We start from the raw sequence: 57,671 nt of genomic DNA, 5'->3' as shown, positions 1-57,671 counted from the left end.
TACCCGTTCATCTTTTTGGTAGCCCCCAGTACTTCGGCAATCTCGCGTGCCACACTCGGCTTTTCAGCAATACATACTTTCATCTGCAATCTAATCCTTTCGTAAAAATCACACAAATGTACGTTTTCTTACTGAGTTTTCCATAATAAAGTTACCACCGAAACAAATACTTCTTTCAAATGTAATAGGGGATATAATGGAATCTTTTTATATTTGGCGACTGGAAAGGACTCTGTAAGCAAGAACGAGATATTTATAAATAGGATGTATATCAACTCGGAACAAGAACGTAAATTAATAACAGGATTACTCAATAATGATGAGACCGCATTCTGTGAATTATACGCATTGTATAAGAACAGGCTGATGTATTTTGCCATGACGTTTCTGAAATCTAAAGAATTCGCTGAAGATATTTATCAGGATGCTTTTGCTTCTGTCTGGCAGAATCGTCGTTTCCTGAATCCGGAGTCTCCGTTTGCACCTTATATTTATACGATTGTAAAGAACAGGGTATTGAATGTACTTGCCGGTATCGATAAAGAGCAGCAACTGAAGAATAAGATCTTATCGGTGGCTGTAGAAATCACGAATGATACGGAGGAAGCTATTCTGGATGCCGATTTGAATAAGTTATTGGATAAAGCCCTACTGAACCTGACTGTGCAACAACGAAGGATATTCGATATGAGCAGGAAAGAGATGAAATCACATAAGGAAATAGCCGACGAATTAGGCATTTCTGTTTATACGGTTCAGCAACATATTTCTGCATCATTGAAGACAATCCGTATTTATCTGGCTAAATATGCCGGAACGTATACCGACCTGCTGTTACTTCTATTTTGCTTTAATATATAATAAAAGTTAATGATATCCCAGTTGTACCCCTTATCTATGTACTATTTATATACACGCAAAAAAGATATGGAGCAATTGAAACAAAATACTATTTTAAAACGATTTATAAACGGAATATATAGCCGTAAAGATGCCGACCGGATCATAGAGCTGTTTCGTTCGCAGCAGCATACGAAAGAGGTAGATGAGGAAATGGATCACGTATGGCAATCGGCACAGGCAGAGGAAACGACATATCTTCAACACGAACGCTATACAGCGGAGGCACGTATGTTATTGAACCGTATCTGTAAAGAAGAGAAGAAGTTCTCATTTGTTTCATTACTGAAATATGCTGCTATTTTGGTTCTTGTTTTTTCTGTGGGGTTGGGAGTCTATCAGTTTTCGCAGGTGGCAGATTTGCAAAATATGACGTATACGGAAATACGGGTTAAAAACGGGGAACATAAACAGGTGATCCTGCCGGACGGAACGAAAGTCATACTGAACGCTGGTTCCTTTATGAAATATCCGGAACGGTTTGCAGAGGATTTTCGTCAGATAGAAATGGATGGAGAAGCCTTTTTCGAAGTCGTGCATGATGAAGATAAACCATTTATCGTTTCCACCAAAGATGCCAGTGTAAAGGTGTTGGGTACCTCATTCAATGTAAAAGCCTACGACGCGGATGAACAGATTTTGGTGAGTGTCCGGTCTGGTAAAGTCCAGGTGGATATGACGGATGCCATGATGCGTTTGTTGCCCGATGAGCAGCTTGTCTTTTCCAGGAAAAACGGGGAGATACAGAAGCGGAATGAAAGTGCACGTCATGCAACAGTTTGGATCGATGGAGGTCTGTATTTTAACAAGACGCCGATCCGTAGCGTTGCAAAAGAACTGGAGCGAATGTATAACTGCAAGATTGAGTTTTCCGGCAATGTTCCTTATGATAATTATATATATGGAGAACACGATAATAAAAGTCTGGAATCGGTTCTTAAGTCTATCCAGTATTCAACGGATATAAAATACCGTAAGGAGGACGATAAAATTATATTCTATAAATAAAATTGATTATTAACCTGTTAATCGAAAATGTTATGAAAGATACAACCTGAAATACATCAAAAGAAAAGGAAGACCTGTAGCAGACCTTCCCTTCAAAATTCCTGTAAAATAATACCAAGCGTCCACTCCCGGTATTATTTTATACGGAGTCGTTTTTAATATTTCTATTTAAAACAACAATTAAACTCCCAAAGTTATGAACTTCCTAACTAATAAGAAGTATCGCTGGGCCGGTTATTTCGTACATTTTGTTTTTTTAGCAATTTTGTGTTTACAGCCTTTGGCCGCCCAACCGAACCAGTCAGAGAAAATAACAATTCAAGTACAGAATCAACCTGTAGAAAAGATTTTTAAGGAGATATCCGAAAAGACAGGCTTAAAATTCTTTTATGGAGAAACAGTTCTTAAAGCGAATCAATCGTTAAGTTTAAATTTTCGGGATGCTTCCCTTTCTACCGTATTGGCAGAAATCACGAAGCAGGCCGGATTACATTTCGACAGAACGGATAATACCATTTCTGTCAGTAAGAAAGCGGTAGGAGGACCTACATCTTCTTCCTCTCAATCATTACGTCCTGTTTCCGGAATAATAGTTGATGAAAACGGAGAGCCTGTCATTGGCGCGAATATTGTTATCAAAGGAACAACGAACGGTACGGTGACAGACCTGAACGGAAAGTATGCAATTGAGGCCGGTAATGATGACGTCCTGCTTGTTTCTTATATCGGATATCTTCCGCAGGAAATAAAAGTGGGTAATAAGACGGTCTATAATCTTAAGTTGCAGGTCGATGCACAGAACCTGGAAGAGGTCGTAGTTGTCGGGTATGGCACGATGAAGAAAAAAGATTTGATGGGAGCTGCTTCTGTCCTGAGCGGCGAAAATCTGGCTACCAATTCGAATATTTCAGTCGGAGGAGCTTTACAGGGAAAGATGTCGGGGATGTCTGTCCTGAGCAACAGCGGTTTCCCCGGCGCTGAGACATCTATCAAGATACGTGGGGTCGGGACTTTCGGTAGCGGTAGCGACAGTAATCCGCTTATTATTATTGACGGGGTTCCTGTTACATCCGGTTTTGAGACTTTGAATCCCGGTGATATCGAAACTGTAAACGTTTTGAAGGATGCTTCTTCTGCTGCTATTTACGGATCGCGTGCAGCCAATGGGGTTATTTTGATTTCAACCAAGAAGGGGTCTACCGGTGCGGCTAAAGTGTCCGTCAATGCAACATGGGGTATGCAAACAGCTTCCAATATTATGGATCTGCTGACTGCAGAAGAATTTGTTTCAGCCATTCAGGAAATGCGTGATAATAAACAAGCGATTGACGGAGGAAGTCCGACTACCAAGTTTGATGGTATCAATCCTTCGACATTTGGTAAAGGAACCAAATGGAGTGATTATATTTATAGCTCAGCGCCAACTTATAATATAAATACCAGTGTATCGGGAGGTGGTGAAAAAACTCGTTATTATCTTTCTGCCGAATATCTGAATCAGGATGGTATTGCCATCAATACCGGTTTCCAGAAAGCATCTTTACGTGCTAATATAGAAGGACAGGTCAATAGTCGCCTGACAATAGGTAACAATGTGCATCTGGCATACCGCAACACGAAAGGCAGTAAAGACAACCGTTACTCCGATGTTATTTTCAATGCACCGATCATCCCGGCTTATGATGCGGATGGTAGCTACGGAGAGCCCGACCCAGCCTATACCAGTTCCAAGAATGCCATTGCCGAAGTGGGTTGGAACACACCTACGAACGATAATTACCGCGTATTGGATAATCTGTTCGTGGAATATAAGTTCACCGACTGGTTAAAGTTCCGTTTTAATGGAGGTATCGATATGGTTTATTCGGAAGATAAAGCATTTATGCCTCTTTTCAGTGACGGGGGACAGACCAATAACCAGAATAGCTATTCGGAGAACCGCCAGAAGGAGTTTATGTGGGTAACGGATTATTTGCTCTATTTTGATAAGGTCTTTGGTAAACATACGATCAATGCTATGGGTGGTTTTTCCCAGCAGCTGTTTTCGAAGGATAACCTGAAAGGTGTTGTAAAGGATTTTGTTTCCGAAGTAGATAATATGCATGTGATCAATGGAGGTACAAATTCTATCGATCGGACGTTGGAGGGAGGAAAGAGCCAGCTGGCGTTGGCTTCCTGGTTCGGACGCGTCAATTACGATTATGCCGGAAGATATCTTTTCTCTGTTAATTTAAGGGCTGACGGTTCTTCCCGTTTCAAAGGGGACGAACGTTGGGGTGTTTTCCCTTCTTTCTCCGGTGCCTGGCGTATCTCTGAAGAAGATTTCTTCTCGGTAAAGTCGATTAGTTCTCTGAAGTTGAGAGCATCGTGGGGACAATTAGGAAACCAGTCAATCGGTTCATGGTATCCGACCATCGCAGCGGTAGAAAGCCAGAAAGTGATGTTGGGTAATGGCGGAAATAACCAGATTTTATATTACGGATACAGCCAGACTGCTTTGTCTAACAGGAAACTGAAATGGGAAACGACAACGATGACCAATATAGGTGTCGACCTGGGTTTGCTGAACGGTAAACTGTTTATGACGGCCGATTATTTTATCAAGAGTACAGACGGTATTTTGCGCAGCATGGTATTACCGCTCTCTGTGGGTATGACTGCGCCGAACGTGAACTATGCAAAAGTTCAGAACCGTGGTTTTGACCTTGAAGTAGGATATAACGGTAAGGTAAGGGATTTCTCGTTTAGTGTCTCTGGAAACGTTTCTTTCCTGCATAATGAAATCAAGAAGTTGAGTGAAGGTGTAACGGAAGAAGTTACCTCTATCGGTAGTTACGGTGGCGTGACGATCAATCGTGTCGGCGAGCCGGTCGATGCATTATATGGTTATAAGACCGGAGGTGTTATCACGACTCAGGAAGAAGCCGATAAATATAAAGCGATGGGGCAGGGGAATGCCAAGATCGGACGTTTGAAATATGTAGACTTGGATGGTAACGGCAAGATTGATAGTGACGACCGTACTATTTTAGGTAGTTATATCCCCAAGGTAAGTGCCGGTCTAACTCTTTCTGCCGACTGGAAAGGATTTGATTTCAATGCTGTGTTTGCCGGTGTTTTCGGAAGGAAGCAACATGCACCGATGTCGTTCCAGAACCGTTTTCCAAACCGTAATATGAGCCGTCACTGGTATGACAACCGCTGGACATTGGGGGCTGATCCGGAAGGGAAGTATCCGGCACTGATCCAGTCCGAATCGTATGAAGAGATGACGGATCTGATGGTTGCCAATACGTCATTCGTGAAATTGCGCTCGTTGACTTTAGGTTATACTGTTCCTGTAAAATCGTTCAGAACACGCGTGTTCGTATCCGGAGAGAACCTCTTTACGATCCATAGTAAATCGTTTGACGGTTTCGATCCCGAGAATGGTAACGGGGTAGGACATTATACGAATTGGGGAGACGACTTCCCGACTCCGAGAATATTTTTGGTAGGTTTGAATTTAACATTTTAAAAGAAGATGGTTATGAAATCGAATATAATAGGATTATTGATCTTGTTGTGTATACTGACAACAAGCTGTATGGATAATTTCCTGGACCGGAATCCTTATGGTTCAATTGACGAAACGACTTTCTTTACCCAGAAGGAGCATGCTAATCTGGCGGCTATGGCCTGCTATGCCAAGTTGCAGAAGCTGAATGCCCATTGGGCGGACGCTCAATTGGAGCTGGGAATGACTGGTGATCTATCATCTGCCGGTTTTAAAGATGCCCAGCCTTTTTATGTCGGATCATTTAATCCGAATGAATCGAATCTGGTGAAAGGTATCTGGCAGCGTGCTTATCAGGGGATAGCTGTTTGTAATAAAAATATCGAAGGAGTGAAGAATATGCCTGCCGATATCATCGATGAAGATACCCGCAATAAACACCTGGCTGAGATGTTCTTTATCCGGGCATTCTGGTATTTCCGCCTGGTTCAGTTCTACGGGGATGTTCCTTTGCGTTCCGTTTCTGTATTAGACCCGACCAATGGAGATGATGTACAATTAGCAGCAACTCCCAAGAATGAGATCATTAAGCAGACCGTTCTTCCTGATCTTGAATTTGCCGCTCGGAATTTACCCGATGCCTGGGAAGATAAATATCAGAACCGGGCAACGAAAGGAGCTGCTTATGCTTACTTATGTGAAGTCTATCTGTATGAAAAGGAGTATGAGAATGCAATAAAAGCCGGTGAACAGGTTGAGAAATACGGCTATTCATTAATTGAAAATCCGGGGAATGTGTTGAGAGTTGATTATGAAGCATGTCCGGAGATCATTTTCTCGGTAGGTTTTGGCAGTGGTGTGGAAACATACCGTGAGTTCTATTGGGGTACTATAGAAGATTTGGGTGAAGACGGACGTATTATGCGTGGCGATACCTATTCCGGCGATTATTTTTATCCGTCCCGCGAATTGGTTGATTTCTATGAAGCGATAGACGGTAAGCCGATCAATGAATCGTCTTATTATAAAGCGACTGAAAGTTGGAAAAACCGTGATCCGCGTTTCGATGCTACATTTTTCACTGTCATGGATGAAGTCGAAACGACGACTGGAAAACAGATGACATGGAAGCAGGACTGGCTTGTAAATACGGCAACCGGCTATGATGTTCAGAAAAGAGGAGTATGGTATGGAGAGAACACCTGGAATAAACGAACGGATATCCATTTAATGCTTTTGCCGAGAGTTTATTTGCATATTGCGGAGGCGTATGCATTAAAGTCGGCTCCTGATTATGCAAAATGCTCTGAATATATAGAAAAAGTCCGTTCACGTGCCCGCCGTTTCGCATTAGCTAATCCGGAGAAATATATACCTGAAGGAATGGCCGATAAAGATGTATTACCGCCGTTCACAATCACCAACGGGCAGGAAGCCATGAATGCGATAAACTACGAATCGAGAGTAGAACTTTTTGCAGTAGACTGCATGCGGTATTATGATTTGAAACGTTGGGGAACATTGAAAGAAGAATGGCCCCGTGTCGGCGGGTTTGCCTGGGATGAAAAATTGTTTGATTTGCCTTATCCGGCCGACGAATTGAATTCCAATAAGAATCTGCAACAACACTCCGGATGGGGTAACTGATCTGTATCTCTTTAATGAATAGATAGATAAAATGAAGAAGCTTATTTGTATATGTATGCTGTTGCCATTTCTGATGGCAACAGCTCAGAATAAAAGCGGACAACCGGGAGCCGGAAAGCCGGAGCTGACGGATGCCGAATCGTTTTCAATGATCCTTTTACCGGACCCGCAGAGTTATACCAAGTTCGATACCAACCAGCCGCTTTTCGACCTGATGACTGCATGGACGGCTGCTAATCTGGAGAAACTGTCGGTGAAGGCTGTGTTATGTACCGGTGATCTGGTAGAACAAAACGAATATATCGTCCCGGATAATGTAAACGGAAACCAGACAAGTACCCAGCAATGGAAAGCAGCTTCCAATGCCTTTGCTAAGTTAGATAATAAGATACCTTATATCATTTGTGGAGGGAATCATGATTACGGATATACTCGTTCGGAGAACCGCTTGTGCCGGTTTCCTGAATATTTCCCGGTGGAGCGTAACAGTACATGGAAAAACTCATTAGTCAGCGTTTGCAATAATGCATTTGGATTGCCGACATTGGAAAATGCGGCGTTTGCGTTCGATGAACCTCATTGGGGTAAAATTCTTGTTATTACGACAGAGTTTGCTCCCCGTGATGAGGTGCTCGAATGGGCGAAAGATTTAGCTGCCAGTAAGAAGTTTGCCGATCATAAGGTTTTCGTACTGACACATTCCTATTTGAGGTGGGATGGAACGGTGATCGAATCTGAAAACTATAAAGTCACTCCGGCTAATTATGGGAAAGCGATCTGGGATAAACTCTTGTATCCTTCTTCCAATATTCGTATGTTGATTTGTGGTCACTATTGTCTGGTCGATGATTTTTGCCACAATGTAGGACGCCGTATAGATAAGAATATAGCAGGGAAGAGTGTATGCCAAATGATGTTCAATGCTCAGACAGCCGGAGGTGGTTGGCATGGGAACGGGGGAGACGGTTGGTTGCGTATCCTGGAATTTATGCCGGACGGGAAAACGATCAAGGTAAAAACCTATTCTCCTTTATTCGGTATTTCTCCGACCACAGAATCGTTTGCCTGGCGTACCGGCGACTGTGATGAATTCGATATCGTGATTGAACCTTAAGCGTTTGTAGGAAGAAAACTCCTGTTATATTATTTGTTTCTTTGGAAAACTTTGCGAACTTTGTCTATTCTTAAAGTTCGCAAAGTTTAACAAGAAACATAATATCATGAACACTAAACTTTTCTTATTGGCTGCTACATCCGCATTTTCAATGACTGGTGTGGCCGCAGACTATACTAATTTCATTATTATCAATCTGGATGATGCAGGTTACGGAGACTTCTCTTACAATGGTGCATACGGATATAAAACGCCGAACATCGACCGTATGGCCGCCGAAGGAGTCCGCTTCACCCATTTTCTTGCCGGTCAACCCATCAGCGGTGCATCGCGTGCCGGATTGCTCACCGGATGCTATCCGAACCGTATCGGTTTTGCCGGAGCTCCCGGTCCGGGTTCCGATTATGGAATCAGTCCGGATGAAATGACGATAGGAGAACTGTTGAAACAAAAAGGATATAGTACGGCCGTTTTCGGTAAATGGCATTTGGGAGACGCCAGACAATTCCTGCCTTTGCAGAATGGTTTCGATGAATATTACGGATTGCCTTATTCCAACGATATGTGGCCTTTCCACCCGCAGCAGGGAGAAGTGTTTAATTTCCCCGACCTGCCGACTTACGATGGAAACGAAATAGTCGGTTATAACACCGACCAGACACAATTTACTACTGATTATACGAACCGTACGGTAAACTTCATTAAGAAAAATAAAAATAAACCGTTTTTTATCTATCTGGCACATTCCATGCCGCACGTGCCGCTGGCTGTTTCCGATAAGTTTAAAGGGAAGAGCGAACAGGGGCTGTATGGCGATGTGATGATGGAACTCGACTGGAGTGTCGGCGAAGTGTTGAAAGCTCTTCGTGAGCAGGGACTGGAAGAAAATACGCTGATCGTCCTTACCTCCGATAACGGCCCGTGGACAAACTATGGAAATCATGCCGGCTCGGCCGGAGGGCTTCGCGAAGCTAAAGCAACGACCTTCGATGGCGGTAACCGTATCCCTTGCGTGATGTACTGGAAAGGAACGACCCAACCGGGAACCACCTGTAATAAACTGGCTTCCAACATAGACCTGTTCCCTACATTGGCGGAACTCAGCGGTGCCCCGCTTCCCCAACGTAAGATCGACGGTATAAGCATTGTGCCTCTTATCAAAGGAGAAAAAGAAGCCAATCCGCGCGAGTCGTTCGTTTATTATTATCATAAGAACGATTTGGAAGCCGTTACGGATGGTAAGTTTAAACTTGTTTTCCCTCATAAATATGTCACTTATGGTGCTTATGCGCCGGGTAACGACGGTCAGCCGGGTAATTTGACGAACCTAGAACTGAAGAAAGCTGAGATGTATGACCTGCGTCGTGACCCGGGAGAACGTTACGATATCATATCCCAATATCCCGAAGAAGCGGCTAAGCTGATGAACATCGCCGACGATATGCGTAAGGATCTGGGAGATAATCTGACACGTGTGAAGGGAACAGGACGTCGCGAACCAGGAAAACTGAAATAACAAAATTATTATATAGACAATGAAAAACGCTGATCTAATTTTAAAGGTAGGTATGTTGGCAACATGCTTGCCCATCATTGGTTGCAACTCGAACAAAAAGACGGAGAAAGAAGTGGAGGAACGTCCGAATATTCTCTTTATTTTGTCTGACGACCACACCGGTCAGGCATGGGGTATCTATGGGGGTATCCTGGCTGATTATGTAAAGAATGAAAATATCCGTCGTTTGGCTGACGAAGGTTGTGTGTTGGATAATTGTTTCTGTACCAACTCGATCTCCGCACCGAGCCGTGCCGCTATCATGACCGGAGCATACAGCCACCGTAATGGTGTGTATACTCTGGAAGACGGATTGGAGCCGGCTGTCGATAACATTGCGAAACAAATGCAGGCCGGTGGCTATCAGACAGCCTTGATCGGTAAGTGGCATTTGAAGAGACAACCTGCCGGTTTCGATCATTTCAATGTGTTCCACGATCAGGGGGAATACGTGAACCCTATTTTTAAGACTGCGGAAAACTGGGTGGACGACGATAAAGGGAAACAAGGTGTAGAGGTAAAAGGCTTCTCGACTGATATCGTTACCGATCAGACCATGGAGTGGATACGCAACCGTGATAAGGACAAACCTTTCATGATGTGTTGCCATTTCAAAGCAACCCACGAACCCTGGGATTACCCCGAACGAATGAAACATCTTTATGACGATGTAGTATTCCCTGAACCTGAAAGCATGATGGAGTTCGGTCCGGAAGAGTCGGGCAGGGCTTTCACCGGACAGCAGTTGGAGAATATGGGGTGGCGTTGGGAGACCGCTTCGAAAGATCCGGATGCCTGGTGGTGTCGTTATCCGGAACTACCTTTCTCTACAAAAGGCATGGATAAGGTTGCCGCCCGTAAGAAGATCTACCAGAAGATGATCAAGGACTACCTGCGTTGTGGTGCTACGATCGACGATAATATCGGTCGTCTGTTGAAAATGCTCGATGAAGAGGGGCTGAGTAAGAATACGATCGTAGTCTATGTTTCCGACCAGGGGTATTTCCTGGGTGAGCACGGTATGTTCGATAAGCGGATGATGTACGAAGAACCTTTGCACATGCCTTTCGTGATCCGTTACCCGAAAGAAATTCCGGCTGGTACACGCAACAAAGATATTATCCTGAATGTGGATTTCGCATCTACGCTGGCCGATTATGCCGGAGTGAAAGCACCGGAACTGTCACAGGGAAATAGTTTCCGCGAAAACCTGAAAGGGCAGACCCCGGGCGATTGGCGCAAGGAAATGTATTATCGTTACTGGACACACCATGACATCCGTCCGGCTCACATGGGTATCCGCAATGAACGCTATAAACTGATGTTCCTCTATGGCGACCGCTTGAATGCGACCGGCTCGGATCCGAAACCGACAACTCCGGCCTGGGAATTCCATGACTTGCAGGTAGACCCGAAGGAAGATAAGAACATGTATAATGATCCTCAGTATAAAGATATCATCAAAGAAATGAAGCAGGAGTTATTGAAACTTCGTGAACAAGTAGGAGATACCGATGCCGATACGCCACGGATGAAGGAAATAATGGATCAATATTACTGGATGTAAGATACAACCACTAATTTATTTCACATGAAGAAAATGTACATTCTGATTGCTACCGGGCTGTTTATAAGTATGGCTCCGCTGATAGCACAACAAACGACAGGTAATATTGTCGAGTATTTTGGAAAAGAGAGAGTGGAGCGTGTAGACGAAGGTATCATACTCCATGCCTTCAAACAGGGATACTTTGTTCCGGTAACAGCCCCTTCCGGTTATCTGTTTGCTACTTCCGACGGCCTCGGATGGGAGATTGCAACCGGTAAATTCCGTACTCCTACGGAAAATGACTTGACTGCAACGAACTACGGACGTACCCGCGAAGCCGTGCAATGGACTCCGATCGTTGCCGACTCTACCGGAAAGTTTGCCAACCGTGCCTTGCGCCGTGCCTATGTTTATACAGCCTATGAAGCGGATAAACCCCAGATCGCATTACTCGAATCGAGCGGAAACACCCGTACCTTTATCAATGGTATGCCACACGAAGGCGATCATTATGATTTTGCTTATACGCTGATCCCTTTTCACCTGCAAAAGGGGAATAACGAATTTATCTTCACCCCAGGACGTTTCGGCCGGGTAGAAGCTAAGCTGATTATTCCGGGCAAACCGGTGATGTTCACAAAAAGAGATATGACCCTGCCGGACATCATTAACGGAGAAACGGGAGAGAAATGGGCGGCCATCCGTGTTGTTAATGCACAGGATAAAAATCTTTCCGGACTGAAGATACAATGTCAGTTGGAAAGCGGCGAGACGGCAACTATCGCTACGGACGATATTATGCCGATGATGGTACGTAAGGTAAAATTTCAGGTTCCGGCAGCCGTTTCCACAAAGAAAGGAGAAACGAAGGCTACTGTTATTCTGCTGGATAAGTCGGGAAAAGAGATCGACCATACAGAAATCGTTTTGCAGCAAAAAGACCCATCTTCCATTCATGAACGGACTTTTATCAGTAATGTAGATGGTAGCGTGCAATATTACAGTGTGACTCCATCCACCACCCAAGCTGATAATCAGGCATTATTTCTTTCTGTTCACGGGGCGTCTGTGGAAGCCCGCAATCAGGCTCGTGCTTATGCTCCGAAAGACTGGGGACATATCGTTGCTCCGACTAACCGCCGTCCATTCGGTTTCAACTGGGAAGAGTGGGGACGTGTCGATGCAATGGAGGTTCTTGCCGAAGCAGAGAAAGTATTAAAAACCGATCCGTCGCATATCTATCTGACCGGTCATTCGATGGGGGGACACGGGACATGGTTCCTCGGTGTTACTTATCCCGACCGCTTTGCTGCTATCGCTCCCTGTGCCAGTTACCCGGATATCGCCCGATACTCGCGGCCGAATGCCGATGCAGCTAATGTTGGTGAGAAGCATTTCGATATGATTTGCCGGGCTGCCAATGCCGGACGCACACTGGATTTGAAAAGGAATTTCCTTCAATCGGGTATCTATATCCTTCACGGTGACTCCGACAATGTAGTCCCCATCCAGCAGGTACGCCAGATGCGGGAGATATTAGGCACGTTCCATCCGGACTTCTGTTATTACGAATATCCGGGCGGCTCACACTGGTACAGCAACGAGAGCGTGGACTGGAAACCTATTTTCGATTATTTTCGCTGGCATAAAATACCGGCAGCGGACGAGGTGAAACAACTGGAGTTCCATACCGCTTCCCCGGCTATCTCGGCTAAAGATTACTGGGTAACCGTCAACCAGCAGGATACGGCGTATGCGTTTTCTTCCGTTTCTTTCAAACAGACAGGGAAAGGCCTTGAAGGAACAACCTCGAATGTAGCTTCCCTTACGTTTGACCTGCCCGCCTTGAAGCTGTCGGAAGAAGCAATTATAACGATCGATAACGAAACACTCCGGGCAGATGGTGGTAAACCGGCCGTTTTGAAAAGGGTTTCCGGTAAATGGGCCTTGGTAGACGAGGTTCCGGCAACGGAGAAATATCCCTCACGCTATGGCGGTTTCAAACAGGCTTTCGACAATAAGGTGGTCTTTGTATATGCTACCGGAGGAAATAAGGAAGAAAACGCGTGGTATCAGAACAAAGCCCGTTTCGACGCTGAAACATTTCTTTACAGGGGTAATGGTTCTATCGACGTTATTTCCGATCGGGAATTTATTCCGTCTGTCTATGCCGACCGTAATGTTGTACTTTACGGTAATGCAAGCAATAACAAAGCATGGAACAAACTCCTGAAAAATGCCCCTGTGCAGGTATTGAAAGGTGAAATCCGTATGGGAGACAAGGTTTTTAAAGGAAATAACCTGGGTACTTATTTCGTTTACCCCCGTCCTGATAGCCGTACGGCCAGTGTTGGCGTGGTAGCCGGAACGGGTATCGAAGGAATGAAAGCTACTTATCCGAATGATTATATTTCCGGTATCACCGGTTATCCTGATTTACTAATATTCAATGTAGATGTGTTGAAAGAAGGTATTCGTGGAGTTGAGGTATCCGGTTTCTTCGGCAACGATTGGAGTGTGGAAAATGGTTATTTTATAACTGAATAAAGAGAACTTCCGAAGGGGTTATACCCTTCGGAGGTCTGCTTATTCTGTGTTCCTTAATACAATCATATAGCTCTTTCTGAGACCACGGCAAGCAACGTGGCAGAGTTGTCAGGGTGAAGTATACCATTCCGATCACTTTCCGGAAGTAAATGATCCGAACCTTTTCGTCTTTACGGCTTTTTTTTTCGCTTTCCTTCTCCGGGGATATGAAGTGATGATTATTTTGTTTTCCTTTGTCTTTGTAAATAAGAACTTATGGACTCGTTCGATATTTATATCACCCGTAGACTTACGCTGGTCAGCCTGATTAGTACGGTTTTCATTGTCTATCCCAATATAGCCTGCATTCCCTGGGAATTGAAATATATAAAAGGGACAGACCTTGTAGTTCTGTTATCCTTTTTCGTTTACCGTTTCTTTTTTTTCTGGGGATTAATCAGCCTGCTGATACGTTATAACCTGAAAAAGATGCCTGACGCTTTATTCAAGCAACGGCTGATGCATAACTTCCTGTTCTCATTCGTCGCTTATCTTCTTTATGCCTCTATCTCGTATGGAGTGTCTTCTATGGGGATTCGTACGGATGCGTTGGGAAGTATCCTGATTTTCCAGTTTTTTGTTACCTGCTTCCTTTGTACGTTTATCGGGTATATATACATGTTGTATTCCGGGCAACGGGAGAAGGAACAAGAGATCGAGCGTTTGCGTTTTGAAAACCTGCAAAGCCGGTGCGATGCGTTAGCTAACCAGATCAATCCGCACTTCTTTTTTAATTCGCTGAACGGTATCTCTGCATTGATCCGTAAGAAGGACGATGAAAAGACACAGATGTATGTCCATCAGTTGTCCGATATCTTCCGTTATATTCTTCAAAGCGACAGGAAGGGGCTGGTTACTTTGCGGGAAGAACTGGAATTTATGTTGTCTTTCCAATATGTTATGGAAGTTCGCTTTGCCAATAAACTGACGTTTTCGGTTCGGGTAGAGGAGGAGCGGAAGGATCAGTTGATGTTGCCCGTTCTTTCCTTACTTCCGTTGGTCGATAACGTGGTTGTTCATAATATGATAGACAGTGAACATAAGATGGATATTTCGATAGTGTTGAACGAACGGGACGAACTGGTTGTGTCGAATCCCGTTTATCCGAAATTATCTGCTCCCGATACCAACGGAACAGGATTGAAGAATCTGGAGAACCGTTTTACTCTATTGATGAATCGACAGATACGGATAGAATTGACAGAAGAAATATTCCGTGTCTATCTCCCTTTAAAATGAAATAAAATGGGTATAAGAGTATTGATTGTAGAAGACGAAACTGCCGCTTATGAGAATTTAGTAGATATCCTGATGGAAGTAGCTCCGGATATTCAGATCGCCGGAAACACCGAAAGTGTTATTCAGACTGTCCACTGGCTTCAATCGAATCCGGCCCCGGAGTTGATATTTATGGATATTCACTTATCCGACGGTTCGGCCTTCAATATCTTTGATAAGATAGAACTGGAAACACCTATTGTTTTTACAACAGCCTATGACCGCTATGCGATAGAGGCCTTTAAGGTGAACAGCATCGATTACCTGCTGAAGCCTATAAAGGTGGAGGATATCAAACATGCATTGGATAAATACGGAAAACTGAACCGGCAGGATATCATTCAATACCTGTCACAGTTAACCCGGCTGGCCCCGGCTCCTAAATACAAGGATAAACTGTTGATCCCCTATAAAGACAGGCTTTTACCGGTCAGCCTGAAGGATGTTTCCTGTTTTTACACATCCGACAAAAATACCTTCGTCTATCTGAAAGATGGAACCGGCTACCCGTACTCCCGGACACTCGAACAAATAATGCCTTCCCTTAATCCGGCTGATTTTACCCGGGCGAATAAGCAGTTCGTCATAAACAGGGACAGTATATCCAATATCACGATCTGGTTCGACAGCCGCCTGCTGGTGACGCTCGATGTGGAGCTTCCCGAACGTATCTATGTCAGCAAGAATAAAGCAGCTGAGTTCAAATCGTGGTTGGTGAACGATTGACCGGCATTTCGCGATCCTTCCCTTTTTTTTCGTTTTGACGAAACGGCTGTATCTTTTACATTAAAAATCCGGCATCTTTGTACCCGGAAACAAACCAATAATGAGATACACGATGTTAAGAAAAATCAGACTGACGGCAGCTACGCTATGTTTCGTGCTTATTACGCTTCTGTTCCTCGACTTTACGGGGACGTTGCACGGATGGTTCGGGTGGCTGGCCAAAATCCAGTTCCTGCCTGCCGTGTTGGCATTGAATGTGGGTGTTGTGGTATTTTTAGTTCTTTTGACTCTGGCGTTCGGGCGTATTTACTGCTCGGTGATCTGCCCGCTGGGCGTTTTCCAAGATGTGATTGCACGGTTCGGCAGGAGGGGGAAGAAGTTGCCTTATTCGTATTCGCCTGCACTTTCCTGGTTGCGATACGGGGTACTGGCTGTTTTTGTGTTGGCTTTGGTGGCAGGAGTGGGTTCCTTTGTCGCTTTGTTGGCACCTTATAGTACTTACGGACGTATTGCCAATAACTTATTTCAGCCCCTCTGGATGTGGGGTAATAATCTATTGGCCTATCTGGCGGAGCGGATAGACAGTTACGCTTTCTATGAAGTGGATGTCTGGATGAAGAGCTTGCCGACACTTCTTATCGCTGTGGCTACGCTGGCGGTTCTTTTCGTATTGGCCTGGCGAAACGGACGTACTTACTGCAATACGATCTGTCCGGTTGGTACGGTGTTGGGGTTCATATCCCGCTTTTCCCTGTATCGTATTACAATAGATACGGATAAGTGCAACAGTTGCGGTCTTTGTACCCGGCAATGTAAAGCGGCCTGCATCGATGGCAAACAACATAAAGTAGACGGTAGCCGTTGTGTTGCCTGTATGAATTGCCTGGATGTTTGTCGTAAAGGCGCTCTTCGTTATGCTCCGGTCTGGAAGGCGAAGAAGCAGGAAGCGGAACCATCCGAATCGGAAGATAAAACAAATCTCTCCCGCCGCAGGGCCTTATCAGCTACGGCCCTCATTCTTATGGGCAGTGCATTGAAGGCACAGGAAAAGAAGGTGGAAGAGGTCGATATGAAGAGAGACGGCGGACTGGCTCCGATAAAAGAACGGAAAGAGATGGAACGTCTGACGCCTATCGTCCCTCCCGGTGCACAAAGCATACGGAATATGAGGCAGCATTGCACGGCTTGCCAGTTGTGTATCTCGGCCTGTCCGAATCATGTGTTGCGTCCTTCCGGTGGCTTGATGACGTTGATGCAGCCGGAGATGTCGTATGAACGTGGTTACTGCCGTCCAGAATGTACGAAATGCTCCGAGGTATGTCCGGCAGGAGCCATAGAGTTGATAACGAAAGCCGATAAATCATCTATCCAAATCGGTCATGCCGTATGGGTGAAAGATAACTGTGTCCCGTTAACCGACGGTGTCGAGTGCGGTAACTGCTCCCGTCATTGTCCCACGAATGCTATTGAAATGGTCGCTTCCGACCCGGCTAACCCGAAATCGCTGAAGATACCGGCTATCAATGTCGAGAGGTGCATCGGTTGTGGCGCCTGCGAGAACCTTTGTCCGTCGCGTCCGTTTACGGCTATCTATGTGGAAGGGCATGAAAGACATCGAGTTATATAATCCGTTTTAATGAATAATCTTATGAAAGATCAACATATCAACCGCCGTGACTTTCTGAATATTGTAGGTATCACGGCTGCAACGACTACGGCGGCACTCTACGGTTGTGCTCCGAAAGATCAAAAGAGTTCCGGAAGCAAAGCCTCTTCGCCTGTCCCGACCGACCAAATGACTTACCGTTCATTCCCCTCGCTGGGAGAGGATAAGGTCTCTTTGCTCGGCTATGGTTGCATGCGCTGGCCGACTATCCCTTCGCCCGACGGAAAGGGTGACCTGATCGATCAGGATGCCGTGAACGAACTGGTCGACTATGCCATTGCTCATGGTGTGAATTATTTCGATACATCGCCCGTTTATGTGCAGGGCTGGTCGGAAAAGGCTACGGGGATTGCTCTTAGCCGTCATCCGCGCGAGTCGTATTACCTGGCTACCAAGCTGTCGAATTTCTCGAACTATACACGTGAAAACTCGCTGGCCATGTACCGCCGTTCGTTCAGCGAATTGCAAACGGATTATCTGGATTATTACCTGCTTCATTCCATCGGTGGAGGAGAGGGGATGAAGACCTTCAACGACCGTTATGTCGACAACGGGATGATGGACTTCCTGATGAAAGAACGTGAGGCGGGACGTATCCGCCGTCTGGGTTGGTCGTTCCACGGATCGTCGGATGTCTTTGACGAGGTGCTGGCCTTACATGACAAGTATCATTGGGATTTCGTGCAGATACAGATGAATTATGTCGATTGGCGCCATGCGACGGGCAGAAATGTTAACGGTGAATATCTCTATCAGGAGTTGGAGAAACGGAATATACCTGCTATTATCATGGAGCCGTTACTGGGTGGCCGTTTATCGAATGTACCCCAGCATATCATGATGCGACTGAAAGAACGTCGTCCGGAAGATAGTGTTGCTTCCTGGGCATTCCGTTTTGCCGGTTCTCCCGAATTGGTGTTGACTGCTTTAAGCGGTATGACTTATATGGAGCATTTGCAGGATAATATCCGTACCTACTCTCCGCTTGTTCCGTTGACGGATGAGGATAAGGAGTTTCTGGAAGAAACGGCCCAGTTGATGATTAAATACCCGACAATTCCTTGCAACGATTGTAAGTATTGTATGCCGTGCCCGTATGCCATCGATATTCCGGCCGTACTTCTCCACTATAACAAATGTGTGAACGAAGGAAATGTTCCGAAGAGCCGGACGGATGAGAATTACCGGGAGGCACGTCGTGCATTTCTGGTGGGTTATGATCGTAGTGTGCCAAAACTACGTCAGGCAGATCATTGTGTCGGCTGCGACCAATGTAATGAACATTGCCCGCAATCGATCGACATACCGAAAGAATTACAACGTATCGATCAGTTTGTCGAACAGTTGAAACAGGAAACGTTATGATCTTATTGGGGCGGAATTTACCCACCCCAATAAGGTTTATTATTCAATGTTTTTACGAATCTTGGTCAGATAATCTTTCATCGCTTCCGAGTCTTTATCCTTAATAATATCCTGAAGAATATTCAGCTCTTCCTGGATACGAGCGATCTGTTTCGGTGTACGCGGGTTAAAAAGGATTTCAGTCAATAGATAATCGTCTTCCGATAACAGTCCGCGTGCAATCTTCATGTGTCGTTTAAATGTCGTACCCGGTGCATCCTGATGTTTCATCGTTGCGGCAAATACCATTGTGGATGCAAAAGGGATACCTAAAGAGTAGGCCACCACCTTGTCATGCTCCTCAAACGTATATTCACAGATGTGCAGGCGCAGGCTGGCGTAAACATCTTTGAAGAAGATTTTTCCCAGATGATCGCCTTCTGAGATGATGATCGTGTTTTCCTTTTCCAACTGTCCCAGATTGGCGAACGTCGGACCGAACATCGGGTGAGTGGAGACATACGGAAAACCGCAGGTTTCATAAAACTCTTTCAGATGGGTCTTTACGGAAGCGATATCTGAAATGATGCAATACGGTTGCAAGTAGGGCATGATACTCTTGAATGCTTCGATCGTGTAACTTAATGTTACGCAGTTGATCACCAGTTCGGGGGCGAAGTCTGCCACCTCTTCCGGTTTCTGCAGGCGAAGGGCGTTGTAGATGAAGCGCATGCGTTTCGGATCACTTTCCAATACAGCCACTTCATGGTCAAAACTCAGCAAGTCGGTGAAGAAAGAACCCATCTTTCCGGCACCTAATATTAATATCTTCATTGTCTTATTCTTTTTGTCTTTTAGTTTCCGTCGCGATCAGACGTCGTGTTGCGTCGTGCCTCGACGTAACGCTACGCTTCGATGAGACGTAAGCCGTCGTCAAGCCTCGACGCAACGTTACGTCTAGGCTTGACGGAAGCAGCCGGTTTATTGTTCATTCATGATGATCATCTGCTGACGAACAGATTCTTCATGTATCTCTTTCAATATTTCTTTTACAAAGTCCACGTTCAGTTCCATTGTCTGTCCCATATCGGAACGTTTTTCCAGGATCTCGCTGTAACGCGGTGACTGCAGGATAGGCATGTTATGCTCTTTCTTATACACCCCGATTTCGCGTGAAATACGCATACGTTTAGCCAGCAGTTCGAGTAATTGTTCGTCGATACCATCGATCTGGCGACGCAGTTCGGCAAGGTTTTCTGTTGTCTGCGTTTCGTTACGGATAACCAATAGGTTGACAACATAATCCAATACATCCGGAGTGATCTGTTGTGAAGCGTCGCTCCATGCACAATCCGGACACGGGTGTGATTCGATCATCAAACCGTCGAAGCTTAGGTCCATAGCCTGCTGAGACAGCGGAGCGATCAGTTCGCGCTTACCACCGATATGGCTGGGATCGCAGAAGATCGGCAGGTTCGGCATGCGGCGGCGCAGTTCGATTGGAATATGCCACAGCGGCAGGTTACGGTACATTTTTTTGTCGTATGAACTGAATCCGCGGTGGATAGCACCCAGCTTGTGGATACCGGCTCCGTACAGACGTTCGAATGCTCCGATCCACAATTCCAAATCCGGGTTTACCGGGTTCTTGATCAGTACGGGGATGTCTACCCCTTTCAATGCGTCTGCGATTTCCTGTACGGCAAATGGGTTTACGGTGGTACGTGCACCGATCCACAGAATGTCGATACCGGCTTTCAAGGCTTCGAATACATGGTCTTTTGTTGCCACTTCGGTAGCGACATACATGCCGGTTTCTTTCTTCACGCGTTTCAACCATTGAAGACCTTCTGCTCCAATACCTTCGAATCCTCCCGGTTTAGTACGAGGTTTCCAGATTCCGGCGCGGAATATTTTAACGCCTTTTGAGGCCAGCTGGGTAGCGGCTTCCATTACTTGTTCTTCTGTTTCGGCACTACACGGGCCGGAGATGATGATAGGACGCTGGGGGTCTACACCGGGTAATAAGATCGATTCTAATTCCATTTCCATGATGAATAATGTGTTAATTTGCCAATTTGCCAATTTGCCAATCAGAGTATCTCCATTGGCATATAGGCACATTCTCACATTGGCATATTGTTAATTCTGTTTAATGCTTCCTGTAATGCTTCATTCTTGCAACAAAGGGAGATGCGGATATAACGTTCACCGCAACTTCCGAAGATAAATCCGGGAGTGACAAATACATTAGCTTCGTACAATACTTTGTTTGCCAGTGCTTCACTACCTTCTGCTGTTGCCGGTATCTTTCCCCAAAGGAACATTCCTACCTGGTTTTCATCATATGTACATCCTATGGCATGCATGATTTGTCCTGCCAGGTCGCGACGACTGCGGTAAGTACGGTTCATAGTATCGTACCATTCTTTCGGAGCTTTGAGGGCTTCCACTGCTGCATGTTGCATCGGTTTGAATTGGCCTGAGTCGATATTGCTTTTCACCTTCAGTATCCATTGAACGAATTGTGCGTTCGAGGCCAGCATCGCCATACGCCAGCCCGGCATATTGTGCGCCTTGCTCATCGAGTTCATTTCGATGCAGATCTCTTTGGCTCCCGGTACACTGAGGATACTTAACGGATGCTCGTTCAGGATAAAACTATACGGATTGTCATTACATATGATAATACCATGTTTACGTCCGAAAGCAACCAGCTTCTCAAAAAGCTCCATACTCGCATTGGCTCCGGTCGGCATATTGGGATAATTTACCCACATCAGTTTCACGTTGGAAAGATCCATTTTTTCCAATACTTCGAAATCCGGTTGCCATCCCAATTCTTCTTTTAACTCATAAGATATCAGGTTGGCTTGTACCAATTTGCTGACAGAACTATAGGTCGGGTAACCCGGGTTGGGAACCAATACTCCGTCTCCCGGATTCAGAAAAGCCAGCGAGATATGCAGGATACCTTCTTTGGAACCGATCAACGGCTGGATCTCCGTTTTAGGATCCAATTCCACTCCATACCAGGTCTTGTACCAGTCAGCGAAACCTTTACGTAATTCCGGAATACCCACATAAGGCTGATAACCGTGCTCATTGGCATTATGAGCATGTTCGCACAATGTCTCGATCGTTTGTTCCGAAGGAGGCAGGTCGGGGCTACCTACACCCAGGCTGATTACATTCTTGCCCGCGGCATTCATTTCGGCTACCTCTTTCAGTTTCTTTGAGAAGTAGTATTCCTGTACGCTACCGACACGTTCGGCAGGTGTGATGTTACACACTTTGTTTTCCTTCTGCATATTCGCCTAATATTTTTAAGTCCTTTGTTAATGGGATGATTGCATCCAATGCTTGTTTGTATCTCGTATAATCAGTAAATGTCAGATCGATATAGAATAAATATTCCCATTCGCGGCCGATGATCGGGAGCGATTGTATTTTGGAAAGATTCATGTCGTAGAATGAAAGAATAGAAAGCACTTTGGAAAGGCTACCGGAGGTGTGGGGGAGAGCGAAAACGAGGGATGATTTGTTGATTTCTGTCTTTTCAAGCAAGTCTTCTGCCGTCCATCGGTCTGCCAGGGCTAGGAAACGGGTGAAGTTGCGTTTATTTGTCTCTATCCCTTCGGCAAGGATTTCCATGTTGTATATCTTAGCAGCCAGTTTACCGCAGACGGCGGCGTGTCCTTTCAGGTTATTCTCGGAAATCCAGCGGGCGCTCATAGCGGTATCTTCTTTTTCTACCATCTTCACATTCGGCAGGGTATCGAGGAAGTCGGTACATTGCATCAGCGCGATCGGGTGGGAGTTGACTTCCGTAATTTCGTGTATCGTCGTTCCCGGCAGTGCAACCAACGAATGCGAAATACGCAATTTGTATTCACCGATCACCCGCAAACCGCTTTCGCGTATCAACTCATGATTCTGCAGCAGGCTTCCTGCAATCGTATTCTCGATGGCCATCAGACCCAGTATTGCCGGATCTTTCTTGATGGTTGTGATTACATCTCTGAATGTATTGCATCCAACAATCTCAATTTCTCCACCTTCATAGAAGCTACGGGCTGCGATATCGTGATACGAACCGGCTATTCCCTGAATTGCTACTCTCTTTTTCATCTTTCTGTCTTAAAGTCATAAAAAAAGTCCCACCGTAATCGGCAGGACTTCATATATTTTATTGATACATATTTTCTATCATCAACGCTTTACATACAAATTCCTGCCTTCACTCTGCTAAAGTAAAAGTAATAAAAGAAATATGTAAAGCTAAATCGATTCATTTCGTCTGTTTGTTTTTAAATATGCAGCAAAAGTAACGCTTTTTTGGAAACTACAAGCGAAAAGTGATAATTTTTTTCGCCAAGAGATAAAAATAATGTTCACACTACTTTTAATCCGGCTTGCAGAGTCAACATTTCTTTGGGTACGGACTTTTTAATGCTCTCGATCAACATGCCTGCGATGGTATGACGGATAAAATCTTTACGGGTGATCCAGACAATTTCGCGTGCCGGTTTAGGGATGGCGAAAGGACGTACCAGTTTCTTTTGTTCTTCACTGAGTTGCAGGGTAGCCAGTTCGGGAATAAAAGTCACACCGTTGCCGCTTTCAACCATTCGCATGAATGTTTCAAGGCTTCCAAGGCGGTAAGCAGCCTGGCGGAGTTTTACTTTCTCCATCTGGCAGAAACGCATCAACTGGTCGCGGAAGCAATGTCCTTCGTCCAGTAACCAGAGGTGTTCGTCGCTGATATCGGCTGTACGGATCAGGTCTTTTTTGAATACCGGATCGTTTTCAGCTACATAGCCGAAGAATTGTTCGTAATATAATGTATCGCCCTGTAGCTGGTTCTCTGTGGGTTGGTTTGCAATGATGGCCGCATCTATCTCTCCATTCAGGATTGCAGCCATGGTAGGAGCCGTTTTCATTTCGAGGATACGGATATCCAGATCGGGATGTTTTTCCGATAGCTGCTGGAAGAAACGGGGCAGCAGATAAGGGGCAATCGTTGGTAAAACAGCCAGGCGGAAAGTTCCTTTCAGAGACTGCTCTTCTTCATTCACGATATCTTTTATCAGGGATGCCTGGTATAATACGGTACGGGCCTGGTCGATCACCTTCCGTCCGGCGGGAGTAGGGCAGACCGGCTGCATATTACGGTCGAATAATTTAATACCCAGCTCGTCTTCCAGTTTCTGGATCATCATACTGAGCGTTGGTTGTGTTACTCTGCAATGTTCTGCCGCTTTGGCGAAGTGGCGGTATGTGTCTACCGCAAGGATGTACTCGAGTTGTTGTATATTCATACTACTTTAGTTTTTTTTGTTCATAAAATCTTTCGGCAAAACTCCGAATTGTTTCTGGAAACATTTGGAGAAATAAGAGGGGTTGTTGAATCCAACCTGATAACATATTTCATTGATACGATATTTCTGTGTAGCTAACAGTTCTGCCGCTTTTTTCAAACGGACGAGTTGTATTAGTTCGTTCGGGGTCATTTCGACCAATGTCTTTATCTTGGCAAACAATCCCGACCGGCTGATGCATAGTTGTTCTGCCAATACATCGATGGAGAAGTCGATATTCGATATATTCTTTTCAATGATCTCATTCATCTTCGACAAGAATTGCTCGTCAGCCTTATTGACGGCCACGCTATCCAATGGAACGAACGGCATTTCCGAGAACTTTTTCCGCAGTTTTTTCCGCGACTCGAGCAGGTTCTCGATCTGTGCACGCAATACCTGTGTCGAGAACGGTTTTTCGATGTAGGCGTCTGCTCCGGACTTTATACCGGTCACTTTCGATGTATTATCGGTTTTCGCAGTCAGCAATACCAGGGGAATATGGCTGTAAGAAAGGTTTTCCTTTACTTCTTTGGCGAAAGTGAAACCGTCCATAACCGGCATCATCACATCGCTGATGATAAGATCGACCGGTTGTTTTTTCAGTTGTTCCAATCCTTCTTGTCCGTTTTCTGCCGATAATATGTTGTATGTCTCTTTGAAACTGTCATGGAGGAAGCTTCTCATGTCGGTATTGTCTTCTACTATCAGTAGCGTAGGGCATCTGGGAGAAGCGGCCTGCCGACCGTTTGCTTCTTTGCTGTATGGTTCCTCGTCGGGAATCGTATAGTCTGTTATTATATCCTTTTTAGATTCTGCCGGAACGACATCGGGTTGTTCCTGTGGTATTGTTACCGTAAATATTGTACCCTGTTCAGCTCCGCTTTCTACTTCGATCATGCCATGATGGGCATCTACCAGTAGTTTAGCCAGCGACAAACCAAGTCCCGTACCCGGTTTATGGCTCTGGGCTATCTGGTAGAAAGGAAGGAATATATTATTCTGTTCCTGTTCAGATATTCCCCGGCCGTCGTCCGATACTTTGATAACGACAGATTTGTTATGACTTTCGCAGGTCATTGTAATTTTACCCGCAGCATACTTGGTAGCATTTGTCAGCAGGTTGCTGATAACTTTGGTTATCGCTTCGGGATCGACAATAGCTATTATTTCCTTGTCGGGCATATCGAAAGAAAAGGTGAAGCCTTTCTGTTCGATCATCGGTTTGAAACGGTCATACAGGTTCTGAAGCAGTTCATGCATGCTCTGTTCGGAGAAATTGATTACGAATGCTCCCTGTTCCGCTTTCCTGAAATCCAACAATTGATTGACCAGCGACAAGAGCCGCTGGCTGTTTCGGTCGATTATATTCAATGCGCTCTGGATTGTCGGAGGAAGGGTCGACGAGGCTTCCATTATTTTTTCGAGTGGCCCGATGATCAAAGAGACCGGTGTGCGTATTTCGTGTGCGATCAAGGTAAAGAAATTGATCTTGGCATCGTGCAGTTCCTTTTCTTTTTCGACACTCAACTGAAGCATACGGGCTTTATGACGTTTTTCTGTCCGCTGCTTCATGGCGTATATAATATAGCAAACCAATCCGATGACCGATATGATATAAATGAAATAAGCCAAATGTGAACGCCAGAAGGGAGGATGAATAATTATATCTACAGTCGTAGCTTCTTCATTCCATACACCATCGTTATTCGAACCCATTACGTGAAACTTGTATTTACCGGCCGGTAAGTTTGTGTAGGTAGCTTTGCGCTGGTTACCAACAAAGTTCCAGTCTTTGTCGAAGCCTTCCAGTTTATATTTATATTGGTTTTTAGCCGGCACGCTATAACTGAGACCGACATATTCGATACTGAATACATTATATTTATAGGAGAGTTCTATTTCTTTAATACAGGTCGTCGATTGGGGCAGGATACCTTGTTCTTCGATCTTTACATCTTTATTGAATACCTGCAGATTGGTAATGACTACCGGTGGTATATAAGCGTTAAGAGAGATGGTACGGGTATCGAGCTCGCAGAAACCGTTGGTGGTTCCCAGATATAAAAGACCTGAAGAGGCCAGTAAAACGGCATTGACTCCGTATTGGTCGCTTTGCAGTCCGTCGCTTTTAAAGAAAATTCGTTGTTCTTCGGTTTCGGGACAATAGGAGATAAGTCCGTTAATCGTACTGATCCACAGATATCCCCGGTTGAAAACGACACCGGTGACAGCTGCTTGCGATATATCGAGCGGTACACGGACGAAGTTGCCGATAGCCTTATCGAAACGGCAGATCCCGTTGTCGGTTCCTGCCCATAATTGTTGTTTGTCATCCAGGCAGAGGCTATTTACCTGATTGGTCGATAAGGTGTTCTTATCAGCCGGGTTAAATGTATATTGTTCCCATTTTTCTGTTTCCGGGTTGAAGCACAAAAGCCCCTTGCCTAGTGTAGCAAACCAGATGTTGCCGTCCGTATCCTGTAGTATGCAACTGGTGGTCGTTCCTGTTTCCCTGACTTTAATGAAACTATCGTTTTTGCGATCATAACGCAGGATGCTCTGCATAGTCCCGAGCCAGATATTGTTTTGTTTATCCTTATAAATAGAATAGACACTACTCATCTCTGTAGGAATATTATCGGTAGAACCGGCGGGATATTGAGTGAATTTGCCGGTACGGGTATTCAGTATGTTCAGGTTACCGGAATAGGTACCGATCCATAAATTCTCGTTATCCAGGAATAGAGCGTGAATATTATGATAGGATAGACTATTACGGTTAGGATCCGGCAGATAATTCGTAAATGTTTTGTTTTGTGTATTGAAGTAGCTCAGTCCGCCGTCGTCCGAACCGATCCAGATATTGCCGGAAGGGTCTTCGCAAAAGCAACTGATAATATTTCCGCCGACAGAATTGCTGTAATCCGAATGAGTATATCCGTTGATCATACCTTTTATCGGGGCGGCATAGTTTACACCGCCGTAATAGGTACCGACCCATACACCGCCTTCCCGGTCTTTGTAGATGGGATAGATAAATTTATTGGAGAGGCTACTGTCTTTTAATTCGGTGGCAGTCATTACTTCTGCTTTCCCTGTCTTTGTATCGAAATACGCAAGTCCGTCGTCTGAGCCGATTAATAAAACCCCCGGTCGATATTCGGTGATGTAGTGAACATGGGAGATGCCGTTCGGTGTTCCCGGAGCCAGAAACGATTGTATCTTCATCGTCTTTTTGTTTAGTCGGCAGATACCATGGCTCCAGGTTCCTATCCATAGATTATCTTCGTCACCGTCTTCAATGGCGTAAATCCGCAGGTCGCAGGGCTCTCCGTTCATCTTCGTTATCTGATAAGTAATGAACTGGTCGTTCTCCGGGTCATAACGATTTATAGTTCCTTTATTTTGTTGAGGAGCAACCCATATTCCTCCCTGGTTATCGATGTATAAATAAAAAATTGTGTTTGCTACCAGGGAGTTGCTGTTATCCGGTATGGATACATATTGTTTTAGTCGTTGCGTTTGTTTGTTGAAGCAGAAAACGCCTTGTCCCAATGTGGCAAACCAGATATTTCCATCAGGTGCTTCTGCAATAGCTGTTATATTACTTTTAATCTTTGTTCCCTTGTCTGTCCCGGCGGCGAAGTATCTGAATTGTTCCAGTTCAGGATTGTAGATATAGAGACCTTCATCTGTTCCTATCCAGAATGTTTTATCGGAGTCTTCAAGTAAAGAGTATATATAGTTGTTTCCGATGGAAGTAGAGTCTCCTACTATATTCTTAAAAACTTTCACATGGTAGCCGTCGAACCTGTTCAGCCCGTTTTCCGTACCGAACCACATAAATCCACGGCTATCCTGAGTGATACTGCGGACTGTATTGGATGACAATCCGTTTTCAACTTCATAATGGATGAACCTGAATTGTTCCGCATAAATCCATTGGCAGGATAACAGGAGAAAGATAAAAATCTTTATGTGTCGGACAATAGATAGTGCTTTCATGTTATATTTAGAAGATATAGTATAAGGCACAAAGGTAGAAAATATATAGAATATCTTGGTGGTGCAGGTAAAAAATACACTATTTCAAAGTTTTGGTTGAATGATTTTTAATTCTTAATATAAATTTCAATTGCTGAATATCAATCTTTTTTGTGGATGAAAAGCGATACAATCTGTCTAATAAAATAGCAAAATAGTCTATTGTTTGATTTTGTGTATTGTTTATCAACGTTTTTTTGGAATGTGGAGTTTCAATGGGGATGTATTATTTTTTTATTGTATTAAACGATTCTTGCATAATAAATGGTATATATACGCTTATTTTGTTGCCACGGATTTGTTAAGAACATATAATCAACTCATTGTTAACAACCTACTAATATATAATGATATGAGAAAAAGATTCCACAATCAGGGGTATGGCAAGTTATTCTTATCTGCTTGTCTTTTACTAAGTGCGAATGCCGGAAGCTATCGACTGTTTGCTAATACGGCGAACTCGGAAAACAGCATCTCCGAAATTTCACAGCAAAAAGGTATTACAATTACCGGAGTCATTAAAGATGCTTCAGGTATGGAACTGCCGGGAGTAAACGTGGTCGAGAAAGGAACCACAAACGGAACGATGAGTGACATGGACGGCAAGTTCACGATCACTGTACCTGGTTCCAAATCGATTCTGCAATTCTCTTATGTGGGCTTCCAGAGTCAGGAAATAGCTGTCGGTAATCAGAAATCGATCACAGTAAAGTTGCTGGAAGATAGTCAGCTTGTGGATGAGGTGGTTGTTATCGGTTATGGTACACAGAAGAAAGGAGATGTTACCAGCGCAATTTCGAGCGTAAAAGCAGAAAGTTTTGTGAAAGGTGCGGTTACGGATGCAGGTCAGTTAGTACAGGGTAAGGTGGCAGGTTTAAATATTTCTACCCCTTCCGGAGATCCGACGGCGAATACGCAGATTATGTTGCGTGGTATTTCTTCCATGAAAGGAAGTACTACTCCTTTGGTATTGGTTGATGGTATTCCGGGGAGTTTGAATACGGTTGCTCCTGAAGATATTGAAGCGATTGATGTATTGAAGGATGGTTCTGCAACAGCTATTTACGGTACACGTGGTACAAATGGTGTGATTATTATTACGACAAAGGCCAGCCGTAAGGAAATGCCGCCGACAATTGATTATTCTGGTTATGTTTCTGTCTCTACCATTGCGAAACGTCCGGATGTGATGAGTGCTTCCGATTTACGTCAGAAATGGAGCGAAGGCTATGAGTTTCTTGGTGCAAACAGTGAAGATTTTGGTTATGATACTGATTGGCTGGATGAAATTACACGTACGGCTATCAGCCATGTGCATAACCTCTCTTTGCGTGGCGGCAGCAAACAAACGAATTATACCGCTTCTCTTAATTATCGAGATCGCCAAGGAACCTTTAAGAAAACCGATTTTGAGTCGTTGACCGGTCGTTTTGATATAACACAATCGATGTTGGATAATAAATTGACAGCAAATATGTCGGCTATCATCAGTGAACATACTATGCCGCGTAGCTGGAATACTTATATTTATCGTCAGGCAATGATTCATAACCCGACAGAACCGGTTCGTAATGAAGATGGCGGCTGGTTCGAACGTGATTTGTATTTCTATGATAACCCGGTCAGTTATCTGAATGAAACAGTCGGTGAAATGAAACGTAAAAATCAGCGGCTTTCCGCTAGCTTGACATATCGGCCGATTGAAAGTGTTACCTTAAAAGGTATGTATGCCCGTCGTGGAACCTCCACCACTGATGGTGTTTATCACACTAAACAACATGTCAATTCTACTAAGAATGGTAAAAACGGTGATGCATACCGTAAGGATTCGGATTTCCGCAACAACCTGATTGAGTTGACAGCTAATTGGCAACAATCTTTTAATAAACATAATTTCAATGCGTTGGTCGGTTACAACTATGAAGATAATATGAATTCATATTTGGAGGTTTCCAATTATGATTTCCCGACAGATGCCTATACTTACGATAAGATAGAAGCCGGTATGGCTTTGCAGCGTGGTGAAGCAACTATGAACAGTTATAAAAGTACCGATAAACTGATCGGTCTTTTTGCCCGTGTCGGTTATAATTACGACGATCGTTATTTGTTTATGTTCTCTCTTCGTCGGGAAGGATCTTCCAAGTTTGGAGCCAATCACAAATGGGGTAATTTCCCTGGTGTTTCTGTGGGATGGAGAATTAACAAAGAGCAGTTCATGCAAAATTATCACTGGCTGAGCGATTTGAAACTGCGTGTTGGTTATGGTGTAACTGGTATTAACGTAGGTGATCCATATAATTCATTGAGTAGTTTAAACTATGAAGGAGCTTTTCTATATGATGGAGCATGGGTGAAAGCACTGGAAACGGTACGTAATACAAATGCAGATTTGCGTTGGGAAAAGAAAAAGGAATTTAACCTTGGCTTGGACTGGGATGTGTTTAATGGGCGGTTAGGCGGTACTGTAGATTATTATAGCCGTGTAACAACTGATGGTATTTGGGAATATGCCGTTCCGACTCCACCGTATTTATATCCTACTATTTTAGCTAATGTAGCTGAATTAAAGAACAATGGCTTTGAGTTATTAGTTCGTGCAACTCCGGTTCAGACTGATGATTTCCAATGGAGTACAAATGTTTCTTATTCAACAAATAAAAATAAGGTCGTTTCTATTTCCAACGATCAGTTTTCGTTTGAAAAAGATTTTATCTATGAAGGTTATGTAAGTGAACCGATTCAGACGAGTTCTCATATCGTGAAAGTAGGTCGCCCTATCGGTACATTTTATGGATTGAAATCAGTCGATATAACAGATGACGGCCTATGGATTGTTGAGGGAAAAGATCCGGAAACAGGTGAGTGGGTACACATGAAAGCCGATCAGGCCGACTCCAATAGCTGGCAGGAGTTAGGTAATGGTATTCCTAAACATTATCTGAACTGGAACAATACATTCAATTATAAAGGTTTCGACCTGAGTATCAATATGCGTGGAGCTTTTGGTTTCCAGATTTTGAACTATCAACGTATGTATTATGAAAATGCTAAACCTTCTCTTCAGTATAACCGTTTAAATTCGGCATTCGATAAGGTTTATGGTAAAAGTCCGGTATTGGATGACCAGCGTTATGTTAGCTACTATATTGAGAATGGCAGTTATTGGAAGATCGACAATGTAACATTGGGTTATACTTTCAATTTAGGTAAACAAAATGTGATTAAGAATCTGCGTATCTACGGTTCTGTTTTGAATCTGGCTACGATTACCGGTTATAAAGGTCTTGATCCGGAAATTCCACTAAGTAGTAGTGATTATGGTGTATTGAATGCCGGTGTCGATGAGCGTGACAAATATCCGACTAACCGTACTTATACATTCGGTGTTAACGTAACATTTTAATTAACAAAACGCATATTATATCATGAGAAAATATAAATATGGCTTATATGCCGTTTGCTTCGGTTTGATGTTATCCTTGAACAGTTGTTTCAACCTGGATGAAGAACCTTTTTCTGAGATTATCGAAGAGGACTATGTTCCGACAACCGATGATGAGGTAGCACTGCTGGCTACCGCCTATTCTCCGCTTCGTTTCATTATGGACTGGTATGGTTATTTTGATTTACAAGAGGAATCGGGAGATGCGATTGTCACTCCGACACGTCCGAATGGTTGGGACGATGGTGGTGTGTATAAGAAAATGCACATGCATACTTGGACTAACCAACAGGGACAACCTCAAACAACCTGGTCTTATTGCTATAAGGGTATCAACAATGCCAATAAAATATTGAAAAAGGCTGAAGAAGGTTTCTTCCGTCCGGAAAGTATGGACGATGTTGTGGCCGAAGTACGTGCCATCCGTGCATTATGGTATTCTATTCTGTGTGATACACATGGAAATGTACCTATTTCCAAGAAGTTTTCGGATGAGCTGGTCCCACAATCATCCCGTCAGGAAGTATTCGACTTTGTTATTGACGAAATAAATGAAGTATTGCCTCTTTTGCCAACAGCTGTCGATAAAACTACTTACGGACGTTTGACACAATGGGGGGCACATTGTTTACTGGCTCGCATGTATTTGAATGCTGAAGTGTATACCGGAACACCGGCTTATGATAAGGCATTGGTAGAATGTAATAGGATTATAGAATCCGGTTTATTTTCTATGGAACCTGTTTATAGGGATATTTTTAAGACAAATAATGAAAATTGTGTGGAAACTATTTTTGCGGTTCCTTATGATGCTGTATATAATTTGCCTTCAGATCCGAATGGTCCGGTCTTTGGCATGCACATGAAATGGTTGAGTACAGACAGTCGTAAAGTTTATAATATGCAAGCCAGTCCATGGAATGGCAGTGGCGCTAACCCGCAATTTATCAACAGTTATGATCCGGACGACCAGCGTTTGTATGACACCTGGTTACAGGGACCTCAAAAGAATTCTGCCGATGAGGTTGTCTTTGAATACGTCAATAAATTACCTAGCTTATATAAGAGCGATACATTCGACGGATACCGTGTCGGTAAATATGAAATAGCTAATGGAGCAAAGAGTGCTTTAAGTAATGACTTCCCTTATTTCCGTTATACAGAAGTGTTGTTGATGAAGGCTGAATGCCTGTTACGTCTTGGACAGAAAGAACAGGAAGCCGTCGATCTGGTATCGGAAATCCGTGAACGCGCTTTCCAAAATCATCCTGAAAAAGCAAAGGTTACAGTTGAATGGCTGAAAGGCGATACACATATCCAATATGGCATTCTGGATGAAGAGGGTAATATCGTCGATAAGGGCGATCAGACTCCGGTGAAGTTTGGTGGACTATATGACGAATGGAGTTGGGAATTTGCCTGTGAAGCCCGCCGTCGTATCGATATGATCCGCTTTGGTACATTCCAGACGAAGAGTTGGTTTAATCATAAACCGGTCGGCAATTATGCTACTCTCTTTCCAATCCATCTGGATGACCTGACAACAAATCCCAACCTCGATCAAAATCCTGGTTATTAATCTTCTTTTAGTATACCGGGTGATGCTGTTTCTTTATACTGGCATCACCCGGTTTTTTTTGTGCCTGTTTACAAGTAGAGAAGTATCGAGGACTTTCTGACCACAAATCCTACATCTTTCCTGGTACAGGAGCAAGTAGTAGAAGATATAACGCGTGCTAAAATGTTGTTGCAGGGTACTCGGAGAAGGAAGTAATCAATAATGATCAGATGGAACAGAATCCGAACGCGAGTGTGACTCCTATTTTTGTTCCTTAAAACAACAACAATAGTGTAGGATAAGTCTATTAGAATGGTAGAATAGTCTAATCTGCTATTCTAATGGACAATATTTCTATCGAAAGAGTTTCTTATTATTTTTCTTTGTATTCAAAATTTATCGATTAGTCTAAAACAAAATATTTGCGTTATGCTGAAAGAATTATTATTTACATCGATCCCTATTATCGGTTTGTTTGCCTGTCAGTCTATTCCGGATAAATATACATCCACAGAACCGATCGTAGAGGTCCCGTTTACTGAAGTACATCTGACAGATAATTTCTGGGCTCCCCGTATCGAAGTAAACCGGACTGTATCTATCCCGTCTGCATTCAAACAATGTGAGTTAAACGGGCGTTTCGATAACTTTGCCCTTGCCGGCGGACTTATCAAAGGCGAACACAAAGGCGATTTCCCGTTTGATGATACCGATCCGTACAAGATCATTGAGGGAGCCTCTTATTCCCTGGCCGTTAAATATGATCCTCAGTTGGATGCCTATCTGGATAGTGTCATCACACTGATTGATGCCGCCCAGGAACCGGATGGTTATCTGACTACCTGTGTAACGAACAAATGCGAAAGATTATCGCGCTGGTGGGGAAAAGAACGCTGGGAGAAACTGAATAGCCATGAACTCTATAATTGCGGACATCTATACGAAGCGGCAGTTGCCCATTACCGGGCTACCGGCAAACGCTCGTTACTGGACGTTGCCATAAAAAATGCCGATCTGGTTTGCGAAGTCTTTGGCCCGAAAGAAGGACAGAAACATGTGCCGTCGGGACATCCTATTGTAGAAATGGGGCTGGCAAAGATGTATAAAGTTACAGGCGATCAGAAATATCTGGATATGGCCCGTTATTTCGTGGAAGAAACAGGACGTGGAACCGATGGTCATCGCCTGAATGCATACAGTCAGGATCACATGCCTATCCTGCAACAGGAGGAGATTGTCGGTCATGCCGTACGTGCCGGTTATCTTTATTCCGGGGTGGCTGATGTGGCTGCATTGACAAAAGACTCTGCCTACTTCAATGCCATCTGCCGTATCTGGAACAATATGGCAACGAAGAAATTGTATATCACCGGCGGTATCGGTTCAAGGGCTCAGGGGGAAGGTTTCGGGCCGGAATATGAATTGCATAATCACAGCGCCTATTGCGAAACATGCGCCTCTATCGCGAATGTCTACTGGAACCAACGCATGTTTCTGGCAACCGGTGATGCTAAATATGTGGATGTACTGGAACGTGCTTTATATAATGGTGTGATCTCCGGTGTCTCTCTAAGCGGAGATAAATTCTTTTATGATAATCCGCTGGAATCTATGGGGCAGCACGAACGTGCTCCCTGGTTCGGTTGTGCCTGCTGTCCGGGAAATGTAACCCGTTTTATGGCTTCTGTTCCGATGTATATGTATGCAACACAGGAAAACAGTGTTTTTGTGAACTTGTATATTGCCAGCAATAGTTCTGTTAAACTCGGAGAAAATGAGATCGGATTGGATCAGGCTACCGAATACCCGTGGGAAGGGAAAGTGAAACTGACCGTTACTCCTCAGAAACCAGCCGACTTCGCATTAAAATTGCGTATCCCGGGATGGGCGGAAAACGAACCTGTCACAGGAAGCGACCTGTACACCTTTACTTCAAAGGAAGCAGATAAATATACTGTTTCTGTAAATGGAAAAGCTGTTAAAAGTAAAACTTACGAGGGATATATAGCTATTGACCGCCAGTGGAATGCAGGGGATATTGTCGAGCTGACTTTGCCGATGGATATACGCCGTGTCAAGGCACATGAGAAAGTAAAAGCGGACGAAGGTTTGTTGGCTATTGAACGCGGCCCGGTCGTTTATTGTCTTGAAGGTGTAGATATGCCTGACAAACATGTGTTTAATAAGTATATTCCGGATAATAATTCTTTTTCTTATAAATATGTAAAAGATAAACTGAATGGTATCGTAGAGCTTGAAGGTACTGCCAAAGAACAGGATCGTAATGCAGACGGAACGGTTGCAGAGAAAGATGTTCCGGTCAGCTTGATCCCTTACTCAACCTGGAATAATCGTGGTAATGCGGAGATGGCAGTGTGGATCCCGGCGTCCGCCGATTATGCAAAACCGACTCCGGAACCGAGTATTGCTTCCCGTGCCCAGTCATTTACCATTGTCAGTGCACCGATTCAGAAAGACGGCTTGCCGATCGAACGTCGTGAATGGTGCTATGGAGTCAATGATCAATGGGATCCCAAAAGTTCGGACGATATGTCGAAGCCTTATCATTATTTCTGGTTGAAGACAGGTTCGGAAGAAGCTATCGAATATGTATTCAATCAGCCTGAAACAGTAAAGAATGTAGAAGTCTACTGGCTTGAATTCGATCATTACGATGGTAACTACCGTGTCCCGGCCAACTGGAAAGTGCAATATAAGGAAGGAAGCACCTGGAAAGACGTGAAGGCTAAAGGTGAATACGGTTGTAAGAAAGATTGTTACAATTCGGTTGACTTTGAACCCGTCACAACTTCCGGTCTGAAACTGGTAATCAACCTGCAGAAAGGCGAATCAGGTGGTGTTATCGAATGGAAAGTTAACTAAAACATCATAGACTGTTATACACACACTTTTTGTAGATTAAGTATTTGATTTGAAAACAATGCAGGCTTGACGCGAGGTCAATGCCTGCATTGAAAGTTTAAATGTCTGTTATACAACATACCATTTCAGATACAAAGTTAATCGTATGGTGTTAATTTTACACCACAATAAAATAAGTATAAAAATATACACTTAATAACTAATGACATGAAAAGTATTCTGGTAATAACACTGGCCGGCTTATGTCTGGCGGGAAGTGCACAAACGCATGACGGAGGATATCCGATCACGCCTGTACCGTTCACCTCCGTGAAAGTAACCGACAGTTTCTGGGGACAACGCCTGAAAGCCAGTCGTGAAGTGACAATACCCCTGGCATTCAGCAAATGTGAAGAAACCGGTCGTTATGATAACTTTTATAAAGCCGCTCATCCAAGTTGCGATTATAAAGTGGAAGGCCTTGCTTTTGACGATACGGATGTATACAAAACCATCGAAGGTGCCAGTTATTCTATGCAAACTTATCCGGACAAAAAGTTAGCTAAATATATCGACAGTGTATTGACCGTAGTTGCAGCTGCTCAGGAGCCCGACGGATATTTATATACTTCCCGTACCATGAATCCCGAGCATCCGCATGAATGGGCCGGAAGTAAACGTTGGGAAAAGGTGGAAGACCTGAGCCATGAGTTTTATAATCTGGGGCACATGATCGAGGGTGCTATCGCCCATTATCAGGCCACCGGAAAAAAGAACTTCCTTAACATCGCCATCAAGTATGCCGATTGTGTGGAGCGGGAAATAGGGGATAAGCCCGGACAGGTAGTCCGCGTTCCCGGTCATCAGATAGCAGAAATGGCACTGGCTAAATTGTATCTGGTCACGGGCCAGCAGAAATACCTCGACTTGGCTAAGTTCTTCCTCGATAAGCGTGGATATACCACCCGTACCGATGCTTACAGCCAGGCTCATAAGCCGGTTTTAGAACAGGATGAGGCTGTCGGTCATGCCGTTCGTGCTGCTTATATGTATTCAGGGATGGCAGATGTTGCCGCGTTGACCGGTGATACCGGATATGTACATGCCATTGACAAAATATGGGATAATGTAGTAACCAGGAAATTGTATGTTACCGGAGGTATCGGTGCCACCAGCCACGGCGAAGCATTCGGTGAAAATTATGAGTTGCCTAATATGTCGGCCTATTGTGAGACCTGTGCGGCAATCGGTAACGTGTATTGGAACTATCGTCTCTTCCTCCTTCATGGTGAGTCTAAATATTACGATGTATTGGAACGTTCCCTGTATAACGGTTTGATCTCCGGTGTATCTTTGGATGGCGGCGGTTTCTTCTATCCGAATCCGCTGGAATCTATCGGTCAGCATCAGCGGCAACCCTGGTTTGGATGTGCCTGCTGTCCGTCTAATATCTGCCGTTTTATTCCTTCTTTACCCGGGTATGTTTATGCCGTACATAATAAGGATGTATATGTCAATCTGTTTATGAGTAACACATCTGAGCTGAATGTAGAAGGAAAGAAAGTGACCTTGGCCCAGACTACCGAATATCCCTGGGACGGTGATATTCGTGTATCCGTTTCTCCGAAAGGAAAACAAAACTTCACCTTAAAGATTCGTATACCGGGCTGGGTACAGGGTGAAGTCGTTCCGAGCAATCTATATTCATTTACTGATAATAAGCAATTGAATTATTCGGTAAAAGTGAATGGGGAAACATGCAAGAGTAATTTAGATAAGGGTTATTTCGCGATAAACCGGCTGTGGGAAAAAGGGGATGTCGTAGAAGTTCATTTCGATATGGAACCGCGTACAGTAAAAGCCAACTCGAAAGTAGAAGCCGACCGGGGTAAAATATCTGTCGAACGCGGCCCGCTCGTTTACTGTGCCGAATGGCCCGATAACGACTTCAGTGTATTGAGTGTTTTTATGAATCGTAAACCGGAATTCACCGTAGAACGTAAACCGGAACTTCTGTATGGTATTGACGAACTGAAAACGCAGGCTCAAACGCTGGGTTACGACGAAACAGGCCGTCTGGTTACAAAAGATGTCACCCTGACCATGATCCCTTATTATGCCTGGGCACATCGCGGTACCGGTGAAATGTCCGTTTGGTTGCCACAGGATGTAAGTGCAACCCGCCCGGTAATGCCTCCGACGATCGCTTCAAAAGCAAAGATCACAGCGTCTCATATGGTGAAATCGATTTCCGCTATCCATGACGGCCTGACCCCTAAGGATGAAAACGATCGTACCGCCCCTTATTATCATTGGTGGCCACAGGAAGGTACTACCGAATGGATTGCATACGAGTTTGAACAACCACAGGAAGTCTCTGCCAGTACTATTTATTGGTATGACGATGCTCCCTGGGGCGGATGCCGTATCCCACAAAGCTGGAAAATTTATTATAGGGATGCTTCCGGTAACTGGCAACCTGTGGAAAACTCCACTCGATACGGAGTAGCTAAAGGAGAGCCCAATACCGTTCGTTTTAAACCGGTAAAAACTTCAGCAGTTAAATTGGAAGTGGTACAACCGGAAAAAAACTCTGCCGGCCTTTTTGAATGGGCTATAGAATAGACCGGCTACAACCATGCAGGTTGTCAATGCTCTTATAAAAGCAAAGAAAGAATTTGAACTGGTAGTCGTACTGGGAAGTAACAGCTTTTTCAAATGGATGCGCATCTCGTCGAAAATAGATGCGCATCTATTTTCACAGCGGCTCAAATGTCCTGTTTTCTGCCTTTTAATTCAGTTTGAATCGTAACCCTAATTTCACACCGAACGACATCACTTTTACTTTGTCGGTCACATTTGAGTTCAGCATGCCGTTGTACGGGATACCTTGCCCGACGATCTTATTTCCTTCGGGATGATAAGAAGCAGGAGAGGAGAGTAAACCCTGGTCTTTCTTCTTCTTCATGTTGGTAAAACCATAGTCGATATAGCCACCCAGCAGCAAGTCCATATCTCTGTCTTCGTTCAATGATATCAGGAAACCTAACTCAGCCGTTCCTGCTACACCTAACTTCAGTTTGTTCTTGCCGCTCCAGTCGAGTTGGCTGCCCGGATCATTGATCGTGCCGAACCCATGATGAGGCACGGGCGATTCGGAGGGAGAACCCACGTCGGACGGGATATGTGGGTAATATCCCGATACATTCAGTTCACTGGCTGTGTTGCTCTGTACTTTGTATTTTGTCTGGACAGGGATTTGTAATTTAACACCCAACCCGGCATACATTCCCCAGTTTTCTTCTTCATCAAAACGTGTTTGGTACATTGCCATCAAAGGTATATCCAGAAGAAAAGCTGTTTGCTTTTCTTCCAGGCTCTTCAGTCGGGCATGCAGTTCGAACTCACGCGGGTGACCGGAGAAGTCGTCGTCATCGATCATGTTGCCCAGCTTCATATATTTGTCGTCCGACATATCGCCTCTTAGCCTGCCTACGGTGGCATAACGGGAGATACCTACACCGGTAGCAATCCCCCAGTGCGGATTGAAAAAGTAACTGTAACGGATATCTACTTCATAACCGAGTTTATTGTCGCGGTTGCCTTTTTCCTGAAAGCCCTCGATCTTATAGTTCAGATCATAGCGTAAGGAAGAGGAGCCAACGCCGCCGGAGACAGTGAGATAAGACGTTTTAGTCTTTGTCGTATCACGTTGTTCTTCACGATATTCACGCTGTTGCTGCTGGTTGTTGTTATACTGGCTACGTTCTCTGCCCCCTGTTCCCTGCTGAGCGGAAACGGTGCTGACCAGGCAGCCGGTGGCAAGTAATAAAACCGTTTTTCTTATATTGGAAATCATCTTGATCATATTCAGGTTCTTTTATTTGATAATAATTTTGTGAGTTGTTGTTCTTCCGGATTCCGTTGTTACCTTGACGATATAGCTTCCTGAAGCCATATCAGTAGGCAGGGTCGTTTCCCATGTCTTCATCTCCAGTCTGTTCACGATCTGTCCGTTCAGGTTGTACACTTCTACGACTGCCGATTCAGGGGTTTCATTCGGTGCTCCTGTCCGGATCGTGATCGGGGTGTTCTTGTTGACCATCGTCGGATAAACGCGGGTACTCTGGAACTGCGTCAGTGTCTCGAATGTGATCGGACAGCTCACCACGTAAGTATCATCGGCACGATACGCCTGTATGAAGTAAGTACCCAGTAATCCTTCCGGTACGGAATAATAGATAGAAGTACCGTTCTTGTCGATCTTTTGTCCATCCTTATACCACTGGAAGCGTACGAATTCGTTATCTGGATTGGTAATGTAGAGGAATTCGTTCCATTTCACCAGGATACGCAGACCGTTTTTACTAACCGTTACCGTGCGGCTGCTTTCCATTCCGCAATCACCGTATACGTCTACATAATAAATCCCTTCCTTGTCCGGAGTCAGTGCTGCCGTGTAGCTGTCGGAAGTCGCGCCCGGTATAGCCTCTTCGTTGAAGAACCACTGGTAGCTCAGGTTTATACCGATAGCTTCGACCGACAATGTGAAGGCGTCGCCATCACAGACATTTACCGATTGAGGCTGGCGGGTGATCATAGTTGTCTGCATTACTTCTATCTCAAACGGATGAAGTTCTACCAGACCCGGATCGCTCTTTTTACGTACATACACGTTTCCTGTATAGATACCTTTTGCAATGATGCTACTAACAGGAACTGTAAGGTAATTCGGAGTTACGTCTCTGTATTCCGTATCCTTGAAGCCGGCATTGAGGGCTTCATTGGAGAAGCGGACAGAGTATTCGAGGATATTGTCGGGGTCGAGCAATTGAACAGGTATTCTGAATTCACCTTCTACACTACAGTAAGGAGCGATTTCACCCAGACCGATCAGTCCTCCGTCGCGGATAATGATCGTGTGGATATATGCCGGTTCGGTATAATATTGTTCTGTTGCGATACTTTCACCGTTGTAGAGTGTCAGTTTGTTTACCGTATAAACATAGGTTCCGACTAAGGTATGTGCTTCACCCTTGTTGAAAGTATAACGAACTGTTTTTGGAACCGCTTCTTCCAGCGGATAGTGATAACCGACAGGAGTAGCAGTGTATTCAATTTCCCAACTATCGTAAGTCACATTGTTGAAACCGACCGGACGGATCTGTACATATACCGGTGTACCCTTGATAACAGCGGTTGTAGTCAGATTGTCTACATCCCGGAAGTCTTCAAGCTTATTGGAGGCGGTAGATACCGACCATTGTAACGATCCGCCTGGTCCCGGACCTGGGCCTTCACCGTCACCGATCACGATTGTATGTTTGTACGGAGAATCATTATAATCGTATGTTTCAATTATCTGGTTACCATACAGGTCATATAATGTCAGTTTGGTTACTGTATAAATATAAGTTCCCTTTTCTGTATGGGCTTCTTTGTTGTTGAAGCTATGACGCTCTGTCTTGATAATCGGATTCATTCCGTAATAATGCTCCACCGGAGTTACCGAGTATTCGACATCCCAACGTTCAAAAGTGATACCGTCATATCCGACCGGACGAATCTGTACAAAAACGGGCGTTCCGTAATTTACGGATATTGTAGTCTGATCGTCCACATCTTTGAAATAAGGTAACTCATGAGTTACGGTGGAAACAGACCATTGCAGCGCAGGTTTTTTTATTACCGGTTCATCCTGGATAATAATCGTATGCGTACAAGTTGCATTCATATAAGAATAGCTTGTAACTTCGGTATTACCTTTATAAAGGATCAATTTGGTAACATTATAATAGTAACTACCTTTCAATGTATGTGCTTCTCCTTTATTAAAGTCGTAGCGTACTGTTTTTTTGATAGCCCCTTCCATCGGATATAAATAATCGATAGGAGTAGCACGGTATTCGATAGCCCAATGGTCGTAGTCGATGTCATCTACATTGATCGGTCTGATCTGTACGAATACCGGTGTTCCGACCATTACTGTTGTTGTCGAATTATTTTCCACGTCGCTGAAACTGCTTCCTTCATTGGTTGTTGTAGATACCGACCATTGAAGTCTGTTCATCGTTGTAACAGTTATTGCAAATTCAGCAGCACCCTCACAGCCATCCTTTTCGACATAGTAATAGATTGTTGTCTTACCGGGTTTCACTCCGGTAACTATCCCCGTCGTTTCATTAACGGTTGCAATGGTTGGATCTGCACTTTCCCATCTGCCATCCGAACCGGAAGTGGTCAGTGTTACATTTGCACCTTCTCCGACCGTATTGCTTCCACTGATAGTACCTGCATCGACTGTTACAGGTGTCAATGTGGCAACACTATCTTTTGTGATAAAAGCTTCCTGATCCGGTGCGATCGCTACTTTCGATAAAACATATTGAGTAGCAGTGATAGGAGCCGGATCTACAGTTATGTCGGCCGTACCTGTACCTGAATAAGTTTTGGTTGCAGTACTGTTTTTAATGTGATAACTGGCTGTCCAGCTTTTACTGGCTACATCATTCATTGTAAGCGTGAACGGCAATGTTGCCGGATCGCCGGAGCATAGACTTCCGTCCGCGATACTTGCCAGAATATTACCTTCTATCGTAAGCGGGTCACCAGTAGCGGGAGCTATGAATTTACAGTTGTAGAAACTACCGTAACGGGAGTTTGCCACACTATTGTCTCCATCTTTAATAGCATTATAGATCGAATATTCTTCTGAAAAGTCAATATTATGCAACTTGATCATTTCCGGATCGGTAGAAGGGAAACCGATTGCTGTACCACTGAAAGGTATCAGGCTGGTTTCATTAACCTGTGTCAATGGATCAGCTAATGCATTTACGGCAACTATATTGGTTTGCTTTTTTCCGAAGTAAGACGGAATCGTAAAGTTTCCGACAGCATTACTGTTATTGCTGACTAATTTAACCAGCTTGGGTTCAGGCAATGTACATATTGCACTTACAGGACTCGATGCGCTGGTGTGTAAAGTATTAAGTGCATTGAATGTCGATGCATTTAACGAATTGAATGCAATGTATGAGCTGTTGGATATATCCAGATAAGCTTTACTGGTGGAAGGGGAGGTTATGTCTTTATGAACATACATATCATAAGTATAATCCAAAAGACTGCTGTATCCGGTAGAAGTCGTTTTTAATTCAAGATATTTATACTCTTTGGGAAATGAAATACCCCGACTCGTATATCTCCAGATACGAATTCTTTTCCCTGCAGGCATTGTAAGCTTTCCATCAAAAACGATGTTTCTACATCCCGGCTCCTTTACAACATGATTATTTTGTCCGGTAATTGAAATATAGTCGGCTCCTGTGCAAGTGAAATTTTCTCCGAAAACAATATCTTTGAAATAATGTCCGTCAGTAGAATTAATATTGATAGGGGCATAAGTACTACTGGTTTTTCCACTTTCAAAAAGAATGTTTATATAATATCTTTTTCTGTCAGGATCTCTGTCAACTGTTCCTTCTACAAAATTAAGTACGGAACGAACATTCGTAGTGCTGGAGTTTCCGATATTTCTAAAGGTTATATCTCTTAAAATAACATTAGGAGCAGATCCGATAGTTATAAAATAATAATTGTTTTTTTGATTGGATCCTCCGCTCGATACTTGACCGTAAAATTTTATATTTCCTCCGTCATATACGATATTTTCAATAACCATATTGTTGAAAACACGATATACAACGTGCCCTTCATAGCTTGAGCCTGTCCATATTCCATAATTAGGTCCGATGATAGTAGGATTATCTTTACTTCCGGTACCGATCATTTTTAAGCCGTCTTTATAGAAAGCTGCCTGGCCGGCAGTTTCCTTAGGTACATATATGCCGGAGTCAAAGAATAGTGTATTATTATCTCCGATAAATGAACCGGTGACGCGTGAAGCGGAAGTTATTGTTGAACTAAGATAAGTATAAGGAGTCGGTTCAATGACTTTAACCGTACACACATAACTTTTCCCTTTATAATTAACTGTATGAGACTGTCCATCGTTATAATTTATAGCATCTTGTGTTATAAAAAAGTTAGCCCCTCCATTAGTTGGTCCGTCGTATTCTACTACAGGGTCTGTAAACGTTTCTCCGACTGTCACAGGAAATATCGTATTATCCGTTTTCTCACCAGCCGGGAGTACCGGATTTGGATCTGTAACCATTGTTCCGTCGAACGTTATGCCAACAGAAGTTTCTACTGCATCCGTAAATTCGGTTGCTTTCACGGCTACTTTGATAGTTTTTCCATGATCTGTGTTTTTTACCGTATAGCTGAGTGTTTTTGTTGTTTGACCCGTTATCTCTTCGTTCCCTATGTACCATTTATAAGTGTGACCTGTAGAACCGTTTGCTTTAAACTCTACGGTCAGGTTAATTTGCTGACCAACTTTTACAGCCGTAGTCGGCATGCCTGTTAAGCTGGTAACAAGTGGTCGTCCTACTATTTTAATAGGAACCGGATCACTGAAATTTGTTCCATCTGAACATTGTAATAATTTCCCGTCATCTTTGTAAGATAGGGTAACACTTCCTGGAGTAATTTCTTTACCGTCTAAAGTCCATTTAGTAGGTGTTCCTCCGGTGGCATTAAAGTGGTTCCCTAAATTGATGTTACTTCCCTCAGGTATTGAAGGAGAGATAGTGGGGGTAATCGATAATTGTGCAAAAAGTCCCCCTGCCAGATGAAGTAGCAGTAATAAAATAAAGTTCTTTCGTATCATGTTAAAAATATTAGTGGTATAGTAATTTATCTCAAATGTAAATCGAACTTTTTTTGTGCGCAAATGTTAAAATGAAGATTAACGCAGATTATGAATATTATTGTTTGATAAATACGGTGTGGTCGTAATGTAAACATAAGTGATTGATATGTATATAAATATGACAGATGCGAAACTTCAAGGGCTGTATAAAATGATGTTTGTTTGCTTTTGAATAATGAAACTTTTGGAATTTCTTGTATTATTTAATTTTTATTTAAAATCAAAATAGGCTTTTCTTTTTTATTGAAGTTTTGAGATTATCCATATATAAATAAAGTCTTTCTATCTCCCTGCCGAAAGATTGATAGATAAAATCTATTTATGGATAGAAAATGTCTGTTTGACAGATAGTTGCGTTTGTTGTATCTTTGCAGTACAAGAAAAACAAAAACGTATTACATATAAAAATTAAGAATTATGAAAACATTAGATTATTTACATTTAGATGCATCAGCAGCAAACAAAGTAGTAGAAGCATTACAGCAGTTATTGGCCGACTATCAGGTATTCTATACAAACCTTCGTGGATTCCATTGGAATATTAAAGGGCACGGTTTCTTTGTTCTTCACAGTAAATTTGAAGAACTCTATGACAATGCAGCCGAAAAGGTAGACGAGTTGGCAGAACGCATTCTGATGTTGGGTGGCGTACCGGTAAATAACTTCAGCGAATATCTGAAAGTTGCAAGAGTAAAAGAAGTATCAGGCATTTCCTGTGGTGATGAAGCGCTGGAAAATATTCTGAACACTTACGGACAGTTTATCGCAGAAGAGCGTAAACTCCTTTCTCTTGCATCTGAAGCCGGCGATGAAGCTACGGTAGCTCTGATGAGCGATTATCTGAAAGAACAGGAAAAATTAGTTTGGATGTTAGTAGCTTATTCCACTTGCGATTGCAAGAAGTAAGAAGAGTTAAGTATAAGTATTAATAATTCATTCGTTGCGTTAGGGAAGAGGATGCCGTGAGGTATCCTCTTTTTTTTGTGTTTCAACAGCTTTCGAAAAACAAGAAACTAAATATCTCCTATATTTGTTTCATATTTGCTAATTAAAAATAGAGATTTATGTTAGAAGAAGAAAGAAAAAAGAAAGCAACTCATATGTATTTATTGAGCTATATGTATTGTTTGGAAAGGAACAAATATATATCTGGTAAAAACGGAACGGCAGGTCTGTATAGGGCAACCCACAACCAGTTGAAGTTATTTCTCGGTCAGGGAAAGTTGAATATAAAGCGGATAGACACGCAGTTGGTCAATGACTTTGTATCATATCTCCAATCATTGAATTTGAGCCGTAATTCAGTGACCAATTATATCAGTATCTTTCGGTCGGTCTACAATAGTGCTGTGTCTGAAAATCTGATCACCCCGAAAATAAATCCTTTTCAAAAACTACATCTTCGTCCTGTTCCTACCTTTAAACGTTCGGTAGGAATGGATGTGATTAAGGATATGACACAACTGAATCTTAAGGATAATAAACGTCTTGATTTTGCCCGCGACCTGTTTCTGTTCAGTTTTATGGCTTGCGGTATGCCTTTTGTGGATCTGGCTCATCTGACCCGCAGTAATATACATGGTAATATAATCATTTATCACCGTGTAAAGACAAAGACTGAGATCCGTGTTACGATCACTCCCGGCATGCGTCGACTACTTGAAAAGTATGCCGATAAGAACTCCGATCTATTATTTCCTGTGTTACAGGCGAAAGATGTTTCTTATGATACATATAAGGTTGCTTTACGAACCTACAACCGTCGTTTGGAAAAGATCGGTGAAAAGATACATTGTCCTGTTAAACTAACTTCGTATGTCGCCCGCCATTCCTGGGCAATGTGTGCAAAAGAGCATTCCATATCGGTAACGGTTATCGGGCAGGCATTGGGGCATACATCTGAAAAAACAACCCAATTTTATCTGAGTAATCTGGATCAATCAGTTATTGATCGGGTAAATATGAAAATCACAGGGTTTGTAGAAAAATGGATATGCAGGAGTGCAACCAAGAATTGACGCTTATTTATGGAATAAGGGTCATCGGAGATAATTTGGTAGAGCTTAAATCATAAAATATTTTCCCTATACTACCAGACTGCTTGATTATCTAAGACAGCGCAAAAGTAAAAATTTAATATTGATAAAGCTTTAGCCGGAAGAATTTTTGTGTCTTAAAAAAATATAAAATTAAGATAAAGGTAATCTGATTTATGTAAAAATGAAGTGAAAGTTGCTAAAAATGAACTGTTTGTATAAATCAAAGTCAGCCGCTATAAATCCATTAACTGAACTTAGCAGAATTAAATAATATTCAAAAGTCAATTTGTTGACGTTTGTTTAAAGAATAGGGGGCCTTTATAATACTATTTTACTAAATAAACGCTACTATCTTTTTATAAGAGATCCAGCCTCTTCTTTATTCCCAATAACATATTCTTTTTTCTTCCTATCCTGTATTGTATATGGATATAATTGATCTTATCCAACTTTTTCAGAGAAAAAATGAACTCATATTTCTGATATATAGCTGTTTATCTTCGATGACCCTTATTCCATAAATAAGGGTCAAGAATATAAAACACTAGTATGTCGCCCAAAGGAATGGGACTGACCACTTTTGTTATATCAATCCTCAAACAATAAACACATGTTAACAGCTTCATTATTAGCTATTATGGGTATTATTTACGGTGAGCCTTTGAAAGGTAAAATCTCCATATTTCTTTGCCTGGTTTTGTCATTTGTCTTTTCTTTTGTCTTTTTGCCACAGATAATGAAGATATCCAAACGAAAACAGTTGTATGATATCCCTAATAGCCGGAAAAGTCATAACGAGAAAGTACCTCGTTTAGGAGGTATTGCTTTTTTCCCTTCTATTGTCTTATCGATGTCGCTGGTGGTAGGCTATCGTTATTTGATTGGTTTCCCCCTCAATGAACAATTGACAGGAAATATCTTATTGGAGTTTTTGTTCTTGTCGGCAGGCTGTCTTTTCTTATTTATGGTAGGCGTCGAGGACGACCTGATCGGTGTGCGTTACCGTAAAAAATTTCTTACCCAGTTTCTTGTAGCGTCTCTACTTCCTATATCCGGTTTTTATCTGACTAATTTATCCGGTTTATTCGGGTTATACGAACTACCGGTTTATGTTGGTATTCCGTTGACCATTCTACTGATTGTGTTTATCACAAATGCAGTAAACCTGATAGATGGCATAGACGGATTGGCTGCCGGAGGGAGTACTTTTTCTTTTGTGGTAATTGGTTGGATGTTTTTTCAGAAAGGATTATGGTTGTATTCGATGCTGGCTTTTTCGGCGGCAGGATGCCTGATCCCTTTCCTTTATTTCAATATCTGGGGACGTGCTTCCAAAGGAACAAAAATGTTTATGGGGGATGCCGGTTCTTTATCGTTGGGTTTTTTATTATCATTTTTAATAATAAAGTTTCCCCTATATATCTCAGAAACAGAGCCCGACATAAAGAATCTGGTCATCCCCTTTACTTTATTGTTTATCCCGATGTTCGATGCCTGCCGGGTGATGATTGTACGTGCCATACAGCATAAACCTATTTTTCTGGCTGACCGTAACCATTTACACCACAAATGCCTGGCAGCGGGTATGACTCATCTTCAGGCAACGGAACTGGTGTTAGTATTTACGATCGGCTTATTGATCGTGAATAATTGGTTAGTAGACGTCTGTAATATTAATGTATTGCTGGTAGTCGATTTGCTTTTGGGTATAGGATTGAGTAAATCATTGAATTTAAGGATACGCTATTCTCAAAAAAAATCGTAGTCTGATGATAAACAATATTAAAATGGAACAAAAGCCTCTGGTATCAGTAATAGTTCCGGTTTATAATGCGGAAAAATATCTTCCGGCTTGTTTGGATAGCATTTGTAACCAGACATTGCAGGAGCTGGAGATCATTATTGTAGATGACGGCTCGACAGATGGGAGCGGGCGTATAGCCAATGAATATGCAGTAAAAGATAAACGTGTGCGGGTTATTCATCAGAGAAACGGACATTTGAGTGTCGCCCGTAATGCGGGGTTGTCTGTGGTGAAAGGAGATTTTGTATCATTTATCGATGCAGACGATTGGATTGACAAAGAAATGCTGAACTCCATGTACATAACGATGATATCGAATTCGTTGGATCTGGTTATTACCGGAGTCCGTGTGGAGTATCCTTGTGAGAACCGGTTTTACTACCAGCGAACAGAAACTTATCTCGAAGCTGATAAACAAGAGGAAATAAAAAATCTCTATTTCAAGTTGAAAGAGTTATGCCTGTTCAATTATGCCTGGAACAAATTATATCGTGTTTCTTTTCTTCAGGCAAATAACTTGTCTTTTACTGTCGAGCCACCTTATGAGGATGAATCTTTCAATATGGAAATCTTTATGAAGGTTTCATCTATAGGTGTTTTGCCTGATACACCGTACCACTATATGCGTTATGATAACGGATCTATAGTGGCGTCTTATAAAGCTGATATGTTGAACGCTTACAATGATAAGTGTAAAATCTATCATCGTTTTTTTACTCATCTTCAAATGACTCCCGAATGGATAAAAGATTATTTACAGGAGGGCTGGTGGGGAGCCTACTACGGATATGTTCAAAGCCTCTATAAAAAAAATGCCGGACTAAGTCGCAGAGAACGGTTGGAACTGATAGAACAGTCTATTTATCAAAACTGTACATTTCAGGGTCTGGTTCCTGTTATACAACCTCATGACTGGGTAAAAAAAGCTTTTTATAGCTTATCGAAGCATGGTGCATCCTGGCAGATAGATCTGATGTATTCCGTGTTATTTTATCTACGTTATCATTTGGAAGGGATGTATCGATATTATCGTAAGTGGAAACTAAAAATTTAAAGATATAATTATGGGACATTTATCAATGATACCACGTGTAATTCATTATTGTTGGTTTAGTGGAGAATCTAAACCTGTTCTTATGCGTGAATGTATAAAAAGCTGGGAACGCCTGATGCCTGATTATCGTATTAAATGTTGGGATGCTTCTTCCTTGGATTTGAGTGTTCCTTTTTTAAAACAGGCGTATGAACATAAAAGCTGGGCTTTTTTAACTGATTATATGCGTTTTTATATTCTGTGGCAAGAAGGTGGTATATATTTTGATTCAGATGTGGAAGCATATCAGCGTTTTGATAGTTTTTTAAAACATGAAATGTTTTCTTGTGTAGAATATGAAGAGAGTCTTTTTCTTAAAAATGGACTTCATCTAATAGATGACAAAGGGCATTTGATAGATACTTTTTCTTCCAACAGGTCTTTTGGTATTGCTATTGAAGCTGCTATTATAGGGGCTGTAAAAGGACATCCTTATATAAAAGCTTGTTTGGATTATTATCGGAATATCAGTTATGTAGATCATGATGGGATCGTTTTCCGTAAAGAATGTCCTGTTGTTATGGCTGAAGTTGCAATACCTTATGGTTTTGTATATAAAAATGAAAGACAGGAATTAAATGATGGAATATGTTTATACCCTTATCCGACCTTTGTCTATGGAGAAGGTCTTGAAGAAAAAGGTGCTTATGCCCGCCATTGGCGCAATGGAAGCTGGCGGGATAAAACAGAAATGAGCCGTGTTTATAAATGGTTGAGTCGGTTTCATCTGGAGTATTTGTATAAACAGTTGGAACGATCGCCGTTTGGATATCGTTTGTATCGCCGTATCAGCCATATTCTAAATAAATGAAACATTTTACAATTCTTATATTATATGCGGAACTAATGCCTTATAACGTAGTCGTTATAAAAGAACTGGTAAAAAAAGGGTGTTGTGTACATGTCGTATTGCAGGATACGAATAAGAAGACACCTTACCTTCCGCCTTCATTAGTAGGAGTTACTTACTATAATCGTTCTGTTTTTAAAGACTCGAATCATTTATTCCGTTTGGTAACAGATATAAGCCCGGATCTGGTTTGGACGGCAGGTTGGATCGATCCTTTATATAATAAGGTGGCCGGTATGATCCGTAGAAAGCTACATCTTCCGGTGGTTGCCAGTAGTGATACGCAATGGCGTGGAGGTAAACAATGGTTGAATGTGTTTACAGCCGGTTTTCGTCAACGCAGATGGTTCAGTCACATTTTTGTAGCCGGAGAATGGCAGGTGAAGTATGCCAATAAATTAGGGTTTTGTCCTGATCGGATATTGATGCATAATTTATCGGCCGACGTCGATTTGTTCAGTCAGATAGATATAAATAGTCGGGAAAAGGAATATCCGAAAAGATTATTGTATGTCGGTCGCTTTTCACCGGAGAAAGGGTTAGTCGGTTTATTGCAAGCCTGGCAGTCTGTCCCTGATCGTAAAGGCTGGCAGTTAACCCTGGTAGGGAATGGGCCGGAGAGAGAAAAACTAACCGGGTATCCGGATGTAGAGATATTGGATTTTATGGATCAACAGGGCTTGTTAGAGGTAATGGAACATTCCGGCGCATTTATTCTGCCTTCGGTATTTGAACCCTGGGCATTGGTCATTCATGAAGCTGCCTGTGCCGGTTTACCGATATTGGCTTCCAATTGTTGTGGAGCCATTGCTTCATTTGTCAGAGAGGGAGAAAACGGCTATCTGTTTCTTCCCGGAAACATTCATTCTATTCGTTGTTCGATAGAAAAGTTACTCACGCAACCGGAAGTTGACTGGTTGCAAATGGGCAGAAACAGCCGGAAGTTGGGAATGCAGATTACTCCGGAAAAAGTAGCGGATACTTTGTTGAGTGTTTTAAAATAAATATGGAAAAGATACTTTTCTGGATTGTTTTTCTGGCTTCATTAACCAAATGTGTCAATCTCTTTCTGATTTTACCGGAAGTAATTTATTATGGTATTTATTTAGTTTGTTTCAGTTGGTTACTGTTTCGGGGTGGGGTAATTGCTAATAAGAAATATCTTTTTTTTATTTCGGCCATTTTTATCTCTATTTGGTTGAATGATATACCGGCTTTATTTAGGGTTCCCTCCCGTACTTTTGCTTTTTTGAGTTTGGTTTTTATGGTGGGACCTTTTTTTGTAAATGACCGGTTAATTCGCATGCGTCGTCTCCTGTTTATCCGTACGCTACTGGTTCTTCGCTGGGTCGTTTTGATTTCATTTCTATTGAAGTTTATAAGACCGGGCTTGGTTACAAATGCTTCGGGTTTTTGTGGATTGACTGTCCATTCTATGGTATTATCCCCCTTGGCCGGTATTTGTACATTGTATAGTCTCTATCGGTTTTATTTGACTGAAAAACGACAGGAACGTTATAAAGAATCTGCCTGTTTATGTATCTGTTTTCTGATTTTACTGTTAAGTGGTTCACGCGGAGCTTTAGCGGCTACAGTTGCCGGTTTTGCTTTCTTCTATATCCGTTTATACAGGTATCAGATGGGAAAATTGCTTCAAACAGGTTTGTTTATTCTTCTTTTGGCAGTATCCACCTCGGCTATCTGGTGGCCTTATACGGAACGGCTCCGGCAGAAAACAGAGTCGAGCAGAAAGAATGGTGGAACAGTTGCCAGTCGTGAAAGGATCTGGCAGGACCGGATGGACGAATTTACTGCTTTCCCTTTGTTCGGTGTGGGGTTTTCCAGTTATAACCTGGATTATATTCAGAGTGAACATACGATAAACCGGCAGTCCGGTACGATAGAGCCGGGAACGAGTTGGCTTTTTCTCCTGTCATCAATGGGAATATATGGGTTTCTTTCGTTTTTATTGCCCTTTACCTATGGTATATATATACTTTATAAAGAGTTGGATACCGGATTGAACGGAGGATTATTAAGTTCTATGATGATTCTGTTTTCAGTACACATGTTTATCGAAGGATATATCACTGCTTCCGGCTCTTATCTCTGTTTTTTATTATGGCTTAGTTTATCCGAATGCGAACAAATTCTACAACAAACAAATAACAACAAACTTTTATCTGTATGATACCTGTAATACCATCGGTTATAACCCGTTTATATAAACTGTTACCCCGGATATATAAATTGCGTATCTGGACGACAGGGGCGACTGTCTTTTTGATATCCATGTTCGATCTGCTGGGCACAGGGGTATTGCTTCCCATTTTGCTACTGGTGCTCGACGAAAATGCGATCGAAAAGAATGAATATTTATCCACGGTGTATAGATGGGGAGAGTTCAGTAATTTTTCATCATTCGTGTCTTTTATCTGCATTTTTATTCTGTTGTTTACTATTGTCCGGGTAATTGTTTGCACAGGGTTGTTATATCTGCAAAACAAGCGTTTGTTTACGATTTCCAGTTATTTGTCCTTGCATTTGTATAACTATTATTACCGGAAAGGTTTTTTATATATTAAACAACATAATAGCTTAAAGCTGATCAATAAAGTAAACGGTATATCCGATAATCTGATCCAGGGATATTTGGTTTCGTATGCCCAACTGATCAGTGAATGTGTGGTAATGTTGTCTATTCTGGCTGGTTTGATATTGTTTAATGTTTATGTATTCCTGTTGGTTTTGTTGACCTTTGTCCCGATTACTCTGGCGTACTATCGTTTTTCACGGTTCCGTATGGAGGTTTACGGAAATATGATTTTCCAGTTAAATCCTTTAAAAGGAAAATTATTGCAGCAGACTTTTGTCGGCTATGCAGATATGGAAATGAGTCATTCTTTTCCTAAAAGTTTTAATAGCTTTCAGGAGTTAATGATCAGGCAGAATCGGATCAATGTGCGGCGTTTATTATTGAACGGATCTTTGCAGAAAGCGTTGGAGGTTGCTATTGTTTGTTCATTGGTTGTACTGATCCTGGCCAGCCGGTTTTTCGAACTGCCTTCTCTGGGCTTGATAATCGGTCTGTTTGCGATCGCCGTTTACCGGGTACTTCCCGGTTTGATTCGTAGTACCGGATTTATCTTTCAAATGAAAGGAAATTCATTTGCTACCAGATTGTTGGATGATCTGGAGGAAGGGCAAAAAGAGATTCATGTATTGGAACAACAGCCACTGGATTTTCAGAAAGTTCTTTCTATCCGTTCTTTGTCTTTTTCGTATGATAAAGAGCAGCAGGTATTGAAAGATATATCTCTGGATATTCATAAAGGCGATTTTATCGGATTTCGCGGAGAATCGGGTTCCGGAAAGTCTACCTTATTCCATCTGTTGCTGGGTTTTCTTCAACCCGATGCCGGAGGTATTTATGTGGATGGGGTTCTTTTGTCGGCAGACCGCCTCGAATCATGGAGAAGTAAGATAGGCTATGTTTCCCAACAATTATTTATGATTGAAGGTACGTTGCTGGATAATATAACAATGGGATTGAACGATACGAAAGTCGACAAGGTAAGAGTTGGGGAAGCAATTCGTCTGGCTTCGTTGGATACTTTCATCAAGACACTGCCCCAAGGACTTGACACCCCGGTCGGCGAGGGAGGTTGCCTGCTATCAGGTGGTCAGCGTCAACGGCTCGGTATTGCACGTGCGTTGTATAAGCAGGCAGAAATACTGATGTTCGACGAAGCGACTTCTTCTCTGGATGAAACGACGGAACAGGCTATCAATGATGCGATAGTCCGGCTCTCGGAAGAATGTCCGGGACTGACCCTGCTGGTTATTTCCCATCGTTCCGAATCGTTGGCCGTATGCCGTAAGATTGTGGACGTTAAGGAACTGAATAAAATATGAACAGCGATAAAAACGAGGAAGATATGTTTTATCTACATACCTTCCCCGCTTAAATTTCTATGCCAGAAGTTTCATCAGATACCCGCTTACCGCGCAAACGATCAACATCCATCCCATCAGGTTTTGGGGGGAGAAGGAGTCCGGCGGTGAAGCGACAGTATCGCCCCGATAGCGGCCAGCGACACTTCCGTATTCATCTGACGGATCGCTTGCAGTGTCAGGATTGACAACAACAGGACGCTTAGGTTTATGTTCTCTTTTGTTCCGAAAAAACATCCGGGTAATGGTTGCCAGAAAACCGAGTATTGCTTCAAGATATTTCATGATAAATCGTTTTAGAGTGTTTGTTTGATGTATTGACTGATCGACTCGAGCATCTGTTGATAGTCAGCCCGGTTGTCGCCGTTCACTTCACTGATATAGTGGCTGTATGAAATCTCTTTGGCATACGCTTCAGGATGATAACTCATAGCGGCTGCAAACGGGTAAGCCGTAGTGATCAACCGGGCGAAATCAAAGAAACTCTGCTGCGGCATCGTATAAATACGGAACTGAAGATGCGACTTTACCCCCGGCTCTGTTTTATTACCATTCCAATAAATATTGGATTTGCCATATCCGGTAATACCGAAGTAATTGTGATAAACTTTGCAGAGATCGCTTTCACCCCAGCCGCTTTCAACAGCTGCCTGAGCCAGGATAACGACTGGGTTCAGTGTGAAATGTTCTCCGGCAGCCTGGGCCGCCGGAAGAAACTGTTGGATAAACTCTTTTTTATTCATAAGATGGATGACTATTCGATCACCGGTCTGTCATCGTCCGGAGTGGAAGGGGACGACTTTTCGGATGATAACGGTTTGATTTCTTCATACGTAGCACTCTTGCGAATATCGTTCAACATGGTTCCCGGAACATACACGATACGTCCATTCTTGAAAAGAGAGGTGTCGAAATCATCGACAGTGGCAGCTCCTTTGCTGCCGGCTACCATACGGAAATTACCAAGGCGGCCCATCTGGATGATATCGCCTTCTTCCAGACGCTCCTGCATGACAGACAGAAGGCCTTCGACTACCAGCATGACATCACCGATAAAAGCAGTGCTTCGCATGGCGATCATGTCGCAAAGCTTTTGAAAACTGACTTTTTTCAACGAACGGATCTGTCCATAATACAATTGATCTCCCTTTTCGGCATCTTTGCTCATATCGGGACGTTTTACTACATGAAAATTTAATGACATAGCTTTGATAATTAATAATGAATAACTAATAATGAATAATTGTTGGTTATCGATAACAATTCAAAGATACGGCAGGCGGGTAGGGGCAAAATGGGATATGATAGAATAGGATCGGATAGGGAGAAATATGATGAAATATCGTTGATTTTAATGGGATAATATGCTGCTTATATGATAATTATTTTGTAAATTTAAAACATAAAACCAACAAAATAATATCAGTTATGAACACAAACAATTCACCCGAAGAAAAGAATTTTGAGATAAGAACTTACGGCTTTACGGAACTTGCCATATTATATAATCCGACGCTACAACCCGCTTCAGCCGCCAATGCCCTGAGACGATGGATCAACTACAACCCCAAACTCTTTGCAGCCCTGGAAGAAACCGGCTGGATAAAAGGACAACGCAAGTTCACCCCGTTGCAAACCGAACAGATGAGACGTTTTCTGGGGGAACCCTGAGAATTGAAATTAAGAATTTAAAATTAGACAGTACATACGGTTTAATTATTTATCTTTGTGTAATAGTAGCCAATAATGACAAGTAATGGTCAGGAAAGATTTAGTGATGAATTTCTAAAGCAGAAGAAAGATATGGCAAAGAAAATACCTTACGGATTGACAGATTATGTCCGTATTCTTACGGAAGATTATTATTATGTTGATAAGACACGATATATTGACGATTTGGAAAAGACTGCAGCTTTCCTGTTTCTAATCCGTCCGCGTCGCTTTGGAAAGTCTTTATTCCTGAGTATGCTTACCTGTTATTATGATGTGAAATATGCCGATCGTTTTGAAGAATTGTTCGGTAGTCTGTATATCGGTAAGCATCCGACCGAGGAACGGGGGAAATATTTGGTTTTGCACTTTAATTTTAGTATGGTAAGAGCTACGGATGAAAAGCTGGAAGCGGCATTCAATCAGCATATCGGTCTGGAAACAAATTATTTTGCCAGTGTATATGCCTCTTATTTTAAACCGGATTTTCAGGAGCAGCTACGGTCGATACCGGATGCAGCCGGACGTCTGGAATATATTTGTCTCTGTGCCAAAGAGCAAAAACTTTCCATCTATTTGTTGATTGATGAATACGATAATTTTACCAATACGATACTGTCTTCCAAAGGAAACGATATATATCATTCTTTAACTCACGATACAGGTTTTTACCGCTCCTTTTTTAATGTGATAAAAGGTGTAACTACCGGAGCAGAAGCTCCTATAAAGCGTTTGTTCATTACTGGTGTGTCGCCTGTTACATTGGATGATGTGACGAGTGGGTTCAATATCGGAACGAATATAACGACTGATGAGCTATTTAATTCGATGGTAGGTTTCAGCGAATCGGAATTATTTGATATGTTATCTTATTATCAATCGGAAGGAATGCTGGTTGACTCTATTGATGATCTTGTCTGGGTCATGAAACCCTGGTATGATAATTATTGTTTTGCCAAAGAATGTATTGGTCAGACGATGTATAACTCGGATATGGTTCTTTATTTTCTGAATAATTATCTGCAGAAAAAACGTCCTCCTTCGGATATGCTGGATCGCAACATCCGAACGGACTACAGCAAGTTGCGTCATTTTATCCGTATCGACAAGATGCAGGAGGAAGGCAGTTCGGTGATAACAAAACTGATAGACACGAATGAGGTGAACGGGAATGTTATCAAAACCAGTTTTCCCGCAGAGAATCTGGCTGATCCGGGCAATTTTGTTTCTTTATTATACTATTTCGGTTTACTGACTTATGACCGGGTAGAGGCTGGCGAAATGATCATGAAAGTCCCCAA

The 57,671-nt window shown here is 42.9% G+C and carries 38 protein-coding genes (1 of these 38 running past the window's edge); 26 read left to right on the top strand and 12 right to left on the bottom strand.

Going from position 1 to position 57,671, the window contains the following annotated elements; genetic code table 11:
• Positions 1-83, bottom strand: partial view of a DNA topoisomerase 3 gene (locus tag QZ076_RS06315; RefSeq protein WP_293711349.1) — the 5' end (the start) only. Its footprint begins 1,990 nt before the window's first position; only the first 83 of its 2,073 coding nucleotides appear in the window; its start codon is at positions 81-83; the stop codon falls past the left edge of the window.
• 181 nt (positions 84-264) lie between these two features.
• Here QZ076_RS06315 and QZ076_RS06310 point away from each other — a divergent pair, with 181 nt between their 5' ends.
• From QZ076_RS06310 to QZ076_RS06255, 12 genes are all read left to right on the top strand, one after another.
• Positions 265-861: an RNA polymerase sigma-70 factor gene (locus QZ076_RS06310; protein ID WP_293711346.1), complete on the top strand. Its 597-nt coding sequence runs from the start codon at positions 265-267 to the stop codon at positions 859-861.
• A gap of 66 nt (positions 862-927) precedes the next feature.
• On the top strand, positions 928-1,908 hold the full coding sequence (locus tag QZ076_RS06305) for a FecR family protein (RefSeq protein ID WP_293711343.1): 981 nt from the start codon (positions 928-930) through the stop codon (positions 1,906-1,908).
• Between the two features lie 196 nt (positions 1,909-2,104).
• The gene (locus QZ076_RS06300) at positions 2,105-5,425 is read left to right on the top strand and encodes a TonB-dependent receptor (protein WP_293711340.1); all 3,321 of its coding nucleotides are present in this window, start codon (positions 2,105-2,107) and stop codon (positions 5,423-5,425) included.
• A 12-nt stretch (positions 5,426-5,437) separates the two neighbouring features.
• Complete coding sequence (locus tag QZ076_RS06295) at positions 5,438-7,051, top strand: RagB/SusD family nutrient uptake outer membrane protein (RefSeq protein WP_293711337.1); 1,614 nt, start codon at positions 5,438-5,440, stop codon at positions 7,049-7,051.
• A 73-nt stretch (positions 7,052-7,124) separates the two neighbouring features.
• Positions 7,125-8,165, top strand: coding sequence for a metallophosphoesterase (locus tag QZ076_RS06290; protein WP_293711452.1), 1,041 nt, complete (start codon positions 7,125-7,127; stop codon positions 8,163-8,165).
• A 106-nt stretch (positions 8,166-8,271) separates the two neighbouring features.
• Positions 8,272-9,681, top strand: a complete 1,410-nt coding sequence (locus tag QZ076_RS06285) for a sulfatase (RefSeq protein WP_293711334.1) — start codon at positions 8,272-8,274, stop codon at positions 9,679-9,681.
• Positions 9,682-9,700: 19 nt separating this feature from the next.
• Entirely contained in the window at positions 9,701-11,287 is a 1,587-nt protein-coding gene (locus QZ076_RS06280; RefSeq protein WP_293711331.1) for a sulfatase, read from the top strand.
• Positions 11,288-11,311: 24 nt separating this feature from the next.
• Positions 11,312-13,816 carry a prolyl oligopeptidase family serine peptidase gene (locus QZ076_RS06275; protein ID WP_293711329.1) on the top strand — a complete coding sequence of 835 codons (2,505 nt, stop codon included), beginning with the start codon at positions 11,312-11,314 and terminating at the stop codon, positions 13,814-13,816.
• A 255-nt stretch (positions 13,817-14,071) separates the two neighbouring features.
• Positions 14,072-15,094 carry a histidine kinase gene (locus QZ076_RS06270; RefSeq protein WP_293711326.1) on the top strand — a complete coding sequence of 341 codons (1,023 nt, stop codon included), beginning with the start codon at positions 14,072-14,074 and terminating at the stop codon, positions 15,092-15,094.
• 12 nt (positions 15,095-15,106) lie between these two features.
• Positions 15,107-15,859 (top strand): LytTR family DNA-binding domain-containing protein, encoded by a 753-nt coding sequence (locus QZ076_RS06265; protein ID WP_293711449.1) that lies wholly within the window; start codon positions 15,107-15,109, stop codon positions 15,857-15,859.
• A 112-nt stretch (positions 15,860-15,971) separates the two neighbouring features.
• Entirely contained in the window at positions 15,972-17,486 is a 1,515-nt protein-coding gene (locus tag QZ076_RS06260) for a 4Fe-4S binding protein (RefSeq protein WP_293711323.1), read from the top strand.
• 21 nt (positions 17,487-17,507) lie between these two features.
• A complete protein-coding gene (locus QZ076_RS06255) occupies positions 17,508-18,890 on the top strand; it encodes an aldo/keto reductase (protein ID WP_293711320.1) in 1,383 nt (460 codons plus the stop codon).
• A 39-nt stretch (positions 18,891-18,929) separates the two neighbouring features.
• Here the strand turns inward: QZ076_RS06255 and QZ076_RS06250 are convergent, their stop codons facing one another.
• The 6 genes from QZ076_RS06250 to QZ076_RS06225 form a co-directional block, all read right to left on the bottom strand.
• Positions 18,930-19,703 carry a prephenate dehydrogenase/arogenate dehydrogenase family protein gene (locus QZ076_RS06250; protein ID WP_293711317.1) on the bottom strand — a complete coding sequence of 258 codons (774 nt, stop codon included), beginning with the start codon at positions 19,701-19,703 and terminating at the stop codon, positions 18,930-18,932.
• Positions 19,704-19,850: 147 nt separating this feature from the next.
• Positions 19,851-20,921 (bottom strand): bifunctional 3-deoxy-7-phosphoheptulonate synthase/chorismate mutase type II, encoded by a 1,071-nt coding sequence (locus tag QZ076_RS06245; RefSeq protein WP_293711314.1) that lies wholly within the window; start codon positions 20,919-20,921, stop codon positions 19,851-19,853.
• A 74-nt stretch (positions 20,922-20,995) separates the two neighbouring features.
• The gene (locus QZ076_RS06240) at positions 20,996-22,180 is read right to left on the bottom strand and encodes an aminotransferase class I/II-fold pyridoxal phosphate-dependent enzyme (RefSeq protein ID WP_293711311.1); all 1,185 of its coding nucleotides are present in this window, start codon (positions 22,178-22,180) and stop codon (positions 20,996-20,998) included.
• Positions 22,155-23,000, bottom strand: coding sequence for a prephenate dehydratase (locus QZ076_RS06235; RefSeq protein WP_293711308.1), 846 nt, complete (start codon positions 22,998-23,000; stop codon positions 22,155-22,157). Before QZ076_RS06235 ends, QZ076_RS06240 begins: the two co-directional genes overlap by 26 nt.
• Before the next feature lie 263 nt (positions 23,001-23,263).
• Entirely contained in the window at positions 23,264-24,190 is a 927-nt protein-coding gene (locus QZ076_RS06230) for a hydrogen peroxide-inducible genes activator (protein WP_293711305.1), read from the bottom strand.
• 6 nt (positions 24,191-24,196) lie between these two features.
• Entirely contained in the window at positions 24,197-28,237 is a 4,041-nt protein-coding gene (locus QZ076_RS06225) for a two-component regulator propeller domain-containing protein (protein WP_293711302.1), read from the bottom strand.
• 391 nt (positions 28,238-28,628) lie between these two features.
• Between QZ076_RS06225 and QZ076_RS06220 the strand changes: the two genes are divergently transcribed.
• The 4 genes from QZ076_RS06220 to QZ076_RS06205 all read left to right on the top strand — a co-directional run bounded on the left by QZ076_RS06220 (position 28,629) and on the right by QZ076_RS06205 (position 38,766).
• The gene (locus tag QZ076_RS06220; RefSeq protein ID WP_293711300.1) at positions 28,629-31,682 is read left to right on the top strand and encodes a TonB-dependent receptor; all 3,054 of its coding nucleotides are present in this window, start codon (positions 28,629-28,631) and stop codon (positions 31,680-31,682) included.
• 22 nt (positions 31,683-31,704) lie between these two features.
• Positions 31,705-33,300: a RagB/SusD family nutrient uptake outer membrane protein gene (locus tag QZ076_RS06215; RefSeq protein ID WP_293711298.1), complete on the top strand. Its 1,596-nt coding sequence runs from the start codon at positions 31,705-31,707 to the stop codon at positions 33,298-33,300.
• Between the two features lie 408 nt (positions 33,301-33,708).
• Entirely contained in the window at positions 33,709-36,162 is a 2,454-nt protein-coding gene (locus tag QZ076_RS06210) for a glycoside hydrolase family 127 protein (protein ID WP_293711296.1), read from the top strand.
• A 207-nt stretch (positions 36,163-36,369) separates the two neighbouring features.
• On the top strand, positions 36,370-38,766 hold the full coding sequence (locus QZ076_RS06205) for a beta-L-arabinofuranosidase domain-containing protein (protein ID WP_293711294.1): 2,397 nt from the start codon (positions 36,370-36,372) through the stop codon (positions 38,764-38,766).
• Positions 38,767-38,932: 166 nt separating this feature from the next.
• Here QZ076_RS06205 and QZ076_RS06200 read toward each other — a convergent pair whose 3' ends face one another.
• Together QZ076_RS06200 and QZ076_RS06195 are read right to left on the bottom strand one after the other, a co-directional pair.
• The gene (locus tag QZ076_RS06200; RefSeq protein ID WP_293711292.1) at positions 38,933-40,009 is read right to left on the bottom strand and encodes an outer membrane beta-barrel protein; all 1,077 of its coding nucleotides are present in this window, start codon (positions 40,007-40,009) and stop codon (positions 38,933-38,935) included.
• Between the two features lie 12 nt (positions 40,010-40,021).
• Complete coding sequence (locus tag QZ076_RS06195; RefSeq protein WP_293711290.1) at positions 40,022-44,878, bottom strand: T9SS type A sorting domain-containing protein; 4,857 nt, start codon at positions 44,876-44,878, stop codon at positions 40,022-40,024.
• A 459-nt stretch (positions 44,879-45,337) separates the two neighbouring features.
• Here QZ076_RS06195 and QZ076_RS06190 point away from each other — a divergent pair, with 459 nt between their 5' ends.
• From QZ076_RS06190 to QZ076_RS06155, 8 genes are all read left to right on the top strand, one after another.
• Positions 45,338-45,826, top strand: coding sequence for a Dps family protein (locus QZ076_RS06190; protein ID WP_293711288.1), 489 nt, complete (start codon positions 45,338-45,340; stop codon positions 45,824-45,826).
• A gap of 158 nt (positions 45,827-45,984) precedes the next feature.
• The gene (locus QZ076_RS06185; protein WP_293711285.1) at positions 45,985-46,938 is read left to right on the top strand and encodes a site-specific integrase; all 954 of its coding nucleotides are present in this window, start codon (positions 45,985-45,987) and stop codon (positions 46,936-46,938) included.
• Between the two features lie 631 nt (positions 46,939-47,569).
• Positions 47,570-48,724, top strand: a complete 1,155-nt coding sequence (locus QZ076_RS06180; RefSeq protein ID WP_293711283.1) for an MraY family glycosyltransferase — start codon at positions 47,570-47,572, stop codon at positions 48,722-48,724.
• A 22-nt stretch (positions 48,725-48,746) separates the two neighbouring features.
• The gene (locus tag QZ076_RS06175; protein WP_293711281.1) at positions 48,747-49,817 is read left to right on the top strand and encodes a glycosyltransferase family 2 protein; all 1,071 of its coding nucleotides are present in this window, start codon (positions 48,747-48,749) and stop codon (positions 49,815-49,817) included.
• A gap of 10 nt (positions 49,818-49,827) precedes the next feature.
• Entirely contained in the window at positions 49,828-50,667 is an 840-nt protein-coding gene (locus tag QZ076_RS06170) for a glycosyltransferase (protein ID WP_293711279.1), read from the top strand.
• The gene (locus QZ076_RS06165) at positions 50,664-51,710 is read left to right on the top strand and encodes a glycosyltransferase family 4 protein (protein ID WP_293711263.1); all 1,047 of its coding nucleotides are present in this window, start codon (positions 50,664-50,666) and stop codon (positions 51,708-51,710) included. The genes QZ076_RS06170 and QZ076_RS06165 overlap by 4 nt, the downstream gene beginning before the upstream one ends.
• A gap of 2 nt (positions 51,711-51,712) precedes the next feature.
• The gene (locus QZ076_RS06160) at positions 51,713-52,897 is read left to right on the top strand and encodes an O-antigen ligase family protein (protein WP_293711262.1); all 1,185 of its coding nucleotides are present in this window, start codon (positions 51,713-51,715) and stop codon (positions 52,895-52,897) included.
• Positions 52,894-54,621 carry an ABC transporter ATP-binding protein gene (locus tag QZ076_RS06155; RefSeq protein WP_293711260.1) on the top strand — a complete coding sequence of 576 codons (1,728 nt, stop codon included), beginning with the start codon at positions 52,894-52,896 and terminating at the stop codon, positions 54,619-54,621. Before QZ076_RS06160 ends, QZ076_RS06155 begins: the two co-directional genes overlap by 4 nt.
• Before the next feature lie 57 nt (positions 54,622-54,678).
• On the opposite strand, the gene QZ076_RS06150 is transcribed toward QZ076_RS06155, so the two are convergent.
• Genes QZ076_RS06150 through QZ076_RS06140 form a run of 3 tightly spaced genes read right to left on the bottom strand, consistent with a single transcriptional unit; the run spans position 54,679 to position 55,864 of the window.
• Positions 54,679-54,945: a hypothetical protein gene (locus QZ076_RS06150; RefSeq protein ID WP_293711258.1), complete on the bottom strand. Its 267-nt coding sequence runs from the start codon at positions 54,943-54,945 to the stop codon at positions 54,679-54,681.
• Positions 54,946-54,956: 11 nt separating this feature from the next.
• Positions 54,957-55,403: a glucosaminidase domain-containing protein gene (locus QZ076_RS06145; RefSeq protein WP_293711256.1), complete on the bottom strand. Its 447-nt coding sequence runs from the start codon at positions 55,401-55,403 to the stop codon at positions 54,957-54,959.
• Between the two features lie 11 nt (positions 55,404-55,414).
• Positions 55,415-55,864 (bottom strand): HU family DNA-binding protein, encoded by a 450-nt coding sequence (locus QZ076_RS06140; RefSeq protein ID WP_293711254.1) that lies wholly within the window; start codon positions 55,862-55,864, stop codon positions 55,415-55,417.
• A gap of 224 nt (positions 55,865-56,088) precedes the next feature.
• On the opposite strand from QZ076_RS06140, the gene QZ076_RS06135 reads away from it, so the two are divergent.
• Complete coding sequence (locus tag QZ076_RS06135) at positions 56,089-56,331, top strand: DUF4248 domain-containing protein (RefSeq protein WP_293711253.1); 243 nt, start codon at positions 56,089-56,091, stop codon at positions 56,329-56,331.
• A gap of 132 nt (positions 56,332-56,463) precedes the next feature.
• A partial coding sequence (locus QZ076_RS06130) for an AAA family ATPase (RefSeq protein WP_293711251.1) occupies positions 56,464-57,671 on the top strand: 1,208 nt, incomplete at its 3' end.

It is taken from the genome of uncultured Parabacteroides sp., from assembly GCF_905196875.1.
Classification (GTDB): domain Bacteria; phylum Bacteroidota; class Bacteroidia; order Bacteroidales; family Tannerellaceae; genus Parabacteroides.
The sequence above is the reverse complement of the archived record's forward strand: the minus strand, read 5'-3'. Positions and strand labels throughout refer to the sequence as shown.

Bases quoted from the DNA above. Each gene is read 5' to 3' on its own strand.
- QZ076_RS06310 (WP_293711346.1), top strand. From the start codon at position 265: ATGTATATCAACTCGGAACAAGAACGTAAATTAATAACAGGATTACTC.
- QZ076_RS06305 (WP_293711343.1), top strand. From the start codon at position 928: ATGGAGCAATTGAAACAAAATACTATTTTAAAACGATTTATAAACGGA.
- QZ076_RS06300 (WP_293711340.1), top strand. From the start codon at position 2,105: ATGAACTTCCTAACTAATAAGAAGTATCGCTGGGCCGGTTATTTCGTA.
- QZ076_RS06295 (WP_293711337.1), top strand. From the start codon at position 5,438: ATGAAATCGAATATAATAGGATTATTGATCTTGTTGTGTATACTGACA.
- QZ076_RS06290 (WP_293711452.1), top strand. From the start codon at position 7,125: ATGGCAACAGCTCAGAATAAAAGCGGACAACCGGGAGCCGGAAAGCCG.
- QZ076_RS06285 (WP_293711334.1), top strand. From the start codon at position 8,272: ATGAACACTAAACTTTTCTTATTGGCTGCTACATCCGCATTTTCAATG.
- QZ076_RS06280 (WP_293711331.1), top strand. From the start codon at position 9,701: ATGAAAAACGCTGATCTAATTTTAAAGGTAGGTATGTTGGCAACATGC.
- QZ076_RS06275 (WP_293711329.1), top strand. From the start codon at position 11,312: ATGAAGAAAATGTACATTCTGATTGCTACCGGGCTGTTTATAAGTATG.
- QZ076_RS06270 (WP_293711326.1), top strand. From the start codon at position 14,072: ATGGACTCGTTCGATATTTATATCACCCGTAGACTTACGCTGGTCAGC.
- QZ076_RS06260 (WP_293711323.1), top strand. From the start codon at position 15,972: ATGTTAAGAAAAATCAGACTGACGGCAGCTACGCTATGTTTCGTGCTT.
- QZ076_RS06255 (WP_293711320.1), top strand. From the start codon at position 17,508: ATGAAAGATCAACATATCAACCGCCGTGACTTTCTGAATATTGTAGGT.
- QZ076_RS06250 (WP_293711317.1), bottom strand. From the start codon at position 19,703: ATGAAGATATTAATATTAGGTGCCGGAAAGATGGGTTCTTTCTTCACC.
- QZ076_RS06245 (WP_293711314.1), bottom strand. From the start codon at position 20,921: ATGGAAATGGAATTAGAATCGATCTTATTACCCGGTGTAGACCCCCAG.
- QZ076_RS06240 (WP_293711311.1), bottom strand. From the start codon at position 22,180: ATGCAGAAGGAAAACAAAGTGTGTAACATCACACCTGCCGAACGTGTC.
- QZ076_RS06235 (WP_293711308.1), bottom strand. From the start codon at position 23,000: ATGAAAAAGAGAGTAGCAATTCAGGGAATAGCCGGTTCGTATCACGAT.
- QZ076_RS06230 (WP_293711305.1), bottom strand. From the start codon at position 24,190: ATGAATATACAACAACTCGAGTACATCCTTGCGGTAGACACATACCGC.
- QZ076_RS06225 (WP_293711302.1), bottom strand. From the start codon at position 28,237: ATGAAAGCACTATCTATTGTCCGACACATAAAGATTTTTATCTTTCTC.
- QZ076_RS06220 (WP_293711300.1), top strand. From the start codon at position 28,629: ATGAGAAAAAGATTCCACAATCAGGGGTATGGCAAGTTATTCTTATCT.
- QZ076_RS06215 (WP_293711298.1), top strand. From the start codon at position 31,705: ATGAGAAAATATAAATATGGCTTATATGCCGTTTGCTTCGGTTTGATG.
- QZ076_RS06210 (WP_293711296.1), top strand. From the start codon at position 33,709: ATGCTGAAAGAATTATTATTTACATCGATCCCTATTATCGGTTTGTTT.
- QZ076_RS06205 (WP_293711294.1), top strand. From the start codon at position 36,370: ATGAAAAGTATTCTGGTAATAACACTGGCCGGCTTATGTCTGGCGGGA.
- QZ076_RS06200 (WP_293711292.1), bottom strand. From the start codon at position 40,009: ATGATCAAGATGATTTCCAATATAAGAAAAACGGTTTTATTACTTGCC.
- QZ076_RS06195 (WP_293711290.1), bottom strand. From the start codon at position 44,878: ATGATACGAAAGAACTTTATTTTATTACTGCTACTTCATCTGGCAGGG.
- QZ076_RS06190 (WP_293711288.1), top strand. From the start codon at position 45,338: ATGAAAACATTAGATTATTTACATTTAGATGCATCAGCAGCAAACAAA.
- QZ076_RS06185 (WP_293711285.1), top strand. From the start codon at position 45,985: ATGTTAGAAGAAGAAAGAAAAAAGAAAGCAACTCATATGTATTTATTG.
- QZ076_RS06180 (WP_293711283.1), top strand. From the start codon at position 47,570: ATGTTAACAGCTTCATTATTAGCTATTATGGGTATTATTTACGGTGAG.
- QZ076_RS06175 (WP_293711281.1), top strand. From the start codon at position 48,747: ATGGAACAAAAGCCTCTGGTATCAGTAATAGTTCCGGTTTATAATGCG.
- QZ076_RS06170 (WP_293711279.1), top strand. From the start codon at position 49,828: ATGGGACATTTATCAATGATACCACGTGTAATTCATTATTGTTGGTTT.
- QZ076_RS06165 (WP_293711263.1), top strand. From the start codon at position 50,664: ATGAAACATTTTACAATTCTTATATTATATGCGGAACTAATGCCTTAT.
- QZ076_RS06160 (WP_293711262.1), top strand. From the start codon at position 51,713: ATGGAAAAGATACTTTTCTGGATTGTTTTTCTGGCTTCATTAACCAAA.
- QZ076_RS06155 (WP_293711260.1), top strand. From the start codon at position 52,894: ATGATACCTGTAATACCATCGGTTATAACCCGTTTATATAAACTGTTA.
- QZ076_RS06150 (WP_293711258.1), bottom strand. From the start codon at position 54,945: ATGAAATATCTTGAAGCAATACTCGGTTTTCTGGCAACCATTACCCGG.
- QZ076_RS06145 (WP_293711256.1), bottom strand. From the start codon at position 55,403: ATGAATAAAAAAGAGTTTATCCAACAGTTTCTTCCGGCGGCCCAGGCT.
- QZ076_RS06140 (WP_293711254.1), bottom strand. From the start codon at position 55,864: ATGTCATTAAATTTTCATGTAGTAAAACGTCCCGATATGAGCAAAGAT.
- QZ076_RS06135 (WP_293711253.1), top strand. From the start codon at position 56,089: ATGAACACAAACAATTCACCCGAAGAAAAGAATTTTGAGATAAGAACT.